Raw genomic sequence first — 57,671 nt, forward strand, 5'->3', positions numbered from 1 at the left:
TTCTTGGGCAGGCCCATGGCTGCAAACACATGGCTGGGCCTGCCCCGGTGGCAGGCCGACCCGGCGGACACGCACACCCCCATGTCCCCCAGCACCCGCACCAGTACCTCGCTCTTGTAGCCGGGCAGGGTGAGACAGAGAATGTGGGGGGCCTCCCCCTCGGCCACCTGCTTCAGCTCCGGAATAGCCCCCAAAAGCGACTCCAAAGCGTATTTTTTCAACTCTTTCATACGAGCAGTATAGGAATTCATCTCGGCCCTGCCCACCATGCAGGCGGCGGCAAAGGCGGCGGTCTGAGCGGTGGCCTCAGTGCCGGGGCGCATGCCATCCTCCTGGCCGCCGCCCAGCATCAGGGGCGGGAACCGGAGGCCCCTGCGGATGTAGAGCGCGCCCACGCCCTTGGGCGCCCGCACCTTGTGGCCCGAGATGGTGAGCAGGTCCACGCCCAGGGCCTTGGGGGTAAAGGGAATTTTCAGAAAGGCCTGCACCGCGTCGGTGTGGAGCAGGGCGGGGGAGCCGGCGGCCTTGATGGCCCTGGCGGCCTCGGCCACAGGCTGGATGGTGCCCAGCTCGTTGTTCACCAGCATGATGGACACCAGCACCGTGTCCGGCCGGAGGGCGGCGGTCAGCTCCTGAATGGAGATATGGCCGGTCCTGTCTGGCCTGAGCCAGGTGACCTCGTACCCCTCCCGCTCCAGGGCCTTGCAGGGCTCCAGCACAGCGGCGTGCTCAAAAGCGGTGGTGATGATGTGCTTTCCCTTCCGCCTGCCCAGCTCCACGGCGCCGCGGATGGCCCAGTTGTCCCCCTCGGTGCCGCAGGAGGTGAAGAAAATCTCCTCCGGGGCGCAGCCCAGGGCGGCGGCCACCTGGCCCCGCTGCTCCTTCAGCCGCTTGGCGGCCTCCCGGCCCAGGGGGTAGCGGGAAGAGGGGTTGCCGTACTGCTCCGTCATGGCCTCCAGCGCGGCCTGGGCGGCCTGGGGACACACCCGGGTGGTGGCGGCATTGTCCAGATAAATCAAAGAAATTCGCTCCTTAGTCTCACAATATCCCCTCAATTCTAATTCGGAAGCGGTGCAAAGTCAAGCGGGGCGGCCTTTCTGTCAGGCCGCCCCGCTTGCGGGATATCAGGTGTTGGGCATGTACCGCACGTCCAGCTCCTCCAGGTACTCGTCCACCACAGCCGGGACATAGGCCACGCTGACGCTGGAGAAGGACTCCGGGTCGGGGGCATCGGACATGATATCAGTCTCATCCCAGTAGTCCTGGGTGTAGGTGATGCGGTAGGCGGGCTGGATATAGGACTGGTAGCTCTGGTTCAGATACACCAGCTCCACATGGAGAATTTGGGCGTTGGCGCCGTCGGTGGGGGCGTCCATGCCCAGGTAATCTCCGGCGCGGAAGTCTGCAACCGCCTCCTCCGCCGTGCGGATGGGGTAGAGCACACCCTCCTCCGTGGGCCAGCAGGGGAGGTAGAAGGCGGACATGCCGCCATCCGACTCGTACCAAAACCTATCCCCGATGCGGTTGAAGCAGTAATCCAGTAGCTGGTCGGTGAGGGAGTCCTCCGGGTCATGGCGGAACCAGAAGAAATTCTGGCTCTGTTCGCCGTAAAAGTTGTAATGGGTGGTCACCTCCAGGGCAGGGCTGTCAAACCCGGACAGCGGGGCCAGCTGGTCCCACAGCAGGGGGGCAGCTTTTTCCAGGGTGTCCGCCCAGGCGGGGAGGGGCAGGCGCTCCGGCAGCCAGACATGGCAGCTGATGAGATTTTCCATACTCATCCGTCCGCCGTCGGCCATATGCGCGGAGAAGAAGCGGCAGGGCGAGCCGGTTTCCGGGCCGTAGCTCTCATAATCGGTGATCTCAGTCCCCAGGGCGGCGGCGACATTTTGGGCAAAGCGGAGCTGTTCCTCCTCGCTGGGGATGGGATTTTTGTATACAGGCAGCTCTTTAATCCTGTCCGTATTGTCCAGGGTGGGGTTGACGCCCGTCATCTCCTCCAGGTCATGTACCATAAAGAAGCCACGGGTGTCATCCGAACCGCCCATGCCCATGTCCACCGGGGCGGACCAGGAGATTTTCTCCAGGGTCTGGGCGGAGGTATAGCCTGGGTCCTGACTGACCGTGCCGCCGGGGAAGGTGCGGGGCGCGGGGCCGGAGAACCAGCGCCAGACCAGTCCGGCGGCAATCACCAGGGCGGCGCAGGCGGCCAGGATGGGGAGCGTCCGGCGTCTGGCCGGGCGGGGGGAGGCGGATTCCATGGCTGCCAGGGTGCGTTCCCGCCAGGCCGCCCCGGGCGTGAGGGAGGACAGGGACTGCCGGTAAAGTTCAGCGTTGGTCATGGTCAAATTCCTCCTTCAGCAGATCGCGCAGCAGTTTCCTGGCCCGCATGAGCCGGGAGAGTACCGTCCCCCTGGGACAGCCCAGCAGGGCGGCGATCTCCTCCGCCGTGTACCCCTCCACATAGTGGAGGTATACGGCGGTGCGGTACTTCTCCGGCAGCCGGCCCACGGCGGAGAGCACTGCTCCGGCCTGGGGCGGTGCTCCGGCGGGCGGGGTCCAGTCCGGGTCCAGGGGGACGGTGTGCCGCTTCCAGGCGGAGGCGGCCAGGTTTTTGCAGCGGTGGGAGGTGGTGCGGATGAGCCAGGCACGGAGATGGGTCTCATCCCGGAAGGAAGGGCTGGACCGGACCAGGGCCACAAAGACCTCCTGGGCCGCGTCCTCGGCGTCCTGCCGGTTGCCCAGGGACTGCCAGGCCAGGCGATATACCAGGGGACTGTACCGGTCCAGAACCTCCTCCCAGGAGAGGGGGGAACCTTGCAGGGTGAGCATAGCGTTTCAACTCCCTTCTATCTATAAAACAGCGGGGGAGGGGATTTGATTGCATTGGAGACTGGAAAAAGAAAAACCGCCTGCCCCTCGGAGAGGGACAGGCGGCAGAGAGGACTGCTTTACAGCTTCCGGGTGGGAACGTGCCAGATGTTGTTGGCGTAGTCCCGGATGGAGCGGTCGGCGGCGAAGATGCCGGAGCGGGCGATGTTGATGAGGGACATCCGGTTCCAGGACTTCTGGTCCAGATAGGCCTGGCCGGCCCGCTCGTGGGCGGCCCTGTAGCTCTCAAAGTCGGCCAGCAGCAGGTACTCGTCGGGGGCGCTGCCATTCTGACCGAAGAGGAGCCGGTTGGTCAGGTCGGTATAGCTGACGCCGTCGTTGAAGCCCCGGGTAATCTGGTCCAGGATAGCCTTCAGCGTGGGAGAGCCCATGTAGTACTCATAGGGCTTGTAGCCCCGCTGCTTGAGGGACACAACCTCATCGGCCTTCAGGCCGAAGAGGAAGATGTTTTCGTCGCCCAGCTGCTGGTGCATCTCCACGTTGGCGCCGTCCAGCGTGCCGATGGTCAGGGCGCCGTTCATCATGAACTTCATGTTGCCGGTGCCGCTGGCCTCCTTGCCGGCGGTGGAGATCTGCTCGCTCAGCTCGCTGGCGGGCATGAGCCGCTCGGCCAGGCTGACCCGGTAGTTCTCCAGGAACACCACCTGCAGCCGGTCCTTGCAGGCCGGGTCGGCGTTGACGGTGGCAGCCAGGGAGTTAATCAGGTGGACAATCTCCTTGGCTACATAGTAGCCGGGAGCCGCCTTGGCGCCGAAGAGGTACACACGGGGAGTAAAGGTGAAGTGCGGATCGCTCTTGAGCCGCTGGTACAGGTAGATGATGTGCATCACATTGAGCAGCTGGCGCTTGTACTCGTGGAGACGCTTCACCTGTACGTCGAAGATGGCGTCAGTGTTGAGGATGATGCCGCTCTCCTTGGCCACATAGGCGGCAAAGGCCTGCTTGTTCTCGGTCTTAATCTTGTGCAGGCGGGAGAGGACGCCGGCGTCGTTCTGGAACTTCTCCAGCTTCTTCAGGGTCTCAGGCTTGAGCAGATAGTCGTCCCCGCCGGTGCAGTCCTTAATCAGGGTGTCCAGCTTGGGATTGCACTGGGACAGCCAGCGGCGGTGGTCAATGCCGTTGGTCACGTTCTGGAATTTCTCGGGGGTGAGGGCATAGATGTCCCGGAACAGATCCTTCTTCAGGATCTCGGAGTGGAGAGCGGATACGCCGTTGACGGCATAGCAAGCGCACACGCACAGGTTGGCCATGCGCACGTCGCCGCCCCAGACAATAGCGTTGCGTTCCACCCGGCCCATATCGCCGTGGAAGGCCTCGGTCAGGTGCTTCTGCCAGCGGTTGGAGATTTCAACGATAATCTCCCACACCCGGGGCAGCAGAGTCTGGACCAGCTCCTGGGGCCAGCGCTCCAGGGCCTCGATCATGACGGTGTGGTTGGTGTAGGCCACGGTATGGGTGACGATATACCAGGCGTCGTCCCAGGTATACCCCTCCTCATCCAGCAGGATCCGCATCAGCTCGGGGATCACCAGGGTGGGGTGAGTGTCGTTAATCTGGATGACGTGCTTCTGGTGGAAGTTGTGCAGGGTGCCGTACTGAGCCCGGTGCTTGCGCACAATAGACTGGATGGTGGCAGAGACGAAGAAGTACTGCTGCTTCAGACGCAGAGACTTGCCCTCATAGTGGTTGTCGTCGGGGTAGAGGACCTTGGCGATAACCTCGGCCATGGCCTGCTGCTCCACCGCCTTCAGGTACTCGCCCCGGGAGTAGAGGGACATATCCACGGGCACGGGGCTCTTGGCGTCCCACAGGCGCAGCACGTTCACATGGTCAGTGCCGTAGCCGGCAATCTCCATGTCCTTGGGGATGGCCAGCACGTCGGTGCCGCCCTCATAGGACACGCGGTGACGGCCGTTCTCATCCCAGTAGCCCTTGACCTTTCCGCCGAAGTGGACGGTTTCGGTCTCGTCCACCTTGGGGATGAGCCAAGCGTCACCCAGGCCCAGCCAGTTGTCCGCCAGTTCCACCTGCTGGCCGTCCACGATCTTCTGCTTGAAGATGCCCAGCTCATAGCAGATGGAGTAGCCGGTGGCAGGGATCTCCAGGGTGGTCATGGAGTCCAGGTAGCAGGCGGCCAGACGGCCCAGTCCGCCGTTGCCCAGGCCGGCGTCGGGCTCGGCCTCGAACAGGTCGGCGGCGGAGAAGCCCAGGGACTCGATGGCCTGGGTCAGAGGCTCCAGCACGCCCAGGTTGTAGGCGTTCTTCATCAGGGACCGGCCCATGAGGAACTCCAGAGACAGATAGTGAACCTGGCGGGCGTGGCTGTCCTTCACACGGTCCTCGGTCTCCAGCTCATGGGCGGACATGATGTCACGCAGCACCATGGCGCAGGCCTTGAACATCTGGGGCACAGTGGCCTCATCCACGTCACGGCCAAAATTGCGGCGCAGCTTGCCGGTAATCAGATTGGTTAATTCGGTTTTCGTATAGTTATGCAAGGGAACGCATCTCCTAAACATAAAATAGGCTGGGAAAACAGAATAGCTGCTTTGGTAACAGCGTCCTATTTTACCACAAGGAGTTATTTAATGTCAATGAAAGAGATGTAAAATCAGAGACCAGGACAAAATATAGGGCTTATTTCTTGGTTATCCAGCCGTAAATCTCCAGATACTCCTCTGCCGATTTGGTCCAGGAGAAGTCTGCCGTCATGCCGGCGTGCATCAGGCCCCGCCAGGCCTTGGGATTGTTGCGGTACAGGTCCACGGCCTCATGGAGGACCCACATCATGTCATGGGCGCTGATGTTGGCGAAGGTGAAGCCCCGGCCCTGGCCGGTGAACTTGTTGTAGGGCCAAACCGTGTCCTTCAGGCCGCCGGTCTCCCGGACCACGGGCACAGTACCATACCGCATGGCGATCATCTGGGACAGACCGCAGGGCTCGGCCTCGCTGGGCATGAGGAACAGGTCGGCGCCGCCGTAAATGGCGGTGGACAGGGAGGCGGAGTACATCATGTGGGCGGCAAAGCGGCCGGGATACTGGCTGGCAGCATGGCGGAAGGCCTCCTCATAGTTCCAGTCGCCGGTGCCGAGCACCACCATCTGCACGTTGTTCATCCCCATAATCTCGTGGATGGAGGAGGTGACCAGATCAAAGCCCTTGTGCTTCACCAGGCGGGAGATACAGGCGATGATGGGGGCGTCCGGATCCTGATTCAGGCCGCAGGCCTGCTGAAGGGCGGCCTTGCAGGTCCGCTTGCCGGAAAGATCGTCCGGGTTGAAGGCCGCGGCCAGGCCGTTGCCGTTAGCGGGGTTGTAGAGCTCGGTGTCAATGCCGTTGAGGATGCCCCGGATCTTGTTCCGGTTATCCGCGATGACGCCCTCCAGACCGTGGGCGTAGAAGGCGTACCGAAGCTCCTGGGCGTAGGTAGGGGAGACGGTGGTGACATAGTCGGCAGCGTAGATGGCGCCCTTCATCAGGTTCACGTCCCCGTGGTACTCCAGCATATGCTCGTTGAGGTAGCCTGGCGCCAGCCCCAGCAGGTCCTTGAGCACCTGGCTGCCGTACCGGCCCTGGTACTCAATGTTGTGGATGGTGTACACGCTCTTGGCGCCCTTCAGCTCAGGCACCACATGGCGCTCCTCCAGCAGGTAGATGGGCACCAGAGCGGTCTGCCAGTCGTTGCAGTGGATTACGTCGGGCCAGAAGCCCACATGGCCGGGGGTCTCGATAATGGCCCGGGAGAAAAAGGCGAAGCGCTCGCCGTCGTCATAGTGGCCGTAGATCTGGGTGCGCTTAAAGTAGTACTCGTTGTCCACAAAGTAGTAGGTGACGCCGTCCCGCTTCAGTTCAAAGATACCGCAGTATGGGGTGCGCCAGGCCAGGTGAACATGGAAGTTGCACAGAAAGGTCATCTGGCTGCGCCAGTCCTGACCAATCCCCTCGTAGAGAGGAAGGATGACCCGTACATCATGTCCCATGGCAGCCAGGGCCTTGGGCAGGGAGCCGGCCACATCCGCCAGTCCGCCAGTTTTGATAAAGGGGGCTACCTCGGAGGAAGCAAAGAGGATGTTCATATGGAGCTCCTTTCAGAACCGGCCGCGGCCGGTAACATTAAATTTTGGGAAGGACGCGCGCGAGAGACGGGGCTTGTCCGGCCCCGTCTCTCGCGGTTTCGGCGGTACGCCGTCCGCCGGTCAATTATACGGTTTCGTTCTTGGCAATGGCCAGGGGGTAGGTCTCGTGGCCCATAAGCATCCGGCCCGGGTTGACGTGGACGTTTTTGTCCGTAATGGTGTATTTGAGGACAGCGCCCTGCTGGATGGTGGTGCTCTGCATCAGAATGCAGTTTTCCACCACAGCGCCCTTCTCCACCCGCACGCCGCGGAAGAGAATGGAATTGCGCACCGTACCCTCAATGATGCAGCCGTCGGCCACCAGGGAGTTGACCGAGCTGGCATCATCGCCGTAGTAGGTAGAGGGGTTGGACTGGTCCTTGGTCTTGACGGGGCGGTCGGGCACGAACAGGTCGGCCCGGACCTCGGGCTTGAGCAGCTCCATGCTGCGGGCAAAGTAGCCGGGGACAGACTGGAGCCGGGCGGCATAGCCGTCAAAGATATAGGGGACAATATTGAGGGAGTGGACATTGGCCTGGAGCACGCCCTGGCTGAAGGAGGGAATGTTGTGGGCGGCACAGTGGTCCACCAGGGAGAGCAGCAGGCTCTTGGAGAGAATGTATACCTCCAGAGCCTCGCAGCCCATAGGCGCGAAGGGGTGGACGGACACGTCGGTCACCCGACCGTTGGCGCCGATGGTGAAGTAGTCCGAGGACTTGGGATCTCCCTTGGGGTTACGGGTGCACACGGCGGTAATATCAGCGCCGCTCTTGATGTGCTGCTTATAGATGTCCCGCAGGGGGAGATTGACGGCAATGTCGCCGCCGGCCAGAACCACGTGCTCCTGCTTGATGTTCTTCAGGTAGGAGTAGACGCCCTCCAGGGCATCCATACGGCCCCGGCACACGCCGCCCCGCTGCTTGTTGGCATAGCCGAAGGGGGGGAGGATGCGCAGGCCGCCGTGCTTGCGGGACAGGTCCCAGTCCTTGCCGGAGCCCAGGTGGTCCAGCAGGGACTGATAGTTGGCGTGGACAATGATGCCCACATCCACAATGCCGGCGTTGACAAAATTGGAGAGCATGAAGTCGATGATGCGGTAGCGGCCGCCATAGGGCACGGAGCAGGTGTTCCGGTGCTGGGTCAGCTCCCGCAGGTCAGCGTTGGAGCGGTATGCGAAAATGATGCCGTGCAGCTTGTTCATCATTTCGCAGCACCTCCTTCCAAATTACGGGTAATCATAGCGTTGGCGGGCACAACGGCGCCGTCGCCCACCTCAATGTCCTGGGCCACCACAGTGATGCCCCAGTCTCCCAAGTCTCCGCTGGGTGGCGCGGAGCCCACGGTGGCGCCCTGGTCGATGACAGCATTCTCAGCCACAATGGCATAGTCCACGGTGGCGCCGGCCTTGACCACGGTGCCGGGCATCAGGATGGAGTAGCGCACAGTGGCGCCTTTTTCCACGATGACGGAGTTAAAGAGCACCGAATTCTCAACCGTGCCGTACACCTCGCAGCCGCCGGTGACCATGGAGTGGGAGATCTTGGCGTCGGGGCCGGTGAAGTGAGGGGGCTTCGTTGGCGACCGGGCATAGATGGGCCAGCTGGGGTCGTAGGGATCGATGCCGCTGCCCTCAGAGAGCATGTCCATGTTGGCGTCCCAAAGGGATTTGATGGTGCCCACGTCCTTCCAGTAGCCCTTGAAGCGGTAGGCGGACATCTTCTCACCGGCGCCCAGCATGGCAGGGATAATGTCATGGCCGAAGTCGTTGGAGGAGTCGGGGTTGGCCTCGTCGGCGATAAGGTAGTCCCGCAGCTTGGACCAGGTGAAGATGTAGATGCCCATGGAGGCCAGGTTGCTCTTGGGCTCCTTGGGCTTCTCCTGGAACTCGTAGATGTTGTCCTCCTCGTCCACATTCATGATGCCGAAGCGGCTGGCGTCCTCCATGGGGACCTCCAGCACGGAGATGGTGCAGGCGGCGCCCTTCTCCTTGTGGTAGGCCAGCATGGCGCCGTAGTCCATCTTATAGATGTGGTCGCCCGAGAGAATAAGCACATATTCGGGATTGTACAGCTGCAGGAAGCCGATATTCTGGTAGATGGCGTTGGCGGTGCCCTTGTACCAGGTGCCGGAGTCGCCCTTCTGGACATAGGGGGGCAGCACATGGACGCCGCCGTCAGACCGGTCCAGGTCCCAGGGCTGGCCGTTGCCCAGGTAGGCGTTGAGCTCCAGCGGCTGGTACTGGGTCAGCACGCCCACAGTGTCAATGCCCGAGTTGATGCAGTTGGAGAGTGGGAAATCGATGATGCGGTACTTTCCCCCAAAGGGGACGGCGGGTTTTGCCACGCGGCTGGTCAGGGCGTAGAGACGGCTTCCCTGTCCTCCGGCCAGCAGCATAGCGACACATTCTTTTTTCATTCCTAACACCTCTGCTTATCTTGGTGGTATGGGCTTGGATTCATGGGCCTTTTTCACCGGTGGGGCGCGCCAGGACGGCCCTGCCGGGGAAAATCAGGATTTTTTGGGCGCGGGCTTCTTTTTGCCCACGGGGGTCAGCTTGACAGCGCTGCCCGCCTTGACGGCGGCTTTTTTCTTCTTGAGCGGGGGCTTTTTCGCGGTGCAGCGGTAAATCACGCCGCTCATGGGCGGGATGTCAATGACCAGGGACTGCTCCTGGCCGTGCATGGGAATATCTTCGGAGCTCAGCGGCGCCTTGTCGCCCAGACCGGAGCCGCCGAAGCGCTCGTCGTCGGAGTTGAACACGCACTGATAGGTGCCCCGGTAGGGGACGCCCAGCCGGTATCCGGGCCGGTGGACCGGGGAGAAATTGCACACAGCCAGGATAAAGTCGCCCTTGCTGTCCTTGCGCAGGAAGGAGACGCAGTTGTTCTGGTTGTCGTCGGCGCAGATCCATTGGAAGCCTTCCCAGGAGAAGTCCAGGTCCCACAGGGGCTTGGTCTCCAGGTAGAAGGCGTTGGCCGCCTGGAAGAAGGCCTTGGTGTCCTGGTTCTCCTTGTTCTCCAGCAGGTGCCAGTCCAGGGAGTACTCGTAGTGCCACTCGTTCCACTGGCCGAATTCGCTGCCCATCATCAGCAGCTTTTTGCCGGGGTGGGTGAGCATATAGGTGTAAAATGCCCGGACGCCGGCAAATTTCTCCTCATAGGGGCCGGGGATCTTGTTGAGGAAGGAGCCCTTCATGTGCACCACCTCGTCATGGGACAGGGGGAGGATGAAGTTCTCCGAGAAAGCGTACATCAGGGAGAAGGTGATGTCCTTGTGGTTGAACTGCCGGAAATAGGGGTCCAGCTTCATATAGTGGGTGATATCGTTCATCCAGCCCATGTTCCACTTCAGGTTGAAGCCCAGGCCGCCCTCCTCCACCGGGTGGGACACCAGGGGCCAGGCGGTGGACTCCTCGGCAATCATGAGGACATCGGGATGGGGGACAAAGATATGGGTGTTGAGGGTGCGCAGGAAGTCGATGGCCTCCAGATTCTCGTGGCCGCCGTACTTGTTGGGCACCCATTCGCCGCTCTGGCGGCTGTAATCCAGGTAGAGCATGGAGGCAACGGCGTCCACCCGCAGGCCGTCGACATGGTACTGCTCCAGCCAGAAGAGAGCGGAGGAGAAGAGGAAGGAGCGGACCTCCTTCTTATCGTAGTCAAAGACCCGGGTTCCCCAGTCGGCGTGCTCGCCCTTCCGGGGGTCGGCGTACTCGTAGCAGGGCTCGCCGTCAAACTCATACAGGCCAAAGGCGTCCTTTGGGAAATGGGCGGGCACCCAGTCCAGAATGACGCCCACGCCGGCCTGATGGAGCTGGTCGATAAGATACATCAGATCATGGGGAATGCCAAAGCGGCTGGTGGCGGCAAAGTAGCCGGTGCACTGATAGCCCCAGGAGGCGTCCAGAGGGTGCTCGGTAATGGGCATCAGCTCCACGTGGGTGAAGCCCATCTCTTTCACATAGGGTACCAGCCAGCTGGCGATATCCCGGTAGCTGAGGAACTCGCCCTCGCCGGTGCGGCGCCAGGAGCCCAGGTGCATCTCGTAGATATTCAGCGGGTTGTGGTAAACCGGATGGCTCTTCCGGTACTTCATCCACTTCTGGTCGCCCCACTGGTAGCCGGACAGGTCATAGAGCTTGGAGGCGTTGCCGGGGCGGGTTTCAGCGTGGAAGGCATAGGGGTCGGACTTGGCCAGAACCCGGCCGTCCCGGGTGTGTACGGCGTACTTATAGGTGTCATACTGCTTCAGGCCCGGAATGAACAGCTCCCACACGCCGCCGTCCAGGCGGTTCATGGGATGGGACTCCTCGCTCCAGCCGTTGAAGTCGCCCATAACGGATACGCCCGCGGCGTGGGGCGCCCACACGCGGAAGATATAGCCGTCCTGACCGTCCACGTTGACGGGATGGGCGCCCAGATACTCCTGCGCGTGACAGTTATCCCCCTGCAGAAAATGGTAGAGCGGTGTGTCTGGCTGCTGGGGGGGCGAGGTCGTTTGCTCTGTGCGAGTCATAGGGAACACCTCCAGATAATTGGAAAAAAGTTACAAAAACGAAAGCGTATGAGCGGTTTTGAATGTCGAATTGACACAAATGACTACTTTTAACGGAAGTTATTTGTATAAATTATACAACAATACAAGGTGTCAGTCAAGGGCGGAACAAGGAAAAAGTAAAAAGAAACCAAAGCCTGATTTTTAAAGAGAAAAACAAGTGCAAAATTCAGGCTGGAAAGGCCCGTGAAGGCGGACAATACGAAGGGAGCGGGCGGATTTTACCGGAAATTTATATAGCAAAGGGCAGACGGATTCCTGCTCAATCCGCCTGCCCGCCGGAGGCGGCCTGGTGATCCTCTTCCATGCGCGCAAAGGCGCGGAGAAACGCGGCCCGCTGCTGGCCGTAGCCCTCCTCACCCAGACGGGTGAGGCAGGTTCCCAGAATCAGGGCCAGCTGGGCGGACAGCCAGTCGCTGCCATACATGCCCTCCTGGTTGTAGTACTGGGCGTTCTCTGCCAGCTCCCTGGCCTCAGTCAGACGGCCGGCGTCCAGGGCCTCCTGGGCGGCGGCTGCGCCGGCCAGGGCATGGAGCAAATAGCCCTCATCGGTGGTGCCCGCCTTGTTGTCAGCCTCCAGGGCGGTGAGACAGTCGGCCCAGCGGTGTTCCCGGTAGGCGGCGCGGGCCTCATCCAGGCCGTCAGGCGCGGTGCCGTCGGACACAGGGGCGCCGGAGAGAAAATATCCGGTGGGAAGTCCCAGTGCTCCCGCCAGGTACTCCAGAGTACGCACAGAGGGGATGGCGCTGTCGTTTTCAATCTTAGAGAGCATGTTGCGGGTGATGTAATCGCCCACCAGCTCCTTTTGGGTCATACCCTTGCTCTGGCGGGCTTCCCGAATCTTCTGACCAAGGGTCACGGCGACTCCCTCCCTGTGTAACTATAATTTACTTCGCGGTCTGCAGTTATTGTAGCAGGTATGGGGGGAATTTACAATTGGAAAAAGGAGAGATTTCCAATCATGTTCCGGGAAGGGGATAGGGGCCTACAAGCGTAATGGTGAGAAATGCGTTGGAGTAAGCGGGGGTGGAAGGGAGTGAGACGGGCGTATTGTTGTCGGCGGAATCCACATGGACGCCCACCAGAAATCTGGGCAGCAGAGGCACTGTGATGGTGCGGCTCACCAGTACGCCGTTGGACAGAGGGGTGCGGGCCCAGGTGAGATAGCCTCCGGGGGTGATATCGGCGGTAATATAGTGGGGCAGGTTGGTATTGGACAGAGCGCCGAAGCTGATAAGGTAGAGCCCGGCAGTCTGGATAACAGCGTACTGGCCGCCGGCACTCTGGGTCACGCCCCTGCCGTTGAATTGGTCAAAGGCGATAGAGCCGTAGCGGGGCGTGTAAAAGGTCTGGGCCGTACTGCTGGAAAAATTGCCGTATACGGCGGGCAGGGCAGGGCCGGTAGCCCCTGTGGGACCAGTCGCTCCATCCTGCCCGGCCGCCCCTGCGGGGCCGGCTGGCCCTGTGGGCCCTGCGGGTCCTGTCGCACCGGAGGGCCCGGTCGGGCCTGTGGGGCCGGTGGCTCCGGCAGGTCCTGTGGCTCCGGTTGGCCCCGTTGCACCGGAGGGACCGGTTGGCCCAGTTAGACCGGCGGCTCCTGTGGGACCGGCAGGGCCCTGACTGCCCGTTTCACCGGTTGGACCTGTGGGTCCTGTGGCGCCGGTTAGCCCTGCTGGGCCTGTTGGGCCGGTTGCACCGGAAGGCCCGGTCGGGCCTGTGGGACCGGTGCCGCCCAAAGCTCCGGTCTTACCGGCAGGACCTGTGGGGCCGGGGATGCCCGTTGGTCCCGTGGCCCCTGTGGCCCCCGGGGGGCCGGGGACGGGGCATACGGTCACGGCAGACCAGGGACAGAAGGGACGGCTGAAATTGGAATTGCCGCAAAAGCTGTTCATAGTCAAAACCTCCGTCCCAGTATATGACGGGGCGGAGGCGGGGGAGAAAAAGCCGCCCCTGTACCGAGCGGGCTCGGACAGGGGCGGCGGCATATTTTTGCGGTTGGAATGGGCTTAACCCACGGGCAGTACTTCCACAATGCGGCAGACCACGGAATTTTCCGTAATGCGGTCATTATTGGCCATCAGGTCGGCCAGGACATCCTGGTCCTCCTCCAGCTCCAGCTTGACCACGGCGCCCTGGTGGCGCTCCTCCTTGGTCTCGGCGGCGGTGTTGGGGATGTCGAATACCATCTTGGCCACCTTGTCCCGGAGCAGGTTGGCCTTGGTGGCGTTGTCGGCCAAGCCGAAGACAATGTGGCTGTCATCGCCGGCGGCGCCGGGGGTAAAGATGGCGATGTTGGGGGTGCCGTCCGCGTTGACGGTAGACACCACGGACACGCCGCTGTAAGCGGCGATGGCGTCCAGCAGCTCCTGCTGGGTCATGTTTCCGTACAGGCCGGTGGTGACGGAGGCGGTGGTGACGGCGTCGGTGCCGCCGGAGGTGGGAGCGGGGGAGCCTTCACCAGCATCGGGCTGGCTGCAGGCGGCGAGGCTGAGGGCCATAACGCCGGCCAGGGTCAGAAGCACAAGAGAATTCTTCTTCATTTCGATAAAACTCCTTCCTGTTTGAAACCACGGCATTGCCTGCGTGGTAAAGGTATTCTATCCCATTGTTTAAAAAATGTCAAAGGTTAAATGTGCAAAATGCGCATAAAAAAATAGACCAAAAACCGAAATGAAGTAAAATTGCTATATTTGATAGACGTATTGTCTAAAGCTGCCCTTCCATAGGGCAGGGAGCGCCGTAAGAGGAGTAAGAAGAGGCGATGTCCAGAAAGCGGCGCAGCGTATCGCTGATGACCTTGCTGCGGTGGTAGCACAGCAGAAAGGAGCGCTGCCAGGCGCAGCCCTCCACATTGACCCGCCGCAGCTCCCCCCGGGAGAGCTCGCCGCTGACCAGCCTGGCGGACAGAACAGCCAGTCCATATCCCCGCATAACGGCCTGCTTGATGGCGCTGGCGCTGCTGCACTCCCATCGAATGTTTAAGGACAGGTGGCGGCGGGCCATGAAGGACTCAAAGAGCGCCCGGGTGCCGCTGCCCTGCTCCCGGAGGATAAAGGGCTGTCCGGCCAGCTCCTCCGGCTCCACAGCCTTCCGGGCGGCAAAGGGGTGGCCGGGGGCACAGACCAGGATGAGGCAGTCGCTGATGATGGGGGAGGAGAGGATCTCCTCCCGGTGGATGATGCCCTCCACAATGGCGGCGTCCAGTTCATTCTGAAGGAGCTTGCTCTCGATGGTACGGGTGTTGTCCACCTGGACTGACAGGTCCACGTTGGGGCGGACCAACCGCAGCTCGTCCAGGATGGGGCAGAGCACAGTGCTGCCTACGGTGAGGGTGGCCCCCACACGCAAAGAGGGACGCTCCCCCTCGCCCTTCATGACCTCGTCCAGACGGTCGAAGGCCTCCACTGCCAGAAGGGCCTGGGCCCGGAGGGTGCGGCCTGCCTCGGTGAGAAAAAGCTCCTTGGGGTAGCGCTCAAAGAGCCGGGCCTTGTACATCTTCTCCAGCTCTCCGATGGTCTGGGAGACTGTGGGCTGGGACACATAGAGCCGGGCTGCCGCCTCGCTCATGTTCCGGGTTTCAGCCACAGTGAGGAAAATCTTCAGGTGGCGGATGGTGATCAACGCTGCCCCTCCTTTTACGGTATTGGTTTTTCTAATTGACTCTATCCAATTTTACTATTTTACCAATAGCAGAACAAGTGATATTATAAAAATAATGCGTAAAGGCGGGTCAGCCGCCGGAAAGGATGGAAATTCCAATGAAAATTTTGGTTATCGGCGGTGTGGCCGCGGGAACAAAGACGGCCGCCAAGCTCAAGCGCGAGGACCCCACAGCGGAAGTGACCATTCTCAACAGGGATGAGGACATCTCCTATGCCGGCTGCGGCCTGCCCTACTATGTAGGCGGCGTCATTGCCGATAGGAGCGCGCTGATTGTCAATACCCCTGCCAAGTTTGAAAAGCTCACCGGTGTGGCGGTGAAGTGCGGCGTGGAGGCCGTAGCCCTGGACCGCTCTGCCAGAACCGTCACCGCCAAGAACCTCGCCGACGGCAGCGAGGCCGTGTACAGCTACGACAGGCTGGTGCTGGCCGTGGGCGCCTCTCCCGTGGCGCCGCCCATTCCCGGGGTGGATCTGGAGAACGTATTCTTCCTCCGTACCCCTGAGGACGCCGTGGCCCTGCGCCAGGCCGCTGAGAGCGGCCAGGTCCGCCGGGCCGTGGTGGTGGGCGGCGGCTACATCGGCCTGGAGGCTGCGGAGAATCTGGCCGCCCGGGACATCCGCACCACCGTGCTGGAGATGGCTCCCCAGATTCTCCCCGGCTTTGACCAGGAGATGGCCGCCTGGGCGGAAGAGCGTCTGGACGACCAGGGCATCATGGTCTTTACCAACGAGCGGGTTACCGCCATCACCGGCGAGGGAAAAGTGGAGAAGGTTCTGTGCGAGAACCGGAAGATGAAGGCCGACCTGGTGGTGCTGTCCACCGGCATCCGGCCCAACACCGCGTGGCTCTCCGACAGCGGCCTTGACATGGTGAAGGGCACCCTGCTCACCGATTTCCACGGTCGGACCAACGACCCGGCGATCTGGGCTGTGGGCGACTGCGCCATGGTCCACAACCTGATTACCGGCGCTCCCGCCTGGTCTCCCATGGGCTCCACAGCCAACATCGCCGGCCGCAGCGCCGCCGTGAACCTGGCGGGGGGAGAGAGCGAGTACCTGGGCGTGCTGGGCACTGCCGTGTGCAAGCTGCCCGGCCTCAACGCCGGACGCACCGGCATGAGCGCGGCCCAGGCTGCCGCCGCCGGCATTGACGCCGAGAGCGTGGTGTGCGTGCTGGACGACAAGGCCCACTACTATCCCGGCGCCGGCGAGTTCATCATTAAGCTCACTGCCGCCCGGGAGGATCAGCGGCTCCTGGGCATCCAGGTGCTGGGCAAGGGCGCGGTGGACAAGATGGTGGACGTGGCGGTCACCGCCATCACCATGAAGGCCCGCCTGGCCGACCTGGCCAATATGGACATGGCCTACGCGCCCCCCTTCTCCACCGCCATTCACCCCTTTGTGGCCGCGGTGCAGATCCTGCTCAACAAGCTCTCCGGCCGTCTGGTGAGCATGGGCCCCGCCGACTTCCAGGCCGGCAGGGCGGAGGGCCGCCGGATCATCGACGTGGGCCCCGCCCCCGTCCTGGAGGGCGCGCCCTATCTGGACTTCACGGCCCTGCCCCAGGGGCTGGAGGGCATCGGCAAGGATGAGAAGCTCCTTCTGGTGTGCGCCAAGGGCAAGCGGGCCTACCTGACCCAGAACCGGCTGCGTGCCCTGGGCTATACCGATACCGTGGTGCTGGAGGGAGGCACCACCGTCAACGGTACCGATTTGGTAAAGTAAAGAGATAAGTTTTGTGCTGAACAATAAATGATACATAAGGAGAGATAAGAAATGGCCTGCACCATCAGTCCTGAGGACATCAAGCGGGTGAAAGCCCTCGGCTTTCTCCACAACAAGGGAACCGACTGCTTCAATGCGCGCATCATCACCGTAAATGGAAAGATCACCGCCAAGCAGAACCAGATCATCGCCGAGGCCGCAGAGAAGTTCGGCAACGGCACCGTGACCTTTACCACCCGCCTGACTGTGGAAGTCCCCGGCGTCCACTATGACAACATTGAGCCCTTCCGGGCCTATGTTGCCCAGGCCGGCCTGGAGACCGGCGGCACCGGTTCCAAGGTCCGCCCCGTGGTGTCCTGCAAGGGCACCACCTGCCAGTACGGCCTCCATGACACCTTCGCCCTCTCGGAGGAGATCCACGAGCGGTTTTACAAGGGCTACCGCAATGTGCGCCTGCCCCATAAGTTCAAGATCGCCGTGGGCGGCTGCCCCAACAACTGCGTCAAGCCCGACCTGAACGACCTGGGCATCATCGGCCAGATGGTCCCCAACTTCGACGCCGAGGAGTGCAACGGCTGCAAGAAGTGCGGCGTGGCCCAGGTGTGCCCCATGGGCGCGGCCAAGCTGGCCGACGGCGAGCTGCATATCAATAAGGACATCTGCAACAACTGCGGCCGCTGCATCGACAAGTGCTACTTTGACGCCATGGACGGCGGTACCTTCGCCTACAAGATCTACATCGGCGGCCGCTGGGGCAAGCACACCGCCACCGGCCGTCCCCTCAGCAGGCTGATCTCCACCAAGGAGGAGGCCCTGAGCATCATTGAGAAGGCCATCCTCCTGTTCCGGGAGCAGGGCAAGACCGGCGAGCGCTTTGCCGACACCATTGAGCGCCTGGGCTTTGACCATGTGGAGCAGGAGCTTCTCTCCGACGACATCCTCTCCCGCAAGCAGGCCATTCTGGACGCCCAGCTCCATGTCACCGGCGGGGCCACCTGCTGAGCAAACAGCTGATAGACACAAGGACCGCCCTCCGGCAATGCCGGAGGGCGGTCTCTATTACGTCCGCTATTCGCTCTTCCGTCTGTCCCGCCAGGCCTCCAGAAAGGCCTCGTCCTTCCAATCCAGGCCCCGCTCGCCGGCCAGACCCTCAATGTGGTGGGTGAACTCGTGGGCCAGGGTGGCATAGAGCTCCTCCTCCCAGTCCTCCTCGGTCCACTCCTCTCTGGCGGCCAGGGCGGCGAAGGAACCGTAGTACAGGAGAATGTACCGGCCCATCTGGTCGTCGCAGTACTCGCCCAGAATGTACATCTCGCCCGGCGGGAACTCCGGGTCCGGCATCTCGTCGGGCAGCAGAGAGATGCCGCCGTTGAGGCCGGCGTAAAATTCCTCGGGGAACTCCTCTGCCATCCGGTCCAGCGCCTCCCCCGCCTCGTCAAAGGTCATGTTCATCTCTCGCCTCTCATTTCCTGCCTGGGGTATCCACTATGCCGCAGAGGAGGCCCCCCACAGGGAAGACCACCCAGGCGGGATGCCAGGCGTTGAAGATCAGACCCGCGCTCAAAAAAATAACGGTGGCTGCCAACATGATGAGGCTGCACCGGCGGTCCGAGGGCCCGTCAGGTTCGTACTCTCCGCTGCCGCCGTCCTCCTGGGCGGCGCCGCTGCCGTGGTACTTGCTGTGCTGGATGCCCAGATATACCATAACCCCCACTGCGGCGGCCACAATCAGGAAGAATACTGTGCAGGCCGCCGTATCGCCGTTGCCATTGGGCAGGAACTGCCACAGGACGGACAGTCCGATGAGCAGCGCCACCGCCACCAGAATGGCGGCCACCGCGGCGGCGATGCCCGCCCGGAACAGTTTCCGGAAGGCGGTGATGGCTTCCGTGTTGTAGAAGGGAGGCACCTTCGGGTGGGCCTTGCAGAAGTCGCTGTGGGCGATGCCGCTCCAGACAAACAGAAACACCGCCGCCGCAATATACAGGAAGAAGGGCAGCACTATCAGGCCGGTGCTCCCCCACTTCAGGTAGCCCGCCAGCAGGGCTGCCAGGCTGGCAATGGACAGGAATACTCCGGCGGCCATGAGGGCGGAGAACCGGTCCATGTGCTGGTCATAGGCCACAAAGAGGGCGTACCGTGCCTCCTCGGCCGCGGCGTCAGGGGCATGGGGCGGGGGAAAGTCCGCCTCGGACAGCGCCTCCCGCATCAGCTGATCCAGGGAGCAGGAGAGCAGGTCGGCCAGAGTGAGCAGGGTGGCGGCCTCGGGCAGGCTCTGGCCGCTCTCCCACTTGCTCACCGCCTGTCTGCTTACGCCCAGGGCCTCGGCCAGGCTCTCCTGGGTGTACCCGGCCCGGCGGCGGAGAATGGGCAGGTTATGTTCAAAATGGGTCATTGGAATGGTCACTCCTTTCAGCACCATTTTGCCGGAAGGAGGCCGGTTTTACCACCAACCCGGCGTTTCGGCAGGGATTTTTTCACGCAACTTCAGGTTGCGGAGCCAATTTCGGCTCAGGAGGGGCGCTTCATGGTGAGGGAGATGCGCTTCTTCTTTGCCCCACACGGCCGGAGCCGTGCGGGGACCCCGGATTTTACATCCTCGGGGCAAGTGAATTGCCCCTGCGGCAAGGTTTCGGCGCTGCCGAAACGCTTGTACGCGGCACTCGCCGCGTCCCGCCTGCGGCGGGTCCCTGTACAGCCCTGTCAGCCCTGAGGGCGCTTCATGGTGAGGGAGATGCGCTTCTTTTTTTCGTCTACTTCCAGCACCCAGACGGTGACGACATCTCCCACGGCGCACACCTCGCTGGGGTGCTTTACCCGGCGGCCCGCCCCCAGCTGGGAGATGTGGACCAGGCCGTCCTGGTGGACGCCGATATCGACAAACACGCCGAAGTCGATGACGTTGCGCACCGTGCCGGTGAGCTCCATGCCCGGCTTCAGGTCCTTCATCTCCATTACGTCGGTGCGCAGGATGGGCTTGGGTAGCTCGTCACGGGGGTCGCGGCCCGGCTTCATCAGCTCGCCCACCACGTCCCGCAGGGTGGGCACGCCCACGCCGCAGGCCTGGGCGGCCTTCTCCTCGCCAAAATCCTTCACCCGCTGGGGCAGCTGGGACAGGTTGCCCGCCTTTACGTCGGCCATGCCGTAGCCGCACAGCTCCAGCAGCTTTCCGGCGGCGTCGTAGCTCTCGGGGTGGACGCCGGTGTTGTCCAGCACATTGGCGCTCTCGGGCACCCGCAGGAAGCCGGCGCACTGTTCAAAGGCCTTGGGGCCCAGCTTGGGTACCTTCAGCAGCTGCTTGCGGGAGGTGAAGGCGCCGTTCTCCTCCCGGTACTTGACGATGTTCTTGGCGGTGGCGGCATTGAGACCGGCCACCCGGGTAAGCAGAGGAACGGAGGCGGTGTTCAGGTCGGCGCCCACCGAGTTGACGCAGTCCTCCACCACGCCGGACAGCGTCTCATCCAGCCGGGCCTGGGGCATGTCGTGCTGGTACTGGCCCACGCCGATGGCCTTGGGGTCGATCTTCACCAGCTCGGCCAGAGGGTCCTGGAGCCGCCGGGCGATGGACACGGCGCTGCGCAGGTTTACGTCGTACTCGGGGAATTCCTCGGCGGCCAGCTTGGACGCGGAGTACACGCTGGCCCCCGCCTCGCTGACAATCATGTAGCTGACGCCGCCGCCCAGCCGCTTAATCAGTTCCACCGTCATCTGCTCAGTCTCCCGGCTGGCGGTGCCGTTGCCGATGGCGATGTGGGCCACGCCGTGCTTGCGGATGAGCCTGGAGAGCGCGTCGATGGCCTCCTCTTTTTTCCGCTCGCTGAAGGTGGGATAGACCACCGCCGTGTCCAGCACCTTGCCGGTGCCGTCCACCACCGCCACCTTGCAGCCATTGCGGTAGCCCGGGTCCAGACCCATGGTGACAAAGCCCTTCACCGGCGGCTGCATCAGCAGGGGCTTCAGGTTCAAGGCGAACATCTTGATGGCGCCCTCGTCGGCCTGCTCGGTGAGGAGATTGCGGATCTCCCGCTCGATGCTGGGAGCGATGAGCCGGTCGTAGGCGTCCTCGGCGGCGGCGCGGACGAAGGCCATGGAGGGGGCCCCGGGCACCAGCACCGCACGGCGCACCGCGATGAGGGCGGCCTCCCGGTCCATCTCCACCGAGACCTTCAGCACCTCCTCCCGCTCGCCCCGGTTGATGGCCAGAATCTGGTGGCCCATAGCCCGGGACACCGGGGTCTTGAAGTCGTAGTACAGGCGGTATACCGTGTCCTCCGGCTCTTTATCCGCCGCCCTGGACACCAGGCGGCCCTTGCTCCGCCACAGCTCCCGCAGGCGCTTGCGCAGGTCCGCGTCGTCGCTGACGGCCTCGGCGATGATATCGGAAGCGCCTGCCAGGGCCTCCTCCACCGAGCTGACTCCTTTTTCGGGGTCCACATAGTCGGCGGCGGCCGCCTCAGGGGCGGGGCAGTCCCGGCTCTGGGCGAAGAGCAGCTGGGCCAGAGGCTCCAGCCCCTTCTCCTTGGCGATGGTGGCCCGGGTGCGGCGCTTGGGCCTGTATGGGCGGTACAGGTCCTCCACCTCCGCCAGGGTGGCGGCGGCGTCGATGGCGGAGGACAGCGCTTCGGTCAGCTTGCCCTGGCCTTCAATGGAGGCCTTGACCTCCTCCCGCCGCTTGTCCAGGCTGCGCAGGTAGGTCAGGCGGTCAGCCAGGGTGCGGAGGGTGGTGTCGTCCATGGTGCCGTGCATCTCCTTGCGGTACCGGGCGATAAAGGGGATGGTGTTCCCTTCATCCAGCAGGGTGATGACGTTCTGAACATGCTCTTCCTTGCGGCCCAGCTCACGGGCCAGAATCTGAACGATGGTCTCCATTGGAAAACTCCTTCATATAGAAATGCCTGGCGGCGGCGCCGTCAGGCTTGTCCTGCGGAATATATTTTACGGCATCTCCCCCCGGAAGTCCAGGGGAAAGCTTGCGCGGCGGCAGGGGAGCAGGGAGAATAGAAAAGGGAAAGTGGCGAAAGGAGTGGGGAGAGCGGAACGGGGCCAGGAGCTATGCTGACCAGGCCCAGCAGGCTGTATCCCGGTTCCGCACCGAGCTGGCCGGCCTGGAGCGGGAGGAGGAAGCGGGCAATGTCCGGGTTCAGGAGGAGCTGAACCGGCTTATCAAGGCAGAATAAAAGCATGGGGGCCCCGGTGTGCGCCGAGGCCCCCGTATTTTTTCGATCTCACTCCATGCCCTCCCGGCGGAAAACCTGCCAGGGCAGCACGTCGGCCAGCTCCACCAGCACGGGGGAGAAGCCGCCGGTGCCGTCAAAGGCCTGCGTAGGCGTGCGGAGGGTGGAACGGTCCGGCCGCTGGATTGGGAGGGACACCGTGGCCCGCAGTCCCTCTCCCGGCCTGCTCTCCAGCATGAGCGCGCCGCCGTGGAGGGCGGCGATCTGCCGGGCAATGGGCAGCCCTGTGCCTGCGCCGCCGGCTTTCCGCCTGCTGTCCAGCCCTGCGCCGCTGTCCCATACGGTGAGGATGGCCCGGCCGTTTACTTCTGTCAGCCGCAGCCCTGCCCGGCCGCCGGTCTTGGCGGCCCCCAGGGCGTTGGAGATGAGACAAAGCAGCATCCGCCGAATCAGTCCGCTGTCCCCGGTGGTGAGAAGGGAACCGCACTGGCTGTCGAAGCGGAAGGACACACCGGCGGCCTCCGCCAGATCGGACACCTCCCGGTACAGCTCCCGGCACAGCCCGGCCAGATCCAGAGGCCCGGCGGACAGGGTCAGCCGTCCATCCGCCAGAGCGCCGGCGGTTTCGGCGTTGTTCATCAGGCGCATTATCCGGTAAAAGCTCTGGTTCATAATCGCCAGATACTGATCGTACTTGGACCCTGCCTCCTGCAGGGCGGGGGCAATAAGCTGGGCGGCGGCGGTCAGATTGCCCACATGCTGCCGCATCTGCTCCAGAAGGGCGGCGGTACCGGGGAAGGGAGAGCTTACCGGATCTTCCGGGAGGAGAACCGCCAGTATCCCGTCCTCCTGTAAGGACAGGGAGAGACGCCAACTCCGGCCGGCAGCCATGCAGGTGCCGGTGGCAGAGCCTGACTGGATGGAGAAACCGGAGAGGAAATCGGGGGGCGGCCCGCCGGGGGCCAGCCCCAACAGTTCTGCCGCCGCGCTGTTGCAGGACGCCGTCGTTCCATCCCGGACAATCAGCGCGGGGAAGGGAACGTGATCCAGAGAAAAGGAAGAGAACGGCGCGCTGTCCATTGGCTGCGCTCACCTCCGTTCATTATCGCTTGCCGCATTATAGCTTATGCAGTTCCCGGCGGAACTGCGTTTTTTTCAGTATACCAAAATCTGGCCCGTGCAACAAGGGAAATTGTCGAAAACTGTCGAATCAAGGCAAACGGCACATAAGCCCCGCGCTTTCCATCCTCAGAATCGTTGAAGGAAAGGAGAAACCGGAACGGCATGGGCTTGAGAAGGATAAGCGGGGGAAAAAAGACAGGAACACCGGGCCAAAGGAGAGCGGAAAGATACTTACGCCAGACTTAAGGCTCTTTCTGAACGCACTTGCCATAACTTGAATAAAAAAAGCAAAATTTTTAGGGAATTTCAAAAAAACTCTTTAAAAACGCAACAAGATAGGCTATAATAGGGGCACACGAGGATCCCTCGAAGATTTTTAAAGGAGAGAATTGAAATGAGCATTAAAGTCGGCATCAATGGCTTTGGCCGCATCGGCCGTATGGTCTTCCGCGCTAGTCTGAATCATCCCGAGATCGAGATCGTGGGCATCAACGATCTGTGCCCCGCCGACTACCTGGCTTACATGCTGAAGTTCGACACCATGCACGGCCAGTTCGCCGGTGAGGTGAGCAGCAACGAGACCGGCATCGTGGTCAACGGCAAGTGCATCCCCGTCTTTGCTGAGCGTGACCCCGCCAACATTCCCTGGGGCAAGCTGGAGGCTGAGTACGTTGTGGAGTCCACCGGCCTGTTCCTGACCAAGGAGAAGGCTGAGGCCCACCTGAAGGCCGGCGCCAAGAAGGTTGTCATGTCCGCCCCCTCCAAGGACGACACCCCCATGTTCGTCTGCGGCGTGAACCTGGACAAGTACACCTCCGACATGAACTTCGTGTCCAACGCCTCCTGCACCACCAACTGCCTGGCTCCCATTGCCAAGGTTCTGAACGACGCCTTCGGCATCACCGACGGCCTGATGACCACCGTCCACTCCACCACCGCCACCCAGAAGACCGTTGACGGCGTGTCCATGAAGGATTGGCGCGGCGGCCGTGCCGCTTCCGGCAACATCATCCCCTCCTCCACCGGCGCCGCCAAGGCCGTGGGCAAGGTTATCCCCGAGCTCAACGGCAAGCTGACCGGTATGTCCATGCGTGTCCCCACCCTGGACGTGTCCGTGGTTGACCTGACCGTCAATCTGGCCAAGCCCGCCAAGTACGAGGAGATCTGCGCCGCCATGAAGGCCGCCTCCGAGGGCGAGCTGAAGGGCGTTCTGGGCTACACCGACGAGGATGTTGTCTCCTCCGACTTCCTGGGCGACACCCGCACCTCCATCTTCGACGCCAAGGCCGGCATTGCCCTGACCGACACCTTTGTGAAGGTCGTGTCCTGGTACGACAACGAGGTGGGCTACTCCAACAAGGTGCTGGAGCTCATCAAGCACATGTACTCCGTCGACCACAAGTAAGCTGGTCCTGAACGGAATAAAAAATCCCCTCCGGAGCAATCCGGAGGGGATTTTTTTGCCTCAGGCGGGATATTCCGCGCCGGGGAGCGCCGTCCCGGCCAGCGCCCGGCGGCCCAGCCGGATGCTGAGGAAAAGGGTTATCAGCTCAACTGCGGGGAAGGCCAGCCAGATGCCGGTCATGCCGAAGAGAAAGGCGAAGAGACAGGCGGCCGCCACAATGCCCAGGCAGCCCCGGAAGAAGGAGACGCGGAAGGAGGCGCTCGCATGCTCTGTGGCCCCCAGCAGAGCGGCGGTGACGAAGTTGAAGCCCACAAAGACAAAGCCGATGAAGTAGAGCTTGAGACCCGGCTCGGCGATAGCCTGGAGGGCGGCGTTGCCCTCGCTGTTAAAGATAGAGACCAGCGGCCCGGGGAAGAGGAGGGCGGCGGCCAGCGCCGCGAGGCCCAGAACAGCGGCCAGCACCAGTGCTTTGCGGTATACCCGCCGCACCACCGCCAGATCCTGCATGCCGTAGGCGCGGCTGAGAAGGGGCTGGCAGCCCTGGGAGATACCAGTAAAAATAGACAGCACCACCAGAGCCAGATTGGCCACTACGCCGTAGGCCGCCACGCCCACAGTGCCCGCCGCATTCATCACCAGCAGGTTGAACACCACCAGCGTGATGCCGGAGGAGAACTCATTGATAAAGGCGGCGATGCCCAGCCAGGCCACAGCGGCCGTCTTCCGCAGGGACAGGCCGGCAGGCACTAGCTTAAACTGGCTGCGCCCGGAAAAGATGTGGCCGAAGAAAGAGATGGCAATGCCGATGATAGGGGCCATGCCGGTGGCCAGGGCGGCGCCGAAGATGCCCATGTTCAGAGGGTAGAGGAACAGGTAGTCCAGCACGATGTTGGACAGGCTGCCCACCAGCATGGCCGCCATGGCCAGCTTGGGGCTGCCGTCGTTGCGGACAAAGGTCACCAGAATGTGGTTGAGAATAAAAAAGGGAGCGAAGAGAAAGGCGGTGCGCAGGTACACCGCGCACATGGGGAGAATCCGCTCCTCTGCGCCCAGCAGCCTGGCCAGGGGCTGAGAGAACAGCAGGCCGGCCACCACCAGCAGGATTCCCGCGCCAATGCCGGCAGTCAGGGACAGGGTAAAGGAGACGTTGGCCTCGCGGTCATCCTCGCGGGCCTTGCAGATGGCGTACCGGGTAGCGCCGCCGATGCCCAGCATCATGCCCAGGCCGTTGATAAAGCCAAACACGGAGATGGCCAGGTTCAGGGCTGCCAGGCCGTCTGACCCCAGACGGCTGGACACGAAAAAGGTGTCCGCCAGGATATAGCCCGACATACCCACCATGCCCAGAATGTTCAGGGACATGTACCGGGCAAAGGTCCGGTTCAGATTGCGCGCATCCATTGGTGAATCCCTCACTTTCAAAGATAGGGCCTGTCCGGCCCCGCAGAGCAAAAAAGTGCCTGAATATATTCCTTCTAAGACCTACGGAATATATACAGGCACAGACTGCATTTACCCGGTGGTAAATGCCGGCACAAAACAAATTGTCGTAAGAGAGGATAACATAGGGAGCGGGGGGATGTCAAGCCCTCAGCCCAGGATGCCAAGATGCTCCAGCAGAATCTTCAGGCCGATGAGGATAAGTACGCACCCGCCGAAAAGCTCGGCTCCGGAGCGGTATTTGGCGCCGAACACGCTGCCGATCTTGACGCCCGCCGCCGAGAACAGGAAGGTGATTACGCCGATAAAGGCCACGGCGGGAGCGATGTCCACCTGCAGAAAGGCGAAGGTGACGCCCACAGCCAGCGCGTCGATGCTGGTGGCCAGGGCCAGGGGGAGCATGGCGGCGGGGGAGAAGGAGCTGTCCTGGCGCTCCTCTTCGCTGCGGGACTCCTTGACCATGCTGCCGCCGATAAAGGCCAGCAGCACAAAGGCAATCCAGTGGTCGATGTTGGTGATCAGGGCCTCGAACTGGGAGCCCAGCAGCCAGCCCAGGAAGGGCATCAGGGCCTGAAAGCCGCCGAACCACAGCCCGGCGGAGAGCATGTGGACCGGGCGCACTCTGCCCACCGACAGACCCTTGCAGATGGAGACGGCGAAGGCGTCCATAGACAGTCCCACAGCCAAAATAAATAGTTCCAGAAGACCCATAGCAAAAAACCTCCGGTTAGGGGGATTTGGACCGGCCAAACGGCCGGAGAGGGAGAAAGAGGCGCAGTTTTTCCCAAAACAGGCAAACAAAAAGAGACCTATCCGCCCCCCTGGCAGATAAGTCTCGTCATTTCAGGCTGAACCAGAGGCCCGAGGCCCCAGTATGTTGGCTCCGCCGCGCATGCCGCGCCGACTACTCCCTTATGTTCGTCCATTCTAACATTTTCCGGCCCTGCCTGTCAAGAAAAAACGGGAGGATTTCCACCCCGGTCCGGGGTAGCCATTCAGGCGGCGCTGTGATAAAATGTTGCAGGCTTAACTGAGAAAAACTACAGGCCGGAGGGAGAACCATGGGAAAAAGTACGGCGGCGGAGCGACACTATCCTGTGACGGAGCGGGGCTATCTGCTGGAGTTCCTGCTGGCGCAGGTGAGAGGGAAGTCCCGAAACGCGATGAAGCACCTGCTGTCCGGACGGCAGGTGGCGGTGGACGGGAAAATTGTCACCCGCTTTGACTGGCCCCTGGAGCCGGGGGAGGTGGTGACCATCCTGCCCCAGGGCAGGGAGGAGCAGGCCAAGGCTCCCTTCCCCATCCTCTACCGGGACAGGGACCTTATCGCCATCGACAAGCCCGCCGGGCTGCTCACTGTGGGCCACGAGGGGGAACGGCAGCGCACCGCCTACCGCCTGCTCTCCGACACCCTGCGGGACGGCAGCCGGGAGAAAAAGCTCTTTGTAGTCCACCGGCTGGACCGGGACACCTCGGGCGCAGTGCTCTTCGCCCGGAACGAGGCCATGAAGCGGGCCCTTCAGGAGAACTGGGACAGCCTGGTGCAGGAGCGGATTTACCTGGCTGTGACGGCGGGCGCGCCGGAGCAGGAGGAGGGCGTGGTCCGCTCCTGGCTGAAGGAGACCTCCACCCGGGTGGTCTACTCTGCCGGACCGGGCAGCAGCGGCAAGGAGGCCGTCACCCACTACAAGGTGCTCGCTCGGGCGGGGGAGTACGCCCTGGTGCGGGTGGCTCTGGACACGGGCCGGAAAAACCAGATCCGGGTCCACATGGCCGACCTGGGCTGCCCTGTGGCAGGGGACAGGAAGTACGGCGACGGCTCCGGCCCCATGGACCGGCTGGCCCTCCACGCCGTCCGCCTCACCATCACCGACCCCCGGACCGGTTCGCCACTGACGGTGACCGCGCCGGTTCCAAAACCCTTCCTCCGCCTGTTCCCCGGGGCGGAAAATGGGTGCAGCAGGCCCGAAGATAGGAAAAGCGCGTTGTAAAGCGGGGAACAATCAGATATAATAAAGAATACCGCAGTACACAAGACGCGCCCGGCAGGGCGCGTGAAAAAACTTTATGAGTAAAGAAGGAGCCTGCTGAATGTCAAATATCTGGCACGATATCAGCCCTAAGCGCATTACTCCGGAGGATTTTGTGGCCGTCATCGAAATCCCCCAGGGCAGCAAGAAGAAGTATGAGCTGGACAAGGAGACCGGCCTCATTATTCTGGACCGGGTGCTCCACACCTCCACCCACTACCCCGCCAACTACGGCTTTATTCCCCGGACCTACGGCGACGACGGGGACCCGCTGGACGTGCTGGTGCTCTGCTCTGAGTCCATGGACCCTCTGACCCTGGTACGGGTGTACCCCATCGGCTATATCTCCATGCTGGACGACGGCAAGAACGACGAGAAGATCATCGCCATCCCCTTCACTGACCCGGCCTACAACGTCTACCGGGACATCAGCGACCTGCCCGCCCACGTCTTTGACGAGATGGCCCACTTTTTCACGGTATACAAGCAGCTGGAGGGCAAGGACACCGTGGCCGGCGAGGTCAATGGCCGTGAGGCGGCCGTCAGAGTTATTCAGCAGGCCATCGACCACTACAGCGATACCTTCCTGGGCAGTACCAACGGCCCTGTCAACGGCCGCTTTGACCGGTTCGGCGGCTCGGATCGCTGAAATAGTTCGCCAATTTAAGGCTTTCTTAATACTTTTTTCGTTCATTTTATCCACACAATCTGGTAAGATGAAGGAAAGATTATGCTGCGAGGTGTTCATTCCATGAGTCAGAAGTACGACTGCCTGGTTATCGGCGCCGGCTTTGCCGGCGCGGTGACTGCCCGGGAGCTGGCCGAGCGGGGCGGGAAAAAAGTGCTGGTGCTGGAGCGGCGGGACCATGTGGGCGGCAACGCCTACGACCGGCTGGACGACGCCGGCGTGCTCATCCATCAGTACGGCCCCCATATCTTCCACACCAACAGCCGGCGGGCCTATGACTACCTCTCCCGCTTCACCGCCTGGCGGGACTATCAGCACCGGGTGGTGGCCAACGTATACGGCACGATGATGCCTGTGCCCTTTAACCTGACCTCCCTGGAGCTGGCCTACGGACCTGAGAAGGCCGCCCGGCTGGAGAAAAAGCTGGTGGAGACCTACGGCGCGGAGAAGAAGGTCACCATTCTGGAGCTGCGCAAGAGTGAGGATCCGGAGATCAAGGCCCTGGCGGATTATGTGTATGAGAATGTGTTTGTCCACTATACCATGAAGCAGTGGGGACAGAGGCCCGAGGAGATTGACCCCAACACCACCGCGCGGGTGCCTGTGTTCCTCTCCCGGGATGACCGGTACTTCCAGGACACCTGGCAGGGCATTCCTGCCGACGGCTATACCCCGGTCTTTGACCACATGCTGGATCACCCCAATATCACCGTGGAGCTGGGTGTGGACGCCGCCGACCGCCTCCACCTGGACGCCGCCGGCCTGTCCCTGGACGGAGCGCCCTTTACGGGCACGGTGGTATACACCGGCGCGGTGGACGAGCTGTTCGGCTGCTGCTTCGGCCGCCTGCCCTACCGCACCCTGGACTTCAAGTTCGAGACTTACCCGGTGGAGTGGTTCCAGCCCCGGGGCACGGTAAATTACACCGTCAGCGAGGACTATACCCGCATCACCGAGTTTAAATACTTCTCCGGCCAGGAGCTGCCCGACCGCACCACCATTGTCAAGGAGTACTCCCGCGCCTACACCGGCGCGGCGGAGGAGACCCCCTACTACGCCATTATCAACGACGAGAACAACGCCCTGTACGCCAGGTACCGGGCCCTGGCCGACGCCCTGCCCGGCTTCCACCTGCTGGGCCGGCTGGCGGAGTACAAATACTATAACATGGACGCCATTGTGGTCCGGGCCCTGGAGCTGGCGGACCGCCTGCTGGGCTGAGGGCCCGGCAAAGAGAAGGGTGAGAGAAAAATGGATAAGATTATTACCTTTGCCGTGCCGTGCTACAACTCGGCGGCCTACATGGATCACTGCATCCAGACCCTCCTGGAGGGGGGCGACGACATCGAGATCATCCTGGTGGACGACGGCTCCACCAAGGACGACACCCCTGCCATCTGCGACCGGTACGCCGACCAGTACCCCGACATTGTCAGGGTCATCCACCAGGAGAACGGCGGCCACGGCGAGGGCGTGAACCAGGGCATCCGCAACGCCTCGGGCATCTACTACAAGGTGGTGGACTCCGACGACTGGCTGGACGTGGACGCCCTCCACAAGGTGCTGGGCAAGCTGCGTGAGTTTGCCAAAATGGAGCGCCCGGTGGACATGGTCATCGCAAACTATGTCTATGAGCACGTGGAGGACAACACCCGCAAGGTTATGGGCTATGCCAATGTGTTCCCCAGAGACAGAATTTTTACCTGGAATGACATCGGCCGGTTCCGCGCTTCCCAGTATCTGCTGATGCACTCGGTTATCTACCGCACCAAGCTGCTGCGCAAGTGCGGCCTGGAGCTGCCCAAGCATACCTTTTATGTGGACAATATCTTTGTCTACCAGCCCCTGCCCTATGTCAAGACCATGTACTACATGGACCTGGATCTGTACCGGTACTTCATCGGCCGGGCGGACCAGAGCGTCAACGAAAAGGTGATGGTGAGCCGTGTGGACCAGCAGGTCCGGGTGACCCGCCTGATGATCGACGCCCACGACCTGCGCCGGGTGCTCGCCGTGCAGCCCAAGCTGGGCCGGTACATGCGCAACTACCTGGCCATGATGATGACCATCTCCTCCATCTTCCTCATCATCGACGGCTCGCCCGCCGCGCTGGGCAAAAAGACCGAGTTGTGGGAGTACCTCCGTTCGGTGGACGTCCGGCTCTACCACAAGCTCAAGTACCGGGCAGTGTCCTTTGTGGGCAACATCCCCGGCTACCAGGGCCGGAAGCTGTCCGTGGGGCTGTACCGTATGGCCCGGAAGATCTACAAGTTCAACTGATAAAAAACCGGCTGTTCCCTTGGGAACAGCCGGTTTTGCCGCGTCTCAGAGATGGCCTGCCTGCCTGAGCAGCTCGTGCTTGATGTCCCACAGCTTCTGAGACAGGTCCACATAGTAGTTGTGGGGGTTTTCAAACCGCTTGACCTCATCCCACTGGAGGTCAATCTGGGCGGCGCAGTAGGCCCGCATCTCAGTGATGGAGGGGGAGCGGTACACCAGCTTGCCCCCCTGGAAGATGGGTACCAGCAGCTCCACAGGGGTGAAATCGGTAACCGTCTTGCGTTTCCAGGTGGCCTCCGGATCAAAAAGCTCCAGAGGCCGGCTGGGATCGATGACCTCGTCATGGACGCAGATCAGGTCGGCCATGGCCTTGCCCGTCTCGTTCTCAAAGATGCGGTACACCTTCTTGAAGTGGGGGTTGGTGATTTTGGACGGGTTCTCCGAGATTTTGATTTTGGGGATAATATTGCCCGCCTCGTCCTCCACGGCGGCGAGCTTGTACACGCCGCCGAACACCGGCTCGCTCTTGGAGGTGATGAGCCGCTCGCCCACGCCGAAGGAGTCGATTCTGGCCCCCTGGAGCAGCAGGTCCCGGATGATATACTCGTCCAGGGAGTTGGAGGCCACAATGGAGCACTCGGTGAGTCCGGCTGCGTCCAGCATTTTCCGGGCCTTCCGGGACAGGTAGGTCAGGTCGCCGCTGTCCAGCCGGATGGCGCATTTGGTAATGCCCTGGGGCAGCAGAACCTCCTTGAAGGCGCGGATGGCGTTGGGCACGCCCGACTTGAGCACGTTGTAGGTGTCCACCAGAAGGGTGGCGGAGTGGGGGTAGAGCTGACAGTAGGTCTTAAAGGCGGTATACTCGTCGGGGAACATCTGAATCCAGGAATGGGCCATGGTGCCGCCGGCGGGAGAGCCGTACATCTGGTCGGCCAGGGTGCAGGCAGTACCCGCGCAGCCGGCGATATAGGCCGCCCGTGCGCCCAGCACGGCGCCGTCGCTGCCCTGGGCCCGGCGGGAGCCGAATTCGCTCACCGGCCGCCCGGCGGCGGCCCGGACAATTCGGTTGGCCTTGGTGGCAATGAGGGACTGATGGTTCAGGGTGAGAAGCAGGTAGGTTTCGATAAACTGGGCTTCAATGGCGGGGGCCCTGACCGTCATAAAAGGCTCGCCGGGGAAGATGGGGGTGCCCTCGGGCACGGCCCAGATGTCGCCGGTGAAGCGGAAGGTCCTCAGGTAGGACAGAAAGTCCTCACTGAAGGTGTTCTTGCCCCGGAGAAATTCAATGTCCTCCTCGTCAAAGCGCAGGTTTTCAATATACTCGATGACCTGCTCCAGACCGGCGGCAATGGCAAAGCCGCCTCCGTCAGGCACGGTGCGGAAAAACACGTCAAAGTAGCAGATCTGCTCCGACATACCGGCCTGGAAGTAGCCGTTTGCCATGGTGAGCTCGTAGAAGTCGCACAGCAGAGTATAGTTCATGGGATTCTTTTTCATCATTGCTCAGCCTTTCAGCGCACAGCGCAATTACGTCCGGTGGGTGACGGTCACCTGGATGCCCTCCAGCACGTCCAGACATTTTTGGTGGAGATCGGCATTGGAGGAGGCGGTGCAGGCGGCGTCCACCACGATCTCCGCCTCGGGCAGGGCCGCCTTGGCGATGACTGCGTTGGACAGCACGCAGATGTTGGACACCAGGCCCACCAGCTCAATCTGCCCGTAGTTCTGTCCCTTCAGCCACTCGCCCAGAGCCAGGGAGGGAAAGGTGGGCTTCTCAAAGCGGCGGTCGTCCTCCCGGGCAGCTCTGGCCGTCTCTCCGTACAGCGCCCAGCCCTCGCTGCCCCGAATGCAGTGGGCCAGAGGCAGCTTGCGGCCCTCCTGAGTGGAGAGGTAGTCGGGGGCGTGGGTGTCAAAGGTAAAGACCACATCGTCTCCGGCGGCGTGATAGGCGGCAATTTTGGCCGCAATGGGGACATCCAGCAGTTCCGCACCGGGGAAACCCAGAGCGCCGTCTACAAAATCCTTCTGATAGTCCACCACAATGAGCAGCTTTTTCATGGGGGCAAACCTCCTGAATGAAAATAGATGCCGGGCTGTATTTTCCCCATTATATGTGATTCCTGCCAAAAAAGCAAGGACAGCCGAGGGAAAGCGCGGTTCCTCTTCAAGTCCCGGAGGTTTTGGCGCGGGCATTTTCACAGAGCGTTGAAATTGCCGGCCGGATCTGTTAAAGTGGAGAAAAGGATAAATAAGGTTTCAAAAGGTGGTTAAGATGATAGATATCAGCGGTTGGATGCATGTTTTTTTGCAGAAATTAAATGAGACCTTTGGCGCCCGCGTCTGGTTTGCCGGTTTGCAGGGCAGCTATGGCCGTGGAGAAGCAACCCCGGCAAGCGATATTGATGCTGTTGTAATACTGGATAAACTGTCTGCTTTGGATATTCAGGCCTACAATACGATGCTGGATACCTTGCCCCACAGAGAACGGATTTGTGGGTTCCTTTCGGGAAAAGCAGAAATTTTGAACTGGGACCCGTCCGACCTTTTTCAGTTTTATTATGACACAACGCCCATCAAGGGAAGCCTTGATGAAGTGCTGGGCTCAATTGACGAAACCGCAGTCAGGAGAGCGATCAAAACCGGCGCCTGCAACATATTTCACGGATGTGTCCACAATATGCTCCATGAAAAGAGCGAGGATGTTTTACGGGGACTGTATAAGGCCGCCACTTTTGTTGTGCAGGCAGTTGTCTTTGAGCAGACGGGAACATATATCAAACATCAAAGAGAACTGCGCAGCGCCGCCCTTCCTGATGAACAGGCCGTTGTGGATACCTTTTTGAGCATAAAAAACGGCGGGGCCATTGATTTTCTCCCGATGTCCGAGACCTTGTTTGCCTGGGCGAAGAAATGGATTGACGGAAACGGTCAGATAAAGGATGAGCCGTTGAGCCGCTGCGATCCATAACAGAAATATGCCTCCCTCTGCCATTTTGGCGAAGGGAGGTCATTTTTATTCGGAATCAGGCCCAGAGGCAGAAGAACGGGGAAAAGCATGGCAGTCCGGCTCAGAGCACCTTTTCAAAGCAGGGGAAGCCGTCGGGACGGCCCTCCCGGTCGAAGTGGACCACGCCCACCTGGGTGAAGCCCTGGCTGCGAATCAGCGCCTGCATCCGGCCGTTGCGGGCGTAGGTGTCCAGATGAAAGGAGCGCAGACCCAGACGGCGGGCCATGGCCTCGCCAAACCGGAAGAAGCTCCGCCCCACGCCCCGGCGCTGGGCGGCCGGGTCTACTGCCAGCCGGTGGAGCACCATGGCAGGGCCGGGGACTGCCCAGGGGAGCGGGGCGTACTCGGGGGCCTGCTCCTGGTTGAAACATGCCGCCCCCAGGATGGCCCCATTCCCGTCCACCGCAACGTACAGCTCACCACGGGCCTGGTCGGCGGCGTAGTGAGCCCGGGTGGGGTAGTCCTCTCCCCACTGGGGATTGCCCAGGGCCTGCATATGGGCCGCCGCCCGCTGTACCAGTGCCCAGACCGCGTCCACGTCCTCCGGGCGGGCAAGACGAATTCCCGTCATATTCGCTTCACTTCCTCTGAAATTCTTTCCCACAGTATACTCCGCCAAGACAGGAAAGGGAAGAAAAACTTGACAACCCGCCGGGAACAGGATATGGTGAACCTGGAGATGAAGCCGCAGAGGGCGGACGGACTGACCGGACAGTCCGGGGAAATGGGAGAAAGGAGATGCCCATGGAACGATTGACAGCGCTGTTTCAAGAGGGAAAAGTCTGCCTGGACCGGCGGAGGCCGGCAGCCCTGGCGGCGATGCTGGCCGCGGTGATGCTCATCACCTCCGCCTGCACTTTTGGAGCACCGGCGGACACATCCACCCCTGCTCAGAGCGAAGAACCGGATAGCACCCCGCAGCCCACGGAGACCGCCGGGGCGGAGCTGTCCCGGGACTGGACTCAGGTGAGCGGCAGGCTGTACAGGCGCGGCTGGCAGGTGGACTACCAGCTGGCCCTGCCGGAGGAGTACAGCGGCGATGTTGAGAGAGGGATTACCTCAGTGACGCTGGGCATGGGAGGCTGTTCCCTGGCTTTCCTTGCAGAGAATGAAGTGCCCAGGGCGGCGGCGGTCCTTGGCGGCAGGACGGTCCGGATCGAGAATCTGGACGCCGACGGAAAGCCCATTGATGATGAAGCGTCCTCTGGCGCTGAGAATACGGACGGCATTGTGTGCACCGGCTGGTACATCCCACTGGATGGGGAGCGGCGGCTCCGGCTGCTGTGGCCCGCGGCGGCGGCGGAGCTTGGGGAACAGGTGGCGGCCAGCGTCACATGGAGCAGCCTGGAGAACAACCCTGAGCCCGATCTGCCCCTGCCCACGGCGGAACAGATGGGCCTTGCCGGCGAGGCGGCCGAGCTGTTTGACGCCCTGCAGGCCCAGTATGCCGACCCGGAGCAGATTCCCGTGCGTACCCACCTGAACGACGTGATGATTCCCTCCTTCACCATTTGGGGCAGCTATGAGGAGGACGGAGATACGGTGCTGGTGTGCAGCGTCAACGAGGGGTTTTACTACACCGTCCAGCTGGATGGCAGCTGCGATGGATGGGGCGGCGGAGGCAGTCCCACCGCCTTCCGGGGACGTTACGATGCGGATGGAACTTTCCGGGTGACGGAGATCATAGCGGCCGCGGACGGCGAGGGCTATGCCTACTCCATCCGGCAGATGTGCGGCCCGCTGGAGGAGCTGGCGGAGTGGCTGATCAGCGGCGAAGGGGAGCAGCCGGAACCCATCTGGGACGAGATGCCCGACCAGAACGAGATGATGCGCATCTACCTGGCTGATCTGGGCCGGATGGTGACAGCAGGCGCCTTCGACTAACAGCAAACGACAAAAAACGGTCCCGGAGCTATGCTCCGGGACCGTTTGATTTAACTTACTCCTCAGCCTGCATGGCCTTGGCGGCGGCGATGGCCTTCTGCCCCAAAAAGCCGGGGCTTTTTGGGGACCCCCTGCCTTTTATCTGCACGGGCGGAATGAATCCGCCCGGCATCAAGGTTTTGCCTGCGGCAAAACGCTTGGGCCGCCGCCAGCGGCTAAGATGAGGCCAGCTTACTCCTCGGCCTGCATGGCCTTGGCGGCGGCGATGGCCTTCTCCTGGACGGCGGGAGGCGCGTCCTCATAGCGGACAAAGTGGAAGGTGAAGGAGCCGCGGCCCTGGGTCATGGACCGCAGGTCGATGGCATAGCGGCTCATCTCGGCCATGGGCACCTCGGCCTCAACCACCTGGTTGCCGTCGTGGTCGGGATTCATGCCCATCACGCGGCCGCGGCGCTTGTTCAGGTCGCCGATAACGTCGCCCATGTAGTTGTCGGGGATGGTGACCTTCAGCTCGCCGATGGGCTCCAGCAGAACGGGGCTGGCATCGGGCAGACCGGCCTTGTAGGCCAGCTGAGCGGCGGTCTTGAAGGCCATTTCGGAGGAGTCGACGGGGTGATAGGAGCCGTCGAACAGGGTGGCCTTCAGGTTGACCACCGGGTAGCCGGCCAGCACGCCGTGCTGCACGGCCTCCCGCAGGCCCTTCTCAACGGCGGGGAAGAAGTTCTTGGGCACCGCGCCGCCGAAGACCTCCTCGCAGAACTCCAGCTCCTCGCTCTCGCCAGGCTCGAAGCGGATCTTGACGTCGCCGAACTGGCCGTGGCCGCCGGACTGCTTCTTGTGGCGGCCCTGGACCTCCACTTTCTTGCGGATCTTCTCACGGTAGGGCACCCGGGGCTCGGACAGGGTGGCGTCCACGCCGAAGCGGCTCTTCAGCCGGGAGAGCAGCACGTCCATCTGCATATCGCCGGTGCCGGAGATGACCATCTGGTGGGTCTCGGCGTTGTTGGCCCAGGTGAAGGTGAGGTCCTCCTCGTTCATGCGGGTCAGGCCGGCGGCTACCTTGTCCTCCTGCCCCTTGGTCTTGGGGGCGATGGCCACGGAGTAGCAGGGCTCGGGGAAGGGAAGGGGCTCCAGCTTGACCACCTTGCGGGCGTCGCAGAGGGTGTCGCCGGTCTTCAGCTTGTCCATCTTGCCGATGGCGCCGATGTCGCCGCACTGAAGCTCCTTGACCTCATCGGCCTTCTTGCCGGTCATCACATACAGGCGGCCCAGCTTTTCGGTAGCGCCGGTGCGGGCGTTGACCATGGGCATGTCGGGCTTGATGGAGCCGGAGAGCACCTTGACATAGGAGTACTTGCCGTACTGGTCAGAGGTGGTCTTGAACACAAAGGCGGTGGGCAGGGCGCCGGGGGAGGAGACAAAGTCGTCCAGCTCGCCCTCGGCGTTCTCGGCCACCAGGGGCCGCCCCTCCAGGGGATTGGGCAGCAGCTCCACAATGGTGTCCAGCAGCATGCGGGTGCCCAGGCCGGACATGGCGCTGCCGCACAGCACCGGGAACAGAGACAGGTCCTTTACGCCCTGGCGCAGGCCCTGGATCATCTCGGCGTAGGTGAAGTCCTCGCCGGAGAAATACTTGTCCATGAACTCCTCGCTGGTCTCGGCCACCGACTCCTTCAGGGCGTCGTACAGCTCGTCCAGCACGGCCTTTTTGTCCTCGGGAACGTCGATCTCCTGGCGGGAGCCCTTGACAAACTCAAAAGCCCGCTTGTGGAGCACGTCGATGATGCCGATGACCTTCTTGTCCGCGTCCCAGATGGGAGCCACCAGGGGGGCGATGTTCTTGCCGAACCGCTCCCGCAGGGTTGCAAAGGCGGCGTTATAGTCGGAGTTGTCCTCGTCGGTCTTGGAGATGTAGAGCAGACGGGGCATCTTGCGGCTCTCGCAGAGCTTCCAGGCCTTCTCAGCGCCCACGCTCATACCGCCCTTGGCGGAGCAGACGATAATGGCGGCGTCGGCGGCCTGCATGGCCTCAATGACCTCGCCGGAGAAATCAAAATAGCCGGGAGTGTCCAGAATATTGATCTTACAGCCGTCATATTCCACCGGGGCCACGGCCAGGGAGATGGAAATCTGGCGCTTGGTCTCCTCGGGATCATAGTCGCACACGGTATTGCCATCGGGGACCTTGCCCAGCCGGGCGGTGCCGCCGGTCAGATACAGCATACTCTCTGCCAGGGAGGTCTTTCCGTTTCCGCCGTGCCCCAGCAGGCAGATATTACGAATGTTTTGCGCGGAATAGCTCATACGTTGTTTCCACTCCTTACTTTTAGGGTCAATCCGGCCAGCCAAACCTGGGCTGGCCTGCGATATTAGTCATTATACACCAAAGAGTGCGGTCTGACAACTTATATTTTTAGAAAGAATATAGAACGAGACTGAGGGAGTCTCTGGACATGGGGCGGAAAGTTATTATTTTGACAAAGTGAAGGGGACAAGGGGCATTTTTGGCAGAAATTCAGGTGGACACAGGGCAAAATGTGGGATACTATAACCTATGGAAGATGACAGATAAAAACGGAGAAAGCGAGAAAGTATGGCCAAGAAAAAAGTGGAACAGATTATTACCGGCATATTCCAGGGCACCAGCCGGGGCTTCGGCTTCCTGACGCCTGAGGATGGAAAGAGCCGGGAGGACGACTATTTTATCCCGCCCAGAGCCACCGGCGGGGCCTGGGACGGGGACAAGGTTCAGGCCGCGCCCGACCCGGAGACGCCCTGGGAGGAGGGAAGGCGCACCGCCTCGGTGGTCCGGGTGGTGGAGCGGACCAACAAATTTGTCACCGGTACGGTGGAAAAGCTGGGCCGGGACCTGTGGCTCAAGCCCGACTCGGACAAGCTGCCCGGACCCATCAAAATCTCCGGCAAGGCCAGGGGCGTGCGCGTTGGCGAGAAGGCTGCCGTGGAGATGCTGGGGTATGGCACAGCAAAGACGCCGCCTATGGGAGCCCTGCGGGAGACCTTTGGCCCTGCGGGCACCCGGCAGTCCTCTACCGCCGCCATTCTCTACCACTATGAAATTGAGCCTGAGTTCCCGCCTGCCGTGCTGGATGCGGCGGCCAGAGCGCCCCGTGAGGTGGAGAAGGACGTCCTGACCGGGCGCACCGACCTGCGGGACAGGATGATCATCACCATTGACGGCGCCGCCTCCAAGGACCTGGACGATGCGGTGAGCCTGGAGCGGGACGAGCAGGGCCGCTGGGTGCTGGGGGTCCACATCGCCGACGTGAGCCACTATGTGCAGGAGAAGTCCCCGCTGGATCTGGAGGCCTGGGAGCGGGGCACCTCGGTGTACTTTGCCGACAAGGTCATTCCCATGCTGCCCGTGGAGCTGTCCAACGGTATCTGCTCCCTGAATCCGGGCGTAGACCGGCTGACCATCTCCTGCTTCATGACCCTGGCCGCCGACGGCCGGGAGGAGGAACACACCATCTGCAAGAGCGTCATCCGATCCACCGAGCGGATGACTTATGAGGACTGCAACAGGCTTCTGGCCGGAGAGGCCCCGGATCTGGAAAAGCGGTACGACAATATTCTGCCCATGCTCAGGGACATGGCCGTCCTGGCCAGGGTGCTGGAGAAGCGCCGGAAGCTCCGGGGCAGCCTGGACCTGGAGACCAGCGAGAGCTATATTGTCTGCGACGGGAACGGCAAGCCGGTGGATGTCAAAGTACGGAAACGGGGGGAAAGCGAGGCTCTCATCGAGTCCTTTATGCTCTCCGCCAACGAGTGTGTGGCCAGGCACCTCTTCGACCGGCACAAGCCCGCCGTCTACCGGGTCCACGAGAAGCCCAGCCAGGACAAGGCGGAGGGGCTCAGGACCATGCTGGCCCCCTTCGGGTATACCTTCCGGGAGGCGGACAGCTTTGTCCTCCAGAAGATTCTGGAGGACGTCAAGGGCAAGCCGGAGGCCCCCATCGTCAGCACCATGGTGCTCCGCTCCCTGATGAAGGCCCGGTATGACGTACAGAACCTGGGCCACTTCGGCCTGGCGGCCAAATACTACTGCCACTTCACCAGCCCCATCCGCCGCTACCCCGACCTGATGGTCCACCGGGTGCTTACCCAGGAGCTTGCCGACGAGGCCGACCCGGCCAACGTGGGCAGAACCATGCCCTGGGAGAAGCGGATGGCGTCGGTGGCCGCCCGGGCGGCGGAGCAGTCCTCCCAGCGGGAGGTGGCGGCCCAGAACGCCGAGCGCGAGATTGAGAAGCTCTACATGGCCGAGTATATGCTTGCCCACGTGGGGGAGACCATGGCTGGCACTGTGTCCGGCGTGACCAAGTTCGGCCTGTTCGTCATGCTGCCCTCGGGCGTGGAGGGGCTTATCCCCGCCGAGGCCCTGCCCCGGGACCACTACCATCTGGACGACCAGCGCATGGCCCTCCGGGGGGAGCACACGGGACGGGTGTTCTCCTTTGGCATGCCCCTGACCGTGGTGTGCGCCGCCGCCGATCCGGGCAGCGGGCAGATTACCTTCCATCTGGACGGCATGGAGCCGGAAACTGTCCCTGAACGCCCGGATACACTCCGGCAGGGCCGCCGGACTCCGGGCGCCCGGTCTGCCGCCCGCCGGAGCAGCGAGCACCGGAGCAATGAGCGCAGGAGCGGCGGGGAGCGCCGCAGCCGTCCACCCCGCCACAAGCCGGGCAAAGGCGGCAAGAGACGGGGCTGAGCCGTAGAAATAAAAAAGCGTGTCCGCTGTCTGTGACAGCGGACACGCTTTTTTGCGGAACAGTCAGAACTGGAAGACCACGCCGATAACCGCAGCTGCGGCAATATACACGATGGGATGGAGCTTTTTCAGCGCCTTCACCTGCATACAGATAAAGATTGCGGCGGCCAGAATGACGCCCTTCCAGTTGATGATGGCGGTGAGGGAGTTCCAGCCCGTCCAGGCCGCGCCGGTGAGCAGAGCGATTTGGGCCACCGACAGGCCGGCGGCGGCGATGAGCCCGGTGGAGGCGGGCCTCAGGCCGGAGAATACGCCGTCCACCACCCTGCTCTGGCGGAATTTTTGCAGGAATTTGGCGATGATGAGGATCACCAGGATGGAGGGGGCCACCAGGCCGAGGGTGGCGATGACCGCGCCCACGATGTTTCCGCCAGGCAGGCCGGTCTGGCCGCCAATGGTAAAGCCCACGTAGGTGGCCATATTAATCCCCATGGCGCCGGGGGTGGACTCGGACACGGCCACCATATTGGCCAGGTCGGCGGCGGAGAACCAGCCGGTCACATCGCCCAGGTGGCGCAGAAAGGGCAGGGTAGCCAGGCCGCCGCCTATGGCGAAGAGACCTACCTTAAAAAATTCGTAGAACAGGCGGAAGAATATCATTTCGCCGCCTCCTTTCCCCGGTTCAGATAGCGGATGCAGGAGGTGATGGCCAGGCCGCACACGCCGGACAGAACAACCAGCAGCACCGGAGACAGCCCCACAAAGGCGGACAGCACCAGTACCACCAGGAAGATAACCGCAGACCACCAATTGACCACCGAGCCCTTTGCCAGCTTGATGACGCTGGAGAAGATCAGGGCGCAGACACAGGCGCGGATACCGGCAAAGGCGTGGATGACCACCGGGAACTCGGCAAAGTTTTGGAGAAAAGCGGCGATGATGCAGATGATTACAAGAGAGGGGAACACCACGCCCAGGGTGGCGATGGTGCCGCCCAGACATCCGGCCTGGGTGTACCCCACAAAGGTGGCGGTGTTCACCGCGATGATACCGGGGGTGCACTGTCCCACAGCATAGTAATCAGCCAGCTGGTCCTCAGTGGCCCAGCCCCGCTTCTCCACTACCTCGCGCTGGAGAATGGGCAGCATGGCATACCCGCCGCCGAAGGTGCAGGCGCCAAGCTTGGCAAAGGTTAAAAACAGGTCCAAATAGCGGTTCAAAATACTCAGCCTCTTCCGTTATTGAATATGTTCAGCTTACTCGCGCGCCTGGTGCCGGCCGTTTCCGTAGCCGTGGTGGCCGGCCTGGCCGCCATTGTGGGCGGAGCCGCCGCATGACGACTGGCTTTGCTGGTCGGACGATGTCACGGCATCACCGGAGGAGAGCGCGGCGATTCTGGCCCGGATTTCTTTCATGGACATGGCCTGAACCTCCTCAGCCGTGATGGAGGGGTCCAGGGCCTGAAGCTCCAAAAATGCCCGGTACTTGCCCACCGACATGCCTGCGTGGTGCGCCGCTTCCACCTCTGCGCCGCTGCCCTCGTGGCAGTACACCCGTCCGGCCCCCTGGGCGCAGGCCTGGGCGGCGGAGAGCAGCTGGGCGCTCTTATCCGGATCACGGCAGGCCACAGTGATGGACACGGTGCCGTCGGCTGCCAGATAGGCGGACACGGTTTCACTGGAGAGAATTGTCTCCAGCGCCTGGGTGTAGGGCTGGAAGGCCACGTCCAGAGAGCTGGCCAGGGCCTCTCCCTCCGGGTTATAGCCCTGCACTGAGATAACCCGATCCAGCCGGTTGAGGGACAGCTCCAGGGAGGGGTTCACATCCACGCTGATGGCGGACACCGGCACCAGCAGGGTGTAATACCCTCCGGCTCCCAGCAGCACCAGCAGACAGGCCGCGGCGGCCGCAACAGTCCGGCGCCGTGCCCCCAGCCGGCGCCGCAGCCGGCGCCCCAACCGCCGGAGGGAGCATTGTCGCACAGGCCGTCGCCATCGGCGTCCACAAATCCCAGGCCGCAGCCGTGGTAACTGGCGCCGCAGTTGTCGCACACGCCGTCATTGTCAATATCCGCATAGTTTGAACCATGGACAGTGACATGGCGGGCGGTGCCGTAGTTATCACATACACCGTCCCGGTTAGCGTCCACAAAGCAGCTGCCGTGTCCCCGACCAGCGGCAAACGCGCCTGCGGTGATCGCAGTGAGAACCAATACCACAGCCAGAGTACCAATCAATACCTTTTTCATCTTCTTACCCTCCGTATTGTGAGATAACCCTCAGGGGGTTTCGACCATAATACGATTGAGAAAGGAGATTCCATTCCGTTCACAAAAATTTTCCCTTATTTTTCTGCCGGTTCCGGGCCCCAGGGCGGGCAGCGGGGGAAGGATCGGTTTAGTTCAGAGTTTCCAGCTCCTCCAGCCAGAGCCGCGCAGAGGCATCACTGGGCATCCGCCAGTCGCCCCGGGGGGACAGGGTCACCGAGCCCACCTTGGGGCCGTCGGGCAGACAGGAGCGCTTGAACTGCTGGGTAAAGAAGCGCCGGTAGAAGTTTTTCAGCCACTTGAGAATGACAGACCGGTCGTACCGGTCCCCCAGTGCCTGCTCAGCCAGACGGAACACCTTCCGGGGCGGGAAGCCCCAGCGGACAATATAGTAGAGGAAGAAATCGTGGAGCTCGTAGGGACCCACCAGGTCCTCGGTGCGCTGGGCAATTTCGCCCCCCACGGCGGGAAGCAGCTCGGGGGACACGGGGGTGTCCAGAATGTCCTCCAGCACATGGGACAGACGGGGGTCCTCCGCCACCTTGTCCCCGGCCACAAAGGCCACCAGATGGCGCACCAGGGTCTTGGGAATGGAGGCGTTGACGCCGTACATGGACATGTGGTCGCCGTTGTAGGTGGCCCAGCCCAGAGCCAGCTCGCTCAGGTCGCCGGTGCCCACCACCAGGCCGCCGCACTGGTTGGCGATGTCCATCAGAACCTGGGTCCGCTCTCTGGCCTGGCCGTTTTCAAAGGTCACGTCGTGATTGTCCATGGACTGGCCGATGTCCTTGAAGTGCCGCTTCACCGCCTCGCCGATGTCGATGCGCTTCAGGGTGGCGCCCAGCCGGCCGGCCAGCTCCACGGCGTTGTCCCGGGTGCGGTCGGTGGTGCCGAAGCAGGGCATGGTCACCGCAATGATGTCCGACGCGGGCCGGTCCAGCAGCTTCATGGCCACGGCGGCAATGAGGATGGCCAGGGTGGAGTCCAGCCCGCCGGACAGGCCCACCACCGCGGCAGAGGCATGGGTGTGCTCCAGACGGCGCTTCAGGCCCAGGGCGGCGATCTTCAGAATCTCGTCGCACCGCTCGGCCCGGTCTGCACTGTCCTCCGGCACAAAGGGGGTGGGGGAGAAGCGGCGGGTGAGCCGGGTCTCCTCCAGCTCCAGCTCAAAGCCGACGCGCCCAATCCCCGGGGCCTCTTGGGCGGGGACATAGGTGTTCATCCGCCGCCGCTCGTACACCAGCCGGTCCACATCGATTTCACTGACGGTCAGGCCGCAGGCAAAGCGCCGCTCGGCCAGCAGGGCGCCGTTTTCCGCGATGAGGTTATGTCCGGCAAAGACCATGTCGGTGGTGGACTCCCCCTCGCCGGCGTCGGCATACACATAGCCGCACACCAGTCGGGCGGACTGGCCGGTAACCAGGGCCCGGCGGTACTCCGCTTTGCCCACCACCTCGTCGGAGGCGGACAGATTGAGCATCACCGTGGCGCCGGAGGCAGAGAGCAGGCCGGAGGGGGGCTGGGTGCCCCACAGATCCTCGCAGATCTCCACGCCGATGACCAGGTTGGGCATGGACTCACAGCCGAAGAGCTGGCGGGCGCACAGGACCGTATCCTGGCCGCACAGCGGGACATAGGCGTCCACGCCCTGGCCGGAGGAAAACCATCTGGCCTCGTAGAACTCGCCGTAATTGGGCAGGGCAGTCTTGGGAACCAGGCCTAAAATATTTCCTCTGTGTATAACTACTGCACAGTTATACAGTTTGTTGTCCCATTTGTTCCGCACCGGCAGACCCAGCGCAGTGACCATGTCCAGATTTCGGGTGGCTTCCAGCACGGTGGAAAGGGCCTCCTCCGCGCCCTGGAGCAGGGTGTCCTGGAGGAACAGGTCCCCGCAGGTGTACCCGGTAAGGCACAGCTCGGGCAGAACCAGCACCTTGACCCCCTGCTTGGCCGCCTCCCGCATCAGGGTGAAGCAGGCCTCCGCGTTGTGGCGGCAGTCTGCCACCCTGATTTCAGGCGTGCCCGCCGCAACTTTGATAAATCCGTCCCGCATATCAACAACCTCCTTGACGAGGAAAATATAATTCCGATTTTAATACCATATTCTACCCCAATCCAGGTGGGATTGCAACCGCTCTCCCCTGCCGGAGGGACAAAAACTGCCCCGGAGCACTGCGCGGGGAGAGGGGAAAAACAGGCTTACTCAGTCAGGTCCAGAATCCAGTTGAGCCAGCCGATGATGGTGGAAGCCCGGCGGAAGTAGGTGCTGTCCGAGGCCACATGATAGAGGCCGGAGGCCTTCATAATTTCCACCACAGCCCCGGCGGGGGGCATCTCCCCGCTGCGCAGGCACAGACGCATGGTCTCCCGGAAGGCCCGGTGGCCCAATATCTGGCTTGCCAGAGCCAGCTGCCTCTCCCGCAGGTCCATGGAGAGGATACGCCGCCCAAGGGACGTCAGGCGGAAGCACACCGCGCCGTCCTTCCTGTCCTTCTCCATCAGGCCCAGGTACCGGCCTGCGTCAGTGTAGTAGTTGGTCTGACGGGCGTCAAAGGCGTACTCGGCGGTGATTTCATCCCGGGTCATGTCCCGGCCGGAGAGAAGCTCGGCCAGGTTGACCACCCGGGCCATGCTGTTGGCCTGGGGGAAGGAGATCTCCGGCTCGGGCAGGAGAGGGGCGGCGGTCAGCAGCCGGCCAATGTCCGAGCGGGTGATGCCGGTGGTCAGAGTATAGCTGCACTGCTTCACCAGGCGGAGGGAGCAGTACCGCTCCGGCTGCTCAAAGCGGTACTCGTACAGGTGGAACACGCCGTTGGTGAACACCAGAAACACGCTCTTCACCGGCTTGGTCACCCGCTCCGACCACACCCGGTAGGGGTAGTAGAGCTGGCGGACCAGGAAATCGTCGGCCAGGTCCCGCTTGGCCTCAAAGAGGGAGAGAAAGCGGCGGCCCTCACAGGCGGCGTCAATCTCAATCTGGGCGTTGTTCACCACAACCTCACGTGCGCCGCCGGGCACGTCAATGGAGAAGGAGAAGCGGCCCGAGCCCATGCGGCCGCTGACTGTGGGCACCACAGCATGGTCCTCCAGAAAATCCTCCAGAATCCCGCAGGCCGCCGCGCAGTTGAGGGCGATGGCCTCGCTGACCAGGAACCGGGGGGCCAGGCTCTGGAGTCCCACGGGGAGCCGTACCCGCCTGGGCGCGCCCCGGGGCGGCTCAAAGTCGTGGTAGGCGGCAAAAGGGGCGATGACATAATCCCCCCGGGTCACCGGCAGGATGGCCAGTCCGTTGTCCGCGAACAGGGCGGGCAGGTTGACCCGGTGGTCGAACTTGGTCATGAGCCGGGGCTCGCGGAACTCCTTGATCTGGTTGGCGGAGATAAAAAACTGTCCGTCCGCCGCAATGCGGCTGAGAATGTCATACTTCTGAAAGAGGGCTTCCCAGGCGCTGTCGTTAAGTCCCATAGTTGCGCACCAGCACCTCCTCAATGGCGCCCCGGCGGCTGGCCACCGAGTTGACCGCCCGCCGGGCCTGGACAAGGGAGACGCGGTAGGAGCCGTACAGCTCCCGGATGAAGGGGGTGGCCGAGTTGGAGAGGAGGAACTTCACCCCGCGGGCGGTAAGGGCGTCGCAGCACTCCTTGAGCCGCACCTGCTCTTCCCGGCCGAAGCCGCCCTTGTTGTATCCGGTGAAGCTGGCCGTGTCGGACACGGGGTCATAGGGCGGGTCCAGATACACAAAGCCGCCCTTGGGCACCTGCTCCAGCACGGCGGCAAAGTCTCCGCTGAAAAAGGTAATGTCGCAGGAGTTGAAGTACCGGCTCACACCCCGGATGGTCTGCTCATTGACGATATTGGGCCGGCGGTAGTGGCCGTAGGGGGAGTTGAAGGCCCCCGAGGCGTTGACCCGGAAGAGACCGTTGTAGCAGGTCTTGTTGAGGTAGAGCAGCCGGGAGGCCTTCTCCACGTCGGACAGGGCGGCATAGGCCGCCTTGTCCCGGTCCAGGTCCCGGATGCGGTAGAAGTACTCCGGGGTGTTCTCGTGGCGGGACAGGTGCTCGATGAGGGCGTCGGCATTCTCCTTGATGACCCGGTAGACCGTCATCAGATCCTGGTTCAGGTCGTTGACCAGAGCCCGTTTGGGCTGAAGGGCAAAGAGAACCGCGCCGCCGCCCAGGAAGGGCTCGCAGTAGGTGGTCATCCGCTTGGGGATTAGCGGGAGGATCTGAGGCAGCAGCTGCCGCTTTCCCCCCACCCACTTGACCACAGGGGCCGCATGGGCGATGTATTCCACGGCCGGTTCCTCCTTTCAAACAAAATACCTTAATACTCTAACACATGTTCGCCTGTTTGGGTACCTCTATTTTTCGCACAAATCTTTTTTTCTCCGGCCCGGGAAAAACTGCCGCAACAGCACCAAAAAGCCCCGGCCTTTCGGCCGGGGCTTTTTGGGTGTGTGTTGTTCTGCAAAGGTGTTGGAGAGGGATTGGTTGTGTTGGGAGGATTTTAGTTTCTTCTTCCTGAATCCAGCTATATCATAACCAATAATTAAGACTAAATCATGAAGCCTTTGTGAATAATCTATGAATTAGAAGGAAAGGCTAAATCGCTGTCTAAAATATCTCCATATTTTGCAGGTATGGGGATTGACACCCTCAACACAGGGGTAGTATAATTCACCCCGGGAAATTTTATTTACCTCCTGACAACAGATAACAGATAACAGATAAAAGTGAAGGTGGACAGACATGGATACGGAAAAGCGGCTCTGGCACACGCTGGAGTCCGGCCAGGTCCTCTCCCAGCTGAAGAGCAGCCGGCAGCAGGGCCTCTCCGGGACGGAGGCGGCGCGGCGCCTGGAGCAGTACGGCCCCAACGCCCTGAGCGAGGGCAAAAAGAAGACGGTGCTCCAGGTGTTCCTGGAACAGTTCAAGGACCTGATGGTGATGATTCTCATCGCTGCGGCCCTTATCTCCCTGGCGACCGGAGAGGCGGAGAGCACCATCGTCATTTTCGCGGTGCTCATCCTCAACGCCGTGCTGGGTACGGTGCAGCACTTCAAGGCGGAGAAGTCCCTGGAGAGCTTAAAGGCCATGTCGGCGCCCAGCGCCAAGGTGATACGGGACGGCGCCCGCACCACCGTGTCCTCGCCCCAGGTGGTTCCCGGCGACATTGTGGAGCTGGAGGCCGGCGACATGGTGGTGGCCGACGGCCGGATTCTGGAGAACTACTCCCTGAAGGTCAACGAGAGTTCCCTTACCGGCGAGAGCGAGGCGGTGGAGAAAACCGCCGGCGCGATCCCCCAGGCCGACGTGGCCCTGGGAGACCGGAAGAACATGGTGTTCTCCGGCTCCCTGGTGACCTACGGCCGGGCGGTCTTTGTGGTCACCGGCACCGGCATGGACACCGAACTGGGCAAGGTGGCCGCCCTGATGAATCAGACCCAGCAGCGCAAGACCCCTCTCCAGCAGAGCCTGGATAACTTCTCCAAAAAGCTGGCCATTATCATCATGGTCATCTGCGCGCTGGTGTTCGGCCTGGCCCTGTACCGTCAAAAGCCCATTCTGGACGCGCTGATGTTCGCCGTGGCGCTGGCTGTGGCAGCAATTCCCGAGGCTCTGTCCTCCATTGTCACCATCGTGCAGGCCATGGGCACTCAGAAGATGGCCAAGCAGAACGCCATCATGAAGGACCTGAAGGCGGTAGAGACATTGGGCGCGGTGTCGGTCATCTGCTCGGACAAGACGGGCACTCTGACCCAGAACAAGATGACGCCCCAGAAGCTCTACGCCGACGGCATGCTGTTGGACAGCGACCGCCTGGACCTGGCCAACGACGTGCAGCGCCTGCTGCTGAAAGAGGCCCTGCTGGCCAGCGACGCCACCACCGACAAGGAGACCGGCACCGAGATTGGCGACCCCACCGAGGTGGCCCTGGTGATGCTGGGCGACCGCATCGGTGTGGACGAGGTGCTCTACCGGAAGCAGCACCCCCGGCTCAGCGAGCTGGCCTTTGACTCTGACCGGAAGCTGATGAGCACCCTCCACGACATTGAGGGCGTGCCCACCATGTACACCAAGGGCGCCATTGACGTGCTGCTGGAGCGCTCGGCCTGGCTTCTAACCAGCCAGGGTAAGGTAGAGATGACCGATGAGCGCCGGGCGGAGATTGCCCGGGTGAACATGGAACTGTCCCAGCAGGGGCTGCGGGTGCTGTCCTTCGCCTGCAAGGAGCTGGAGGCGGTGCGTCCCCTGACCCTGGAGGACGAGCGGGAGTTCACCTTTGTGGGCCTCATCTCCATGATCGACCCGCCCCGGCCCGAGGCCATCCAGGCCGTGGCCGATGCCAAGCGGGGGGGCATCCGCACCATTATGATTACCGGTGACCACAAGATCACCGCCTCCGCCATCGCCAGACAGCTGGGCATCTTCCGGGAGGGGGATGAGGCGCTGTCCGGCGTGGAGCTGGACGCTATGAGCGACCAGGAGCTGGACCAGCGTCTGGAGAAGATTTCGGTCTATGCCCGGGTGTCCCCCGAGAACAAGATCCGCATTGTAGGGGCCTGGCAGCGGAAGGGCCGCATCGTGTCCATGACCGGCGACGGCGTCAACGACGCCCCCGCTCTCAAGGCCGCCGACATCGGCGTGGCCATGGGCATCACCGGCACCGAGGTCAGTAAGGACGCCGCGTCCATGATCCTCTCCGACGACAACTTCGCCACCATCGTCAAGGCAGTGGTCAACGGCCGGGGTGTGTACACCAATATCAAGAACGCCATCAACTTCCTGCTCTCGGGCAACATGGCGGGTATCTTCTGCGTGCTCATCACCTCTCTGGCCAACCTGCCCATGCCCTTCGCGGCGGTGCATCTGCTGTTTATCAACCTGCTCACCGACTCCCTGCCCGCCATCGCCATCGGCGTGGAGCCGGCGGGGAAGGGGCTGCTGGACCAGAAGCCCAGAGACCCCAAGGAGCCCATTCTCACCCGCTCCCTGCTTACCCGCATTATGGTCTACGGCGCCCTCATCGCCGCCGCCACCATGGCCGCCTTCTTTGTGGGCCTGAACAGCGGCGGGGACGCCCTGGCTATGACCATGGCCTTCTCCACCCTGACCCTGGCCCGGCTGTTCCACGGCTTCAACTGCCGGGGCGAGTCCTCCCTGTTCCGCCTGGGCCTGACCACCAACAAGGCCAGCCTTGGGGCCTTTGCGGCCGGCGTGGTGCTTCTGGCCGCAGTGCTCTTCATCCCCGGCCTGACCGGCCTGTTCCAGGTGGCGCCGCTCACCCTGCCTCTGGCGGGGGCCATTGCGGGGCTGGCTTTTGCGCCCACCCTTGTCATCCAGGTGTGGAAGGTCATTCGAGACCTGAGGAAGGGCCGCTGAGCTTAAAAGTATATGATATGAAATGAACCGGGGTCCGGTCCGCATTGCCTGCGGTCCGGACCCCGGCTTGTTATTCCCGCATGTCGCACCGGGCATGGAAATCCACGTACTGGGACTCGGCCTGGACCACCAGGCGGCGGACGCCGTCTCCGCTCAGATCCAGCTCGGCGGGAAGGATGAACCGAACTCCCTCCGCCTGGACATCCATGGGCCGGGCGCCGTGGTGGGCGGGCAGGAGCAGGGTGCGCATCCCGCGGGGAAAGGCTCGGCCCTCCTGGTCCAGCTCCAGCAGGGTGATGGCCACGGCGGTGCGGGTGTCGGGCGGAACGGCGGGCAGGGTGAAGGAAAATTCCGCCACGCAGCCGCCGGCGGCCGGCGGGATGCTCCCCAGACAGTGCACCAGCAGCCCGTCCCGGGCGCCTATCTGTACATGCTGCCGCTTGGCGCACGCTTCTTGGGTGTGTTCCATAACAGTACCGCCTCTCAGCAAAATTCATACGCCCAGTTCCGGCGTATGTACCTGGTAATCGGGCGGCGGGCGGCGGCACAAAAAAGCTGGAAGAGACGGGAGTACCGTCCCTTCCAGCCTATGTTCACCGCACCTGTCCTGTGCCGTAGATGATGTACTTGGAGCTGGTCAGCTCCTCCAGCCCCATGGGGCCCCGGGCGTGCATCTTCTGGGTGGAGATGCCGATTTCCGCACCCAGACCGAACTCAAAGCCGTCGGTAAAGCGGGTGGAGGCGTTGACGTACACCGCCGCCGCGTCCACCTCGTCCAGGAAGCGCTGGGCGGCAAAGTAGTCGGCGGTGACAATGGCCTCCGAGTGGCCGGTGCCGTGGGCGGCGATGAAATCCGTGGCCTCATCCTGGTCCTCCACCACCTTGACGGCCAGGATATAGTCGCCGTACTCCGTGTCCCAGTCCTCCGCGGTGGCGGGCACCGCGTCGGGCAGAATGGCGCAGGTCTCCGGACAGCCCCGGAACTCCACGCGCTTCTCCGCCAGCCGGGCCTGGGCCATGGGCAGGAAGGTGGCCGCCACCGCCCGGTCCACCAGCAGGCACTCGGCGGCGTTGCACACCGAGGGGCGGGAGCACTTGGCGTTGTAGAGAATGTCGGCGGCCATCTGCAGGTCGGCCTTCTCGTGGACGTACACGTGGCAAACCCCCACGCCGGTCTGGATGACGGGCACCCGGGCGTTCTCTACCACCGAGCGGATGAGCCCTGCGCCGCCCCGGGGAATGAGCACGTCCAGATATCCGGTCAGGCCCATCATCTCGGCCGCGCTCTCCCGGCTGGTGCTGGCAACCAGGGACACGCAGTCCATGGGCAGGCCGGCCTTTTCCAGGGCGTCCCGCATGATGGCGGTCAGGGCCATATTGGAGTGAAGGGCCTCTTTGCCGCCCCGGAGGATGACGGCGTTGCCCGACTTGAGGCACAGGGCGGCGGCGTCCACCGTCACATTGGGCCGGGCCTCGTAGATGATGCCGATGACCCCCAGGGGTACCCGGCGGCGGCCGATGATGAGCCCGTTGGGCCGCGTCTCCATCTTGGTCACCTGACCGATGGGGTCGGGCAGAGCGGCCACCTGCCGCACCCCCTCCACAATGCCGGCGATCCGCTTTTCATCCAGAGCCAGCCGGTCCTGGAGGGACTGGCGCATGCCGCTCTCCCGGGCGGCGGCCAGGTCCTGGGCGTTGGCGGAGAGAATCTCCTCCTGCCGGTCCAGCAGCCCCCGGGCGATAGCCTCCAGCGCTTCATTTTTCCGGGCGGTGCCCGCCACGGACAGTGCCCGGGCGGCGGTTTTGGCGGCCAGCCCCTGGTATTCCAGAATTGTCATATTGATTCCCCATTCTCCGCTCACGCGGTGAGATTTTAAAATACAGGGAGAGATTACGGCGCCCTTTTCCCGGTGGAAAACCGGGTGCCGATGTCCTCTCCGGCCACAATGCCATACAGCTCCTCCACCCGGGCGCCATTGGTGATGACCATATCTATTCCGGCGGACATGGCGATTTCAGCGGCGTTGAGCTTGGTCTGCATGCCGCCGGTGCCGCGCCAGGTGCCCGCGCCCCCGGCCATGGAGCGCAGCTCAGGGGTCACCGCATTCACATGGTGGATGAGCTGGGCGTTCGGGTTGCCGTGGGGGTCGGCGTCGTAGAGACCGTCAATGTCGCTCAGGAGCACCAGCAGGTCGGCCCCCACCAGCCGGGCCACAATGGCGGAGAGCGTGTCGTTGTCGCCCAGCACCTTGCACTTGCCTGTCTCAATCTCGGCAGAAGAGACAGAGTCATTCTCATTGACCACCGGGATGACCCCCAGCTCCAGCAGGGATTCAAAGGTATTGCGCAGGTGCTCCGCCCGCACGGGGGCGTCCACATCCTCGCCGGTGAGCAGGATTTGCGCGACCATCCGGTTGTACTCCCCGAAGAGCTTGTCGTACAGGTGCATGATGGCGCACTGGCCCACGGCTGCAGCGGCCTGCTTCATCCGCAGTTCCCTGGGCCGCTCCTTCAGGCTCAGCTTGGTGGCGCCCACGCCGATGGCGCCCGAGGACACCAGAACGATCTCGTGGCCCATCCCCTCTAGGTCGGAGAGGGTGCGGGCCAGCAGGTCCATATTGTGCAGATTCAGCCGTCCTGTGTCGTGGGTGAGGGAGGAGGTGCCCACTTTCACCACAATTCGGAGGCGTTGCGTCTGTGTTTCCACATTCATTCTCCTTAATCCATGATTTTACCCGCGGAAAAACGCGGAATTTAGCTGAAACTTAATATGAGGCAGGATAGCTTTACCTGACAGCAAAGCGCAGCGCGGCCCTGTTACTGCCGATATTGTAGCACAACTTTTCACAACTATAAAGCATAAAACGCTGCGATGACGAAACAACATGGAATTGTTCAATAAAAAATGAATTTTTATGGGATTATCGACGTATTTGCTGTTGAAATTCTGCGAGATTCGATGTACAATAACACCGCTGTAAATGGGAGGTGGGCCGGATTTATGCTAAATCTAGTTCTGGTTGAGCCGGAAATTCCGCAGAATACCGGCAACATCGCCCGTACCTGTGCGGCCACATACAGCCGTCTCCATCTGGTCAAACCTCTGGGGTTTGACATCTCAGACCGGGCGGTGAAGCGGGCCGGGCTGGACTACTGGCATATGGTGGACCTGACGGTCTATGAGAACCTGGAGGATTTCTTCGCCCGTACCGGCGCGGAGGATCTGTGGCTCATGACCACCAAGGCCCCCCGCCCCTATACAGAGGCGGAGTTTCGGGATGGATGCTGGCTGTTCTTCGGCAAGGAGACGGCGGGCCTGCCCCAGGCCTTTCGTGAGGCCCACCGGGACCGGTGTATCCGTATCCCCATGCGTCCCGATGCGCGCAGCCTGAATCTGGCAAATTCCGCCGCCATAGTGACCTACGAAGCATTGCGCCAGTTAGAGTTCCCCGGATTGTCCGGGGAAGGAGAGATGAAAGGAGCTTTCGTATGAACTACAACAAGAAGACCGTAAAAGACATCGACGTCGCCGGCAGGAAGGTCCTCCTCCGCTGCGACTTCAACGTGCCTCTGGCCAAGGACGGCAGCGGCACCATCACCGATGACAAGCGCATCCGCGCCGCGCTGCCCACCATCCAGTACCTGCTGGACCAGGGGGCCGCCGTTATCGCCTGCTCCCACCTGGGCAAGCCCGTCGCCACCTTCGACTCCTATGTGAAGAAGCAGGCCGAGAAGGGCAAGGACCCCGCTTCCATCACCGAGGAGGAGTGGAAGAAGTCCCTGGCTAAGCTGTCCCTGGCCCCTGTTGCCAAGCGCCTGAGCGAGCTGCTGGGCAAGGACGTCATCATGGCCAAGGACGTGGTGGGCGAGGACGCCATGGCCAAGGCCGCCGCCCTCCAGCCCGGCCAGATCATGCTGCTGGAGAACACCCGCTTCGAGAAGGGCGAGACCAAGAACGATCCCGAGCTGGCCAAGAAGATGGCCTCCATGGCTGAGGTCTTTGTGTCCGACGCCTTCGGCGCCGTGCACCGCGCTCACGCCTCCACCGCCGGTGTGGCCAACTATCTGCCTGCCGTGTCCGGCTTCCTGATTCAGAAGGAGCTGGAGATCATCGGCGGCGCTCTGGCCAACCCCAAGCGCCCCCTGGTGGCTATTCTGGGCGGCTCCAAGGTGTCCTCCAAGATCGGCGTTATCAACAACCTCCTGGAGATTGCCGACACCGTCATCATCGGCGGCGGCATGGCCTATACCTTCTCCGCCGCCCAGGGCGGCAAGGTGGGCGACAGCCTGCTGGAGGCCGACTGGGAGTCCTACGCCAACGACATGGTGAAGAAGGCTGCCGAGAAGGGCGTTAAGCTGCTCCTGCCTGTGGACACTGTGGTGGCCAACGCCTTTGCGCCCGACGCGGAGAGCAAGGTGGTCAAGACCGGCGAGATCCCCGACGGCTGGCAGGGCCTGGACATCGGTCCTGAGACTGTGAAGCTGTACTGCGACGCCGTGAAGGACGCCGGCACCGTGATTTGGAACGGCCCCATGGGCGTATTTGAATTCCCCGCCTTCGCCAAGGGCACCGAGGCCGTGGCCAAGGCCCTGAGCGAGACCAACGCCATCACCATCATCGGCGGCGGCGACAGCGCGGCTGCCGTGCAGCAGCTGGGTTATGCCGACAAGATGACTCACATCTCCACCGGCGGCGGTGCCTCCCTGGAGTTCATGGAGGGCAAGGAGCTGCCCGGCGTGGCCTGCCTGCTGGACGCCTAAACCTCCGAACCGGGCAGCTCCACCGGGGGCCCCGCGAAAGCCCAGCGAAGCGGGTTTCGTGGGGAAAGGAGCCGCAGCGAAATGAGCGAGCTTTCGCCGTAAGGCGGAAGCGAGGGATATGGAGCTTGCGGCGACGCCGCCCGGCGTCGCCTGCCTGCTGGACGCCTAATTATCCGCAAAGGCGCCGCCGCGCGAGCGCGAGCGAGCCGCGCCAAAGGCGCGTCCAAGCGTTTGCGCAGCAAACCTTGCCGCAGGGCGAATTCATTTCGCCCGAGAAAGTGAAATCAAATGGGGTCCCCAACGGAGACTTACTCCGTTGGGGTGCCTCCCTGGAGTTCATGGAGGGCAAGGAGCTGCCCTTTCGGGGGCCCCGCCGAAGCCCAGCGAAGCGGGTTCGGTGGGGAGAGGAGAAGCAGCGGAGTGATTGAGCTTTCGCCCAAGGGCGGAAGCGAGAGATACAAAGCTTGCTCCGACGAGGCCTGCCTGCTGGACGCCTAAAATCAGGCAATCGTTTGATTTCCGCAGGGCGCAGCCAGTCCGGCGCGCTGCCTGCGTAAAGCGCCACATATATGGAAAGGATTGAACAGTAATGAACCACCGCTACCGGAAGACCATCATTGCCGGAAACTGGAAGATGAATAAGACCCTGACCGAGACCAAGGCCTTTGCCGAGGAGATTAAGCCCATGCTGGGCAAGCCCAAGTGGTGCGAGGTTGTCCTCTGTGTGCCTTATGTGAATATTCCTGCCGCTGTGCGCCTGTTCAAGGACAGCCGCATCGCCATCGGCGCTGAGAACTGCCACTACGAGTCCCACGGCGCTTACACCGGCGAGGTTTCCGCCGAGATGCTCAAGGAGCTGGGTGTGAAGTATGTTATCATCGGCCACTCCGAGCGCCGCCAGTACTACAATGAGACGGATTTCACCGTCAACAAGAAGGTGCACGCCGCCCTGGAGGCCGGCCTGTATCCCATCGTCTGCGTGGGTGAGAGCCTGGAGCAGCGCGAGCTGGGCGTCACCATGGAGCTGATTGCCTACCAGGTGAAGGCCGCCCTGGCCGGCGTGCCCGCCGACAAGATGCGCCACGTTGTCATCGCCTACGAGCCCATCTGGGCCATCGGCACCGGCAAGACCGCTACCGCCGAGCAGGCCGCCGAGGTCTGCGAGAGCATCCGGGTGGTCATCCGCAAGCTGTACGGCGCCCGGGTTGCCCGCGCCGTCACCATTCAGTACGGCGGTTCCATGAACGCCAAGAACGCCGCTGAGCTGCTGGCTCAGCCCGACATCGACGGCGGCCTGATCGGCGGCGCCTCCCTGAAGCCCGCTGACTTTACCACCATTGTCAACGCTGCCAATCAGGAGTAAGAAGAAGCGCTGAGCCGCCGGACGGGGGAGACTGGACCGGAGCGAGGACCAAAGCCCTGACACGCCGCCAGAGAAGGCGGGACAGGGCTGGCACGGGACGGAGGGAAGGCACCCCGGCCGCGAGGCGGGCAAAGCGTGATGGGAAGCGCTGAGCAGCCACAAGGCGCCAAGCGTGACAAGAGGAGGCAGAGCATGACGGGACAGTCCCGCATTCACTCCTCTTATCTTACCTGAAGGAACTGAGGTTATTTATGAGTAAAACACCGACTACTCTGATTATTATGGATGGCTATGGTCTCCGCAGCGAGACCAAGGGCAACGCCATCGCCAACGCCCGCAAGCCTGTACTGGACAAGCTGTTTGCCGAGAACCCGATGAGCAAGCTGTCCGCCTCCGGTCTGGATGTGGGCCTGCCTGAGGGGCAGATGGGCAACTCCGAGGTGGGCCACACCAATATCGGCGCCGGCCGCGTGGTGTTCCAGGACCTGCCCCGCATCTCCAAGTCCATCAAGGACGGCGACTTTTTCCAGAACCCCGAGTACCTGCGGGCCATGGAGAACGCCAAGCAGGAGGGCCATGCCCTCCACGTGATGGGCCTGCTGTCCGACGGCGGCGTCCACAGCCACATCACCCATATTTTTGCGCTGCTGGATATGGCCAAGCAGCAGGGCGTGAAGGACGTCTATGTCCACGCCTTCCTGGACGGCCGTGACGTGCCGCCCTCCTCCGGCAAGAGATACGTGGAGCAGCTGGCCGAGAAGTGCGCCCAGCTGGGCAACGCCCATATCGGCGTTATCTCCGGCCGTTTCTATGCCATGGACCGGGACAAGCGCTGGGAGCGCCTGGTCAAGGCCTATGACGCGCTGGTGCTGGGCGAGGCCCCCTTTGAGGCCGATCCCGTGGCCGCCGTGCAGAAGTCCTATGATGCCGGCGTTACCGATGAGTTCGTGGAGCCTGTTATCTGCTGCAAGGACGCGGTCATCAAGTCCGGCGACAGCGTGGTGTTTATGAACTTCCGCCCCGACCGGGCCCGGGAGATTACCCGCAGCCTGGTTGACCCTGAGTTCGACGGTTTTGAGCGGAAAAAGGGCTTCTTCCCCCTGACCTATGTCTGCACCACCTCTTATGACGCCACCATGCCCAATGTGACGGTGGCCTTCCCCCACCACGAGCTGAAGAATATCTTCG

The 57,671-nt window shown here is 62.3% G+C and carries 47 protein-coding genes and 1 pseudogene (1 of these 48 running past the window's edge); 16 read left to right on the plus strand and 32 right to left on the minus strand.

Annotated elements, in window-relative coordinates:
* The 12 genes from Q0K06_RS05425 to Q0K06_RS05480 form a co-directional block, all read right to left on the minus strand.
* Positions 1–1,019, minus strand: a 1,019-nt coding sequence (locus Q0K06_RS05425) for a cysteine desulfurase family protein (RefSeq protein WP_294549598.1), incomplete at its 3' end; no start/stop codon positions are given.
* Positions 1,020–1,124: 105 nt separating this feature from the next.
* Positions 1,125–2,339 carry a hypothetical protein gene (locus tag Q0K06_RS05430; RefSeq protein WP_294549601.1) on the minus strand — a complete coding sequence of 405 codons (1,215 nt, stop codon included), beginning with the start codon at positions 2,337–2,339 and terminating at the stop codon, positions 1,125–1,127.
* Positions 2,326–2,829 carry an RNA polymerase sigma factor gene (locus tag Q0K06_RS05435; RefSeq protein ID WP_294549604.1) on the minus strand — a complete coding sequence of 168 codons (504 nt, stop codon included), beginning with the start codon at positions 2,827–2,829 and terminating at the stop codon, positions 2,326–2,328. Before Q0K06_RS05435 ends, Q0K06_RS05430 begins: the two co-directional genes overlap by 14 nt.
* 119 nt (positions 2,830–2,948) lie before the next feature.
* Entirely contained in the window at positions 2,949–5,408 is a 2,460-nt protein-coding gene (locus Q0K06_RS05440; protein ID WP_294549607.1) for a glycogen/starch/alpha-glucan phosphorylase, read from the minus strand.
* A 118-nt stretch (positions 5,409–5,526) separates the two neighbouring features.
* The gene (gene glgA, locus Q0K06_RS05445) at positions 5,527–6,966 is read right to left on the minus strand and encodes a glycogen synthase GlgA (RefSeq protein WP_294549610.1); all 1,440 of its coding nucleotides are present in this window, start codon (positions 6,964–6,966) and stop codon (positions 5,527–5,529) included.
* A gap of 124 nt (positions 6,967–7,090) precedes the next feature.
* A complete protein-coding gene (gene glgD, locus Q0K06_RS05450; RefSeq protein WP_294549613.1) occupies positions 7,091–8,209 on the minus strand; it encodes a glucose-1-phosphate adenylyltransferase subunit GlgD in 1,119 nt (372 codons plus the stop codon).
* On the minus strand, positions 8,206–9,420 hold the full coding sequence (locus Q0K06_RS05455) for a glucose-1-phosphate adenylyltransferase (protein WP_294549616.1): 1,215 nt from the start codon (positions 9,418–9,420) through the stop codon (positions 8,206–8,208). The genes glgD and Q0K06_RS05455 overlap by 4 nt, the downstream gene beginning before the upstream one ends.
* Positions 9,421–9,513: 93 nt before the next feature.
* A complete protein-coding gene (glgB, locus tag Q0K06_RS05460) occupies positions 9,514–11,520 on the minus strand; it encodes a 1,4-alpha-glucan branching protein GlgB (protein WP_294549619.1) in 2,007 nt (668 codons plus the stop codon).
* Positions 11,521–11,821: 301 nt separating this feature from the next.
* Positions 11,822–12,418, minus strand: coding sequence for a helix-turn-helix transcriptional regulator (locus Q0K06_RS05465; protein WP_294549622.1), 597 nt, complete (start codon positions 12,416–12,418; stop codon positions 11,822–11,824).
* Between the two features lie 100 nt (positions 12,419–12,518).
* Positions 12,519–12,851: a hypothetical protein gene (locus Q0K06_RS05470; protein ID WP_294549625.1), complete on the minus strand. Its 333-nt coding sequence runs from the start codon at positions 12,849–12,851 to the stop codon at positions 12,519–12,521.
* A 714-nt stretch (positions 12,852–13,565) separates the two neighbouring features.
* Positions 13,566–14,099, minus strand: coding sequence for a pyridoxamine 5'-phosphate oxidase family protein (locus tag Q0K06_RS05475; RefSeq protein WP_294549628.1), 534 nt, complete (start codon positions 14,097–14,099; stop codon positions 13,566–13,568).
* 166 nt (positions 14,100–14,265) lie between these two features.
* Positions 14,266–15,180 carry a LysR family transcriptional regulator gene (locus Q0K06_RS05480; RefSeq protein WP_294549631.1) on the minus strand — a complete coding sequence of 305 codons (915 nt, stop codon included), beginning with the start codon at positions 15,178–15,180 and terminating at the stop codon, positions 14,266–14,268.
* Between the two features lie 137 nt (positions 15,181–15,317).
* On the opposite strand from Q0K06_RS05480, the gene Q0K06_RS05485 reads away from it, so the two are divergent.
* Positions 15,318–16,946: an FAD-dependent oxidoreductase gene (locus tag Q0K06_RS05485; protein WP_294549634.1), complete on the plus strand. Its 1,629-nt coding sequence runs from the start codon at positions 15,318–15,320 to the stop codon at positions 16,944–16,946.
* Positions 16,947–16,997: 51 nt separating this feature from the next.
* The gene (locus Q0K06_RS05490) at positions 16,998–17,948 is read left to right on the plus strand and encodes a (4Fe-4S)-binding protein (RefSeq protein ID WP_294549637.1); all 951 of its coding nucleotides are present in this window, start codon (positions 16,998–17,000) and stop codon (positions 17,946–17,948) included.
* Between the two features lie 66 nt (positions 17,949–18,014).
* Here Q0K06_RS05490 and Q0K06_RS05495 read toward each other — a convergent pair whose 3' ends face one another.
* The 3 genes from Q0K06_RS05495 to Q0K06_RS05505 form a co-directional block, all read right to left on the minus strand.
* Positions 18,015–18,398, minus strand: a complete 384-nt coding sequence (locus Q0K06_RS05495) for a metallopeptidase family protein (RefSeq protein WP_294549640.1) — start codon at positions 18,396–18,398, stop codon at positions 18,015–18,017.
* A gap of 10 nt (positions 18,399–18,408) precedes the next feature.
* Positions 18,409–19,341, minus strand: coding sequence for a helix-turn-helix domain-containing protein (locus Q0K06_RS05500; protein WP_294549643.1), 933 nt, complete (start codon positions 19,339–19,341; stop codon positions 18,409–18,411).
* A 308-nt stretch (positions 19,342–19,649) separates the two neighbouring features.
* Positions 19,650–21,815 (minus strand): Tex family protein, encoded by a 2,166-nt coding sequence (locus tag Q0K06_RS05505; RefSeq protein ID WP_294549646.1) that lies wholly within the window; start codon positions 21,813–21,815, stop codon positions 19,650–19,652.
* Positions 21,816–21,916: 101 nt separating this feature from the next.
* Between Q0K06_RS05505 and Q0K06_RS05510 the strand changes: the two genes are divergently transcribed.
* Positions 21,917–22,123: a hypothetical protein gene (locus Q0K06_RS05510; RefSeq protein WP_294549649.1), complete on the plus strand. Its 207-nt coding sequence runs from the start codon at positions 21,917–21,919 to the stop codon at positions 22,121–22,123.
* Between the two features lie 48 nt (positions 22,124–22,171).
* Here the strand turns inward: Q0K06_RS05510 and Q0K06_RS05515 are convergent, their stop codons facing one another.
* The gene (locus Q0K06_RS05515; RefSeq protein WP_294549652.1) at positions 22,172–23,200 is read right to left on the minus strand and encodes a HAMP domain-containing sensor histidine kinase; all 1,029 of its coding nucleotides are present in this window, start codon (positions 23,198–23,200) and stop codon (positions 22,172–22,174) included.
* Between the two features lie 436 nt (positions 23,201–23,636).
* On the opposite strand from Q0K06_RS05515, the gene gap reads away from it, so the two are divergent.
* Positions 23,637–24,647, plus strand: coding sequence for a type I glyceraldehyde-3-phosphate dehydrogenase (gene gap, locus Q0K06_RS05520; protein WP_294549654.1), 1,011 nt, complete (start codon positions 23,637–23,639; stop codon positions 24,645–24,647).
* Positions 24,648–24,707: 60 nt separating this feature from the next.
* Here the strand turns inward: gap and Q0K06_RS05525 are convergent, their stop codons facing one another.
* The gene (locus Q0K06_RS05525) at positions 24,708–26,048 is read right to left on the minus strand and encodes an MATE family efflux transporter (protein WP_294549657.1); all 1,341 of its coding nucleotides are present in this window, start codon (positions 26,046–26,048) and stop codon (positions 24,708–24,710) included.
* Between the two features lie 189 nt (positions 26,049–26,237).
* The gene (locus Q0K06_RS05530) at positions 26,238–26,798 is read right to left on the minus strand and encodes a manganese efflux pump MntP family protein (protein WP_294549659.1); all 561 of its coding nucleotides are present in this window, start codon (positions 26,796–26,798) and stop codon (positions 26,238–26,240) included.
* Positions 26,799–27,148: 350 nt separating this feature from the next.
* Here Q0K06_RS05530 and Q0K06_RS05535 point away from each other — a divergent pair, with 350 nt between their 5' ends.
* From Q0K06_RS05535 to Q0K06_RS05550, 4 genes are all read left to right on the plus strand, one after another.
* Positions 27,149–28,078 carry an RluA family pseudouridine synthase gene (locus Q0K06_RS05535; protein WP_294549662.1) on the plus strand — a complete coding sequence of 310 codons (930 nt, stop codon included), beginning with the start codon at positions 27,149–27,151 and terminating at the stop codon, positions 28,076–28,078.
* A gap of 100 nt (positions 28,079–28,178) precedes the next feature.
* Positions 28,179–28,766, plus strand: coding sequence for an inorganic diphosphatase (locus Q0K06_RS05540; RefSeq protein ID WP_294549664.1), 588 nt, complete (start codon positions 28,179–28,181; stop codon positions 28,764–28,766).
* A gap of 102 nt (positions 28,767–28,868) precedes the next feature.
* Positions 28,869–30,026 (plus strand): UDP-galactopyranose mutase, encoded by a 1,158-nt coding sequence (gene glf / locus Q0K06_RS05545; RefSeq protein ID WP_294549666.1) that lies wholly within the window; start codon positions 28,869–28,871, stop codon positions 30,024–30,026.
* Positions 30,027–30,056: 30 nt separating this feature from the next.
* A complete protein-coding gene (locus Q0K06_RS05550; RefSeq protein ID WP_294549669.1) occupies positions 30,057–31,085 on the plus strand; it encodes a glycosyltransferase family 2 protein in 1,029 nt (342 codons plus the stop codon).
* A gap of 45 nt (positions 31,086–31,130) precedes the next feature.
* Here the strand turns inward: Q0K06_RS05550 and Q0K06_RS05555 are convergent, their stop codons facing one another.
* Together Q0K06_RS05555 and Q0K06_RS05560 are read right to left on the minus strand one after the other, a co-directional pair.
* Positions 31,131–32,582, minus strand: a complete 1,452-nt coding sequence (locus Q0K06_RS05555; protein WP_294549740.1) for a nicotinate phosphoribosyltransferase — start codon at positions 32,580–32,582, stop codon at positions 31,131–31,133.
* A 30-nt stretch (positions 32,583–32,612) separates the two neighbouring features.
* A complete protein-coding gene (locus Q0K06_RS05560; protein ID WP_294549672.1) occupies positions 32,613–33,143 on the minus strand; it encodes an isochorismatase family cysteine hydrolase in 531 nt (176 codons plus the stop codon).
* A gap of 214 nt (positions 33,144–33,357) precedes the next feature.
* Here Q0K06_RS05560 and Q0K06_RS05565 point away from each other — a divergent pair, with 214 nt between their 5' ends.
* Positions 33,358–34,053, plus strand: coding sequence for a nucleotidyltransferase domain-containing protein (locus tag Q0K06_RS05565; protein WP_294549674.1), 696 nt, complete (start codon positions 33,358–33,360; stop codon positions 34,051–34,053).
* Between the two features lie 100 nt (positions 34,054–34,153).
* Here Q0K06_RS05565 and Q0K06_RS05570 read toward each other — a convergent pair whose 3' ends face one another.
* The gene (locus Q0K06_RS05570) at positions 34,154–34,663 is read right to left on the minus strand and encodes a GNAT family N-acetyltransferase (protein WP_294549676.1); all 510 of its coding nucleotides are present in this window, start codon (positions 34,661–34,663) and stop codon (positions 34,154–34,156) included.
* 173 nt (positions 34,664–34,836) lie between these two features.
* Between Q0K06_RS05570 and Q0K06_RS05575 the strand changes: the two genes are divergently transcribed.
* Positions 34,837–35,976, plus strand: a complete 1,140-nt coding sequence (locus Q0K06_RS05575; protein ID WP_294549679.1) for a hypothetical protein — start codon at positions 34,837–34,839, stop codon at positions 35,974–35,976.
* Between the two features lie 231 nt (positions 35,977–36,207).
* Here the strand turns inward: Q0K06_RS05575 and fusA are convergent, their stop codons facing one another.
* Entirely contained in the window at positions 36,208–38,280 is a 2,073-nt protein-coding gene (gene fusA, locus Q0K06_RS05580) for an elongation factor G (protein WP_294549682.1), read from the minus strand.
* Between the two features lie 283 nt (positions 38,281–38,563).
* Between fusA and rnr the strand changes: the two are divergent.
* Positions 38,564–40,708: pseudogene (gene rnr, locus Q0K06_RS05585) on the plus strand (ribonuclease R); the annotation flags it as partial.
* 63 nt (positions 40,709–40,771) lie between these two features.
* Here rnr and Q0K06_RS05590 read toward each other — a convergent pair.
* The 7 genes from Q0K06_RS05590 to Q0K06_RS05620 all read right to left on the minus strand — a co-directional run bounded on the left by Q0K06_RS05590 (position 40,772) and on the right by Q0K06_RS05620 (position 47,271).
* Positions 40,772–41,368 (minus strand): chromate transporter, encoded by a 597-nt coding sequence (locus tag Q0K06_RS05590; RefSeq protein WP_294549686.1) that lies wholly within the window; start codon positions 41,366–41,368, stop codon positions 40,772–40,774.
* Entirely contained in the window at positions 41,365–41,928 is a 564-nt protein-coding gene (locus tag Q0K06_RS05595; protein WP_294549689.1) for a chromate transporter, read from the minus strand. The genes Q0K06_RS05590 and Q0K06_RS05595 overlap by 4 nt, the downstream gene beginning before the upstream one ends.
* Before the next feature lie 36 nt (positions 41,929–41,964).
* Entirely contained in the window at positions 41,965–42,594 is a 630-nt protein-coding gene (locus tag Q0K06_RS05600; protein WP_294549692.1) for a hypothetical protein, read from the minus strand.
* The gene (locus Q0K06_RS05605) at positions 42,528–42,956 is read right to left on the minus strand and encodes a hypothetical protein (protein ID WP_294549694.1); all 429 of its coding nucleotides are present in this window, start codon (positions 42,954–42,956) and stop codon (positions 42,528–42,530) included. Before Q0K06_RS05605 ends, Q0K06_RS05600 begins: the two co-directional genes overlap by 67 nt.
* Before the next feature lie 148 nt (positions 42,957–43,104).
* Complete coding sequence (locus Q0K06_RS05610) at positions 43,105–45,030, minus strand: NAD(+) synthase (RefSeq protein WP_294549696.1); 1,926 nt, start codon at positions 45,028–45,030, stop codon at positions 43,105–43,107.
* A 146-nt stretch (positions 45,031–45,176) separates the two neighbouring features.
* Positions 45,177–46,442, minus strand: coding sequence for a transcriptional regulator (locus Q0K06_RS05615; protein WP_294549699.1), 1,266 nt, complete (start codon positions 46,440–46,442; stop codon positions 45,177–45,179).
* Positions 46,432–47,271, minus strand: a complete 840-nt coding sequence (locus Q0K06_RS05620; protein ID WP_294549702.1) for a DNA adenine methylase — start codon at positions 47,269–47,271, stop codon at positions 46,432–46,434. The genes Q0K06_RS05615 and Q0K06_RS05620 overlap by 11 nt, the downstream gene beginning before the upstream one ends.
* Positions 47,272–47,725: 454 nt before the next feature.
* Between Q0K06_RS05620 and Q0K06_RS05625 the strand changes: the two genes are divergently transcribed.
* Positions 47,726–50,359: a cation-translocating P-type ATPase gene (locus tag Q0K06_RS05625; protein WP_294549708.1), complete on the plus strand. Its 2,634-nt coding sequence runs from the start codon at positions 47,726–47,728 to the stop codon at positions 50,357–50,359.
* Between the two features lie 70 nt (positions 50,360–50,429).
* Here Q0K06_RS05625 and Q0K06_RS05630 read toward each other — a convergent pair whose 3' ends face one another.
* The 3 genes from Q0K06_RS05630 to proB all read right to left on the minus strand — a co-directional run bounded on the left by Q0K06_RS05630 (position 50,430) and on the right by proB (position 53,072).
* Complete coding sequence (locus Q0K06_RS05630) at positions 50,430–50,828, minus strand: hypothetical protein (protein ID WP_294549710.1); 399 nt, start codon at positions 50,826–50,828, stop codon at positions 50,430–50,432.
* Positions 50,829–50,952: 124 nt separating this feature from the next.
* The gene (locus Q0K06_RS05635; RefSeq protein WP_294549713.1) at positions 50,953–52,197 is read right to left on the minus strand and encodes a glutamate-5-semialdehyde dehydrogenase; all 1,245 of its coding nucleotides are present in this window, start codon (positions 52,195–52,197) and stop codon (positions 50,953–50,955) included.
* Between the two features lie 53 nt (positions 52,198–52,250).
* Entirely contained in the window at positions 52,251–53,072 is an 822-nt protein-coding gene (gene proB, locus Q0K06_RS05640) for a glutamate 5-kinase (protein WP_294549716.1), read from the minus strand.
* Positions 53,073–53,360: 288 nt separating this feature from the next.
* Here proB and Q0K06_RS05645 point away from each other — a divergent pair, with 288 nt between their 5' ends.
* From Q0K06_RS05645 to gpmI, 4 genes are all read left to right on the plus strand, one after another.
* On the plus strand, positions 53,361–53,852 hold the full coding sequence (locus Q0K06_RS05645) for a tRNA (cytidine(34)-2'-O)-methyltransferase (RefSeq protein ID WP_294549719.1): 492 nt from the start codon (positions 53,361–53,363) through the stop codon (positions 53,850–53,852).
* Positions 53,849–55,120, plus strand: coding sequence for a phosphoglycerate kinase (locus Q0K06_RS05650; RefSeq protein ID WP_294549722.1), 1,272 nt, complete (start codon positions 53,849–53,851; stop codon positions 55,118–55,120). Before Q0K06_RS05645 ends, Q0K06_RS05650 begins: the two co-directional genes overlap by 4 nt.
* Before the next feature lie 589 nt (positions 55,121–55,709).
* Complete coding sequence (tpiA, locus tag Q0K06_RS05655; protein WP_294549724.1) at positions 55,710–56,483, plus strand: triose-phosphate isomerase; 774 nt, start codon at positions 55,710–55,712, stop codon at positions 56,481–56,483.
* A gap of 251 nt (positions 56,484–56,734) precedes the next feature.
* Positions 56,735–57,671, plus strand: partial view of a 2,3-bisphosphoglycerate-independent phosphoglycerate mutase gene (gpmI, locus tag Q0K06_RS05660; protein WP_294549726.1) — the 5' portion only. The gene runs 584 nt beyond the window's last position; only the first 937 of its 1,521 coding nucleotides appear in the window; its start codon is at positions 56,735–56,737; its stop codon lies beyond the right edge, outside the window.

It is taken from the genome of uncultured Pseudoflavonifractor sp. (assembly GCF_944387805.1).
Taxonomy (GTDB): Bacteria; Bacillota; Clostridia; order Oscillospirales; family Oscillospiraceae; genus Pseudoflavonifractor.

Excerpts from the sequence above, each read along its gene's own strand:
- Q0K06_RS05430 (WP_294549601.1), bottom strand. The coding sequence starts at position 2,339 with ATGACCAACGCTGAACTTTACCGGCAGTCCCTGTCCTCCCTCACGCCC.
- Q0K06_RS05435 (WP_294549604.1), bottom strand. The coding sequence starts at position 2,829 with ATGCTCACCCTGCAAGGTTCCCCCCTCTCCTGGGAGGAGGTTCTGGAC.
- Q0K06_RS05440 (WP_294549607.1), bottom strand. The coding sequence starts at position 5,408 with ATGTTTAGGAGATGCGTTCCCTTGCATAACTATACGAAAACCGAATTA.
- glgA (WP_294549610.1), bottom strand. The coding sequence starts at position 6,966 with ATGAACATCCTCTTTGCTTCCTCCGAGGTAGCCCCCTTTATCAAAACT.
- glgD (WP_294549613.1), bottom strand. The coding sequence starts at position 8,209 with ATGATGAACAAGCTGCACGGCATCATTTTCGCATACCGCTCCAACGCT.
- Q0K06_RS05455 (WP_294549616.1), bottom strand. The coding sequence starts at position 9,420 with ATGAAAAAAGAATGTGTCGCTATGCTGCTGGCCGGAGGACAGGGAAGC.
- glgB (WP_294549619.1), bottom strand. The coding sequence starts at position 11,520 with ATGACTCGCACAGAGCAAACGACCTCGCCCCCCCAGCAGCCAGACACA.
- Q0K06_RS05475 (WP_294549628.1), bottom strand. The coding sequence starts at position 14,099 with ATGAAGAAGAATTCTCTTGTGCTTCTGACCCTGGCCGGCGTTATGGCC.
- Q0K06_RS05485 (WP_294549634.1), top strand. The coding sequence starts at position 15,318 with ATGAAAATTTTGGTTATCGGCGGTGTGGCCGCGGGAACAAAGACGGCC.
- Q0K06_RS05490 (WP_294549637.1), top strand. The coding sequence starts at position 16,998 with ATGGCCTGCACCATCAGTCCTGAGGACATCAAGCGGGTGAAAGCCCTC.
- Q0K06_RS05495 (WP_294549640.1), bottom strand. The coding sequence starts at position 18,398 with ATGAACATGACCTTTGACGAGGCGGGGGAGGCGCTGGACCGGATGGCA.
- Q0K06_RS05500 (WP_294549643.1), bottom strand. The coding sequence starts at position 19,341 with ATGACCCATTTTGAACATAACCTGCCCATTCTCCGCCGCCGGGCCGGG.
- Q0K06_RS05505 (WP_294549646.1), bottom strand. The coding sequence starts at position 21,815 with ATGGAGACCATCGTTCAGATTCTGGCCCGTGAGCTGGGCCGCAAGGAA.
- Q0K06_RS05515 (WP_294549652.1), bottom strand. The coding sequence starts at position 23,200 with ATGGACAGCGCGCCGTTCTCTTCCTTTTCTCTGGATCACGTTCCCTTC.
- gap (WP_294549654.1), top strand. The coding sequence starts at position 23,637 with ATGAGCATTAAAGTCGGCATCAATGGCTTTGGCCGCATCGGCCGTATG.
- Q0K06_RS05525 (WP_294549657.1), bottom strand. The coding sequence starts at position 26,048 with ATGGATGCGCGCAATCTGAACCGGACCTTTGCCCGGTACATGTCCCTG.
- Q0K06_RS05530 (WP_294549659.1), bottom strand. The coding sequence starts at position 26,798 with ATGGGTCTTCTGGAACTATTTATTTTGGCTGTGGGACTGTCTATGGAC.
- Q0K06_RS05535 (WP_294549662.1), top strand. The coding sequence starts at position 27,149 with ATGGGAAAAAGTACGGCGGCGGAGCGACACTATCCTGTGACGGAGCGG.
- Q0K06_RS05540 (WP_294549664.1), top strand. The coding sequence starts at position 28,179 with ATGTCAAATATCTGGCACGATATCAGCCCTAAGCGCATTACTCCGGAG.
- glf (WP_294549666.1), top strand. The coding sequence starts at position 28,869 with ATGAGTCAGAAGTACGACTGCCTGGTTATCGGCGCCGGCTTTGCCGGC.
- Q0K06_RS05550 (WP_294549669.1), top strand. The coding sequence starts at position 30,057 with ATGGATAAGATTATTACCTTTGCCGTGCCGTGCTACAACTCGGCGGCC.
- Q0K06_RS05555 (WP_294549740.1), bottom strand. The coding sequence starts at position 32,582 with ATGAAAAAGAATCCCATGAACTATACTCTGCTGTGCGACTTCTACGAG.
- Q0K06_RS05560 (WP_294549672.1), bottom strand. The coding sequence starts at position 33,143 with ATGAAAAAGCTGCTCATTGTGGTGGACTATCAGAAGGATTTTGTAGAC.
- Q0K06_RS05565 (WP_294549674.1), top strand. The coding sequence starts at position 33,358 with ATGATAGATATCAGCGGTTGGATGCATGTTTTTTTGCAGAAATTAAAT.
- Q0K06_RS05570 (WP_294549676.1), bottom strand. The coding sequence starts at position 34,663 with ATGACGGGAATTCGTCTTGCCCGCCCGGAGGACGTGGACGCGGTCTGG.
- Q0K06_RS05575 (WP_294549679.1), top strand. The coding sequence starts at position 34,837 with ATGGAACGATTGACAGCGCTGTTTCAAGAGGGAAAAGTCTGCCTGGAC.
- fusA (WP_294549682.1), bottom strand. The coding sequence starts at position 38,280 with ATGAGCTATTCCGCGCAAAACATTCGTAATATCTGCCTGCTGGGGCAC.
- Q0K06_RS05590 (WP_294549686.1), bottom strand. The coding sequence starts at position 41,368 with ATGATATTCTTCCGCCTGTTCTACGAATTTTTTAAGGTAGGTCTCTTC.
- Q0K06_RS05605 (WP_294549694.1), bottom strand. The coding sequence starts at position 42,956 with ATGAAAAAGGTATTGATTGGTACTCTGGCTGTGGTATTGGTTCTCACT.
- Q0K06_RS05610 (WP_294549696.1), bottom strand. The coding sequence starts at position 45,030 with ATGCGGGACGGATTTATCAAAGTTGCGGCGGGCACGCCTGAAATCAGG.
- Q0K06_RS05615 (WP_294549699.1), bottom strand. The coding sequence starts at position 46,442 with ATGGGACTTAACGACAGCGCCTGGGAAGCCCTCTTTCAGAAGTATGAC.
- Q0K06_RS05625 (WP_294549708.1), top strand. The coding sequence starts at position 47,726 with ATGGATACGGAAAAGCGGCTCTGGCACACGCTGGAGTCCGGCCAGGTC.
- Q0K06_RS05630 (WP_294549710.1), bottom strand. The coding sequence starts at position 50,828 with ATGGAACACACCCAAGAAGCGTGCGCCAAGCGGCAGCATGTACAGATA.
- Q0K06_RS05635 (WP_294549713.1), bottom strand. The coding sequence starts at position 52,197 with ATGACAATTCTGGAATACCAGGGGCTGGCCGCCAAAACCGCCGCCCGG.
- proB (WP_294549716.1), bottom strand. The coding sequence starts at position 53,072 with ATGAATGTGGAAACACAGACGCAACGCCTCCGAATTGTGGTGAAAGTG.
- Q0K06_RS05645 (WP_294549719.1), top strand. The coding sequence starts at position 53,361 with ATGCTAAATCTAGTTCTGGTTGAGCCGGAAATTCCGCAGAATACCGGC.
- Q0K06_RS05650 (WP_294549722.1), top strand. The coding sequence starts at position 53,849 with ATGAACTACAACAAGAAGACCGTAAAAGACATCGACGTCGCCGGCAGG.
- tpiA (WP_294549724.1), top strand. The coding sequence starts at position 55,710 with ATGAACCACCGCTACCGGAAGACCATCATTGCCGGAAACTGGAAGATG.